General features: G+C 67.3%; 48 protein-coding genes and 1 pseudogene (1 of these 49 cut by a window edge). 27 read left to right on the top strand and 22 right to left on the bottom strand.

Annotation, left to right across the window (positions count from 1 at the left end):
- Positions 1-171, bottom strand: a pseudogene (locus tag AC0GNO_RS19830) (IS5/IS1182 family transposase); the annotation flags it as partial.
- Positions 172-241: 70 nt separating this feature from the next.
- Between AC0GNO_RS19830 and AC0GNO_RS19825 the strand changes: the two are divergent.
- The 12 genes from AC0GNO_RS19825 to AC0GNO_RS19770 all read left to right on the top strand — a co-directional run bounded on the left by AC0GNO_RS19825 (position 242) and on the right by AC0GNO_RS19770 (position 13610).
- Entirely contained in the window at positions 242-418 is a 177-nt protein-coding gene (locus AC0GNO_RS19825; RefSeq protein ID WP_472905205.1) for a hypothetical protein, read from the top strand.
- 14 nt (positions 419-432) lie between these two features.
- Positions 433-2184, top strand: coding sequence for an enoyl-CoA hydratase-related protein (locus tag AC0GNO_RS19820; RefSeq protein WP_472905204.1), 1752 nt, complete (start codon positions 433-435; stop codon positions 2182-2184).
- 142 nt (positions 2185-2326) lie between these two features.
- Entirely contained in the window at positions 2327-3787 is a 1461-nt protein-coding gene (locus AC0GNO_RS19815) for a sigma-54-dependent transcriptional regulator (protein WP_472905203.1), read from the top strand.
- Positions 3784-5595, top strand: coding sequence for an NAD(P)H-dependent oxidoreductase subunit E (locus AC0GNO_RS19810; RefSeq protein WP_472905202.1), 1812 nt, complete (start codon positions 3784-3786; stop codon positions 5593-5595). The genes AC0GNO_RS19815 and AC0GNO_RS19810 overlap by 4 nt, the downstream gene beginning before the upstream one ends.
- Positions 5592-6296: a 2Fe-2S iron-sulfur cluster-binding protein gene (locus AC0GNO_RS19805; RefSeq protein WP_472905201.1), complete on the top strand. Its 705-nt coding sequence runs from the start codon at positions 5592-5594 to the stop codon at positions 6294-6296. The genes AC0GNO_RS19810 and AC0GNO_RS19805 overlap by 4 nt, the downstream gene beginning before the upstream one ends.
- The gene (locus AC0GNO_RS19800; RefSeq protein WP_472905200.1) at positions 6293-6826 is read left to right on the top strand and encodes an NADH-quinone oxidoreductase subunit B family protein; all 534 of its coding nucleotides are present in this window, start codon (positions 6293-6295) and stop codon (positions 6824-6826) included. Before AC0GNO_RS19805 ends, AC0GNO_RS19800 begins: the two co-directional genes overlap by 4 nt.
- 109 nt (positions 6827-6935) lie before the next feature.
- Entirely contained in the window at positions 6936-8456 is a 1521-nt protein-coding gene (locus AC0GNO_RS19795; protein ID WP_472905199.1) for a Ni/Fe hydrogenase subunit alpha, read from the top strand.
- Positions 8453-8929 carry a hydrogenase maturation protease gene (locus AC0GNO_RS19790; RefSeq protein WP_472905198.1) on the top strand — a complete coding sequence of 159 codons (477 nt, stop codon included), beginning with the start codon at positions 8453-8455 and terminating at the stop codon, positions 8927-8929. Before AC0GNO_RS19795 ends, AC0GNO_RS19790 begins: the two co-directional genes overlap by 4 nt.
- Positions 8926-9921 carry an NADH-quinone oxidoreductase subunit B family protein gene (locus AC0GNO_RS19785; protein WP_472905197.1) on the top strand — a complete coding sequence of 332 codons (996 nt, stop codon included), beginning with the start codon at positions 8926-8928 and terminating at the stop codon, positions 9919-9921. Before AC0GNO_RS19790 ends, AC0GNO_RS19785 begins: the two co-directional genes overlap by 4 nt.
- The gene (locus AC0GNO_RS19780; RefSeq protein WP_472905196.1) at positions 9918-11378 is read left to right on the top strand and encodes a nickel-dependent hydrogenase large subunit; all 1461 of its coding nucleotides are present in this window, start codon (positions 9918-9920) and stop codon (positions 11376-11378) included. The genes AC0GNO_RS19785 and AC0GNO_RS19780 overlap by 4 nt, the downstream gene beginning before the upstream one ends.
- Before the next feature lies 1 nt (position 11379).
- On the top strand, positions 11380-12723 hold the full coding sequence (locus AC0GNO_RS19775) for a PAS domain-containing sensor histidine kinase (protein ID WP_472905195.1): 1344 nt from the start codon (positions 11380-11382) through the stop codon (positions 12721-12723).
- Positions 12724-12851: 128 nt separating this feature from the next.
- The gene (locus tag AC0GNO_RS19770) at positions 12852-13610 is read left to right on the top strand and encodes a sulfite exporter TauE/SafE family protein (RefSeq protein WP_472905194.1); all 759 of its coding nucleotides are present in this window, start codon (positions 12852-12854) and stop codon (positions 13608-13610) included.
- Positions 13611-13622: 12 nt separating this feature from the next.
- On the opposite strand, the gene AC0GNO_RS19765 is transcribed toward AC0GNO_RS19770, so the two are convergent.
- Both AC0GNO_RS19765 and AC0GNO_RS19760 read right to left on the bottom strand, forming a co-directional pair.
- Positions 13623-13823, bottom strand: a complete 201-nt coding sequence (locus AC0GNO_RS19765) for a hypothetical protein (protein ID WP_177136891.1) — start codon at positions 13821-13823, stop codon at positions 13623-13625.
- 12 nt (positions 13824-13835) lie between these two features.
- Positions 13836-13997 (bottom strand): hypothetical protein, encoded by a 162-nt coding sequence (locus AC0GNO_RS19760; RefSeq protein ID WP_472905193.1) that lies wholly within the window; start codon positions 13995-13997, stop codon positions 13836-13838.
- 339 nt (positions 13998-14336) lie between these two features.
- Between AC0GNO_RS19760 and AC0GNO_RS19755 the strand changes: the two genes are divergently transcribed.
- The gene (locus AC0GNO_RS19755; RefSeq protein ID WP_472905192.1) at positions 14337-14924 is read left to right on the top strand and encodes a hypothetical protein; all 588 of its coding nucleotides are present in this window, start codon (positions 14337-14339) and stop codon (positions 14922-14924) included.
- Positions 14921-16333: a Tle-like phospholipase domain-containing protein gene (locus AC0GNO_RS19750; protein WP_472905191.1), complete on the top strand. Its 1413-nt coding sequence runs from the start codon at positions 14921-14923 to the stop codon at positions 16331-16333. The genes AC0GNO_RS19755 and AC0GNO_RS19750 overlap by 4 nt, the downstream gene beginning before the upstream one ends.
- Before the next feature lie 72 nt (positions 16334-16405).
- On the opposite strand, the gene mrdA is transcribed toward AC0GNO_RS19750, so the two are convergent.
- Genes mrdA through AC0GNO_RS19730 form a run of 4 tightly spaced genes read right to left on the bottom strand, consistent with a single transcriptional unit; the run spans position 16406 to position 20935 of the window.
- Positions 16406-18385, bottom strand: a complete 1980-nt coding sequence (gene mrdA, locus AC0GNO_RS19745; RefSeq protein ID WP_472888225.1) for a penicillin-binding protein 2 — start codon at positions 18383-18385, stop codon at positions 16406-16408.
- Positions 18386-18387: 2 nt separating this feature from the next.
- Positions 18388-18918, bottom strand: a complete 531-nt coding sequence (gene mreD / locus AC0GNO_RS19740) for a rod shape-determining protein MreD (RefSeq protein WP_472888224.1) — start codon at positions 18916-18918, stop codon at positions 18388-18390.
- Positions 18915-19841, bottom strand: a complete 927-nt coding sequence (mreC, locus tag AC0GNO_RS19735) for a rod shape-determining protein MreC (RefSeq protein ID WP_472905190.1) — start codon at positions 19839-19841, stop codon at positions 18915-18917. Before mreC ends, mreD begins: the two co-directional genes overlap by 4 nt.
- A 50-nt stretch (positions 19842-19891) precedes the next feature.
- Positions 19892-20935, bottom strand: a complete 1044-nt coding sequence (locus tag AC0GNO_RS19730) for a rod shape-determining protein (protein ID WP_472888222.1) — start codon at positions 20933-20935, stop codon at positions 19892-19894.
- A 267-nt stretch (positions 20936-21202) separates the two neighbouring features.
- Between AC0GNO_RS19730 and gatC the strand changes: the two genes are divergently transcribed.
- Genes gatC through gatB form a run of 3 tightly spaced genes read left to right on the top strand, consistent with a single transcriptional unit; the run spans position 21203 to position 24458 of the window.
- Positions 21203-21502, top strand: a complete 300-nt coding sequence (gatC, locus tag AC0GNO_RS19725) for an Asp-tRNA(Asn)/Glu-tRNA(Gln) amidotransferase subunit GatC (RefSeq protein ID WP_472888221.1) — start codon at positions 21203-21205, stop codon at positions 21500-21502.
- A complete protein-coding gene (gene gatA, locus AC0GNO_RS19720; RefSeq protein WP_472905189.1) occupies positions 21499-22995 on the top strand; it encodes an Asp-tRNA(Asn)/Glu-tRNA(Gln) amidotransferase subunit GatA in 1497 nt (498 codons plus the stop codon). Before gatC ends, gatA begins: the two co-directional genes overlap by 4 nt.
- A 2-nt stretch (positions 22996-22997) precedes the next feature.
- Positions 22998-24458: an Asp-tRNA(Asn)/Glu-tRNA(Gln) amidotransferase subunit GatB gene (gene gatB, locus AC0GNO_RS19715; protein ID WP_472905188.1), complete on the top strand. Its 1461-nt coding sequence runs from the start codon at positions 22998-23000 to the stop codon at positions 24456-24458.
- Positions 24459-24523: 65 nt separating this feature from the next.
- On the opposite strand, the gene AC0GNO_RS19710 is transcribed toward gatB, so the two are convergent.
- Entirely contained in the window at positions 24524-25156 is a 633-nt protein-coding gene (locus AC0GNO_RS19710) for a DUF4124 domain-containing protein (RefSeq protein ID WP_472905187.1), read from the bottom strand.
- Between the two features lie 42 nt (positions 25157-25198).
- Positions 25199-25915: an orotate phosphoribosyltransferase gene (gene pyrE / locus AC0GNO_RS19705; protein ID WP_472905186.1), complete on the bottom strand. Its 717-nt coding sequence runs from the start codon at positions 25913-25915 to the stop codon at positions 25199-25201.
- On the opposite strand from pyrE, the gene AC0GNO_RS19700 reads away from it, so the two are divergent.
- The gene (locus AC0GNO_RS19700; protein WP_472905185.1) at positions 25914-26717 is read left to right on the top strand and encodes an exodeoxyribonuclease III; all 804 of its coding nucleotides are present in this window, start codon (positions 25914-25916) and stop codon (positions 26715-26717) included. The two genes, pyrE and AC0GNO_RS19700, sit on opposite strands and share 2 nt — an antisense overlap.
- A gap of 11 nt (positions 26718-26728) precedes the next feature.
- Here AC0GNO_RS19700 and AC0GNO_RS19695 read toward each other — a convergent pair whose 3' ends face one another.
- Positions 26729-27067, bottom strand: a complete 339-nt coding sequence (locus tag AC0GNO_RS19695; protein WP_472905184.1) for a chaperone modulator CbpM — start codon at positions 27065-27067, stop codon at positions 26729-26731.
- The gene (locus tag AC0GNO_RS19690; RefSeq protein ID WP_472905183.1) at positions 27064-27975 is read right to left on the bottom strand and encodes a DnaJ C-terminal domain-containing protein; all 912 of its coding nucleotides are present in this window, start codon (positions 27973-27975) and stop codon (positions 27064-27066) included. Before AC0GNO_RS19690 ends, AC0GNO_RS19695 begins: the two co-directional genes overlap by 4 nt.
- Positions 27976-28449: 474 nt before the next feature.
- On the opposite strand from AC0GNO_RS19690, the gene AC0GNO_RS19685 reads away from it, so the two are divergent.
- Positions 28450-29406 (top strand): LysR family transcriptional regulator, encoded by a 957-nt coding sequence (locus AC0GNO_RS19685; RefSeq protein WP_472905182.1) that lies wholly within the window; start codon positions 28450-28452, stop codon positions 29404-29406.
- A gap of 43 nt (positions 29407-29449) precedes the next feature.
- Positions 29450-30088 (top strand): MBL fold metallo-hydrolase, encoded by a 639-nt coding sequence (locus AC0GNO_RS19680; protein ID WP_472905181.1) that lies wholly within the window; start codon positions 29450-29452, stop codon positions 30086-30088.
- Positions 30089-30109: 21 nt separating this feature from the next.
- Here the strand turns inward: AC0GNO_RS19680 and AC0GNO_RS19675 are convergent, their stop codons facing one another.
- A complete protein-coding gene (locus tag AC0GNO_RS19675) occupies positions 30110-30346 on the bottom strand; it encodes a hypothetical protein (RefSeq protein ID WP_472888214.1) in 237 nt (78 codons plus the stop codon).
- A 255-nt stretch (positions 30347-30601) separates the two neighbouring features.
- On the opposite strand from AC0GNO_RS19675, the gene AC0GNO_RS19670 reads away from it, so the two are divergent.
- The 3 genes from AC0GNO_RS19670 to AC0GNO_RS19660 are packed head-to-tail and all read left to right on the top strand — an operon-like array spanning position 30602 to position 33506.
- Positions 30602-31342 carry an endonuclease/exonuclease/phosphatase family protein gene (locus AC0GNO_RS19670; protein ID WP_472905209.1) on the top strand — a complete coding sequence of 247 codons (741 nt, stop codon included), beginning with the start codon at positions 30602-30604 and terminating at the stop codon, positions 31340-31342.
- Positions 31339-32547 (top strand): cardiolipin synthase ClsB, encoded by a 1209-nt coding sequence (clsB, locus tag AC0GNO_RS19665; protein ID WP_472905180.1) that lies wholly within the window; start codon positions 31339-31341, stop codon positions 32545-32547. The genes AC0GNO_RS19670 and clsB overlap by 4 nt, the downstream gene beginning before the upstream one ends.
- Positions 32544-33506 carry a lysylphosphatidylglycerol synthase domain-containing protein gene (locus tag AC0GNO_RS19660; RefSeq protein ID WP_472905179.1) on the top strand — a complete coding sequence of 321 codons (963 nt, stop codon included), beginning with the start codon at positions 32544-32546 and terminating at the stop codon, positions 33504-33506. Before clsB ends, AC0GNO_RS19660 begins: the two co-directional genes overlap by 4 nt.
- Here AC0GNO_RS19660 and AC0GNO_RS19655 read toward each other — a convergent pair.
- Together AC0GNO_RS19655 and ltrA are read right to left on the bottom strand one after the other, a co-directional pair.
- Positions 33503-34369 carry a M48 family metallopeptidase gene (locus AC0GNO_RS19655; protein ID WP_472905178.1) on the bottom strand — a complete coding sequence of 289 codons (867 nt, stop codon included), beginning with the start codon at positions 34367-34369 and terminating at the stop codon, positions 33503-33505. The two genes, AC0GNO_RS19660 and AC0GNO_RS19655, sit on opposite strands and share 4 nt — an antisense overlap.
- 121 nt (positions 34370-34490) lie before the next feature.
- Complete coding sequence (gene ltrA, locus AC0GNO_RS19650; RefSeq protein WP_472905177.1) at positions 34491-36197, bottom strand: group II intron reverse transcriptase/maturase; 1707 nt, start codon at positions 36195-36197, stop codon at positions 34491-34493.
- Positions 36198-37210: 1013 nt separating this feature from the next.
- Here ltrA and AC0GNO_RS19645 point away from each other — a divergent pair.
- On the top strand, positions 37211-38617 hold the full coding sequence (locus AC0GNO_RS19645; RefSeq protein WP_472905176.1) for an AmpG family muropeptide MFS transporter: 1407 nt from the start codon (positions 37211-37213) through the stop codon (positions 38615-38617).
- Here AC0GNO_RS19645 and AC0GNO_RS19640 read toward each other — a convergent pair.
- Entirely contained in the window at positions 38583-40151 is a 1569-nt protein-coding gene (locus AC0GNO_RS19640) for a class I adenylate-forming enzyme family protein (protein ID WP_472905175.1), read from the bottom strand. The two genes, AC0GNO_RS19645 and AC0GNO_RS19640, sit on opposite strands and share 35 nt — an antisense overlap.
- A gap of 89 nt (positions 40152-40240) precedes the next feature.
- Between AC0GNO_RS19640 and AC0GNO_RS19635 the strand changes: the two genes are divergently transcribed.
- Both AC0GNO_RS19635 and AC0GNO_RS19630 read left to right on the top strand, forming a co-directional pair.
- Positions 40241-40972: a response regulator gene (locus tag AC0GNO_RS19635; RefSeq protein WP_472905174.1), complete on the top strand. Its 732-nt coding sequence runs from the start codon at positions 40241-40243 to the stop codon at positions 40970-40972.
- Between the two features lie 119 nt (positions 40973-41091).
- On the top strand, positions 41092-42372 hold the full coding sequence (locus tag AC0GNO_RS19630) for a sensor histidine kinase (protein WP_472888207.1): 1281 nt from the start codon (positions 41092-41094) through the stop codon (positions 42370-42372).
- 325 nt (positions 42373-42697) lie between these two features.
- On the opposite strand, the gene AC0GNO_RS19625 is transcribed toward AC0GNO_RS19630, so the two are convergent.
- The 5 genes from AC0GNO_RS19625 to radA all read right to left on the bottom strand — a co-directional run bounded on the left by AC0GNO_RS19625 (position 42698) and on the right by radA (position 46716).
- Positions 42698-43528 carry a glycosyltransferase gene (locus tag AC0GNO_RS19625; RefSeq protein ID WP_472905173.1) on the bottom strand — a complete coding sequence of 277 codons (831 nt, stop codon included), beginning with the start codon at positions 43526-43528 and terminating at the stop codon, positions 42698-42700.
- Between the two features lie 4 nt (positions 43529-43532).
- A complete protein-coding gene (locus tag AC0GNO_RS19620; RefSeq protein WP_472888205.1) occupies positions 43533-43742 on the bottom strand; it encodes a zinc-finger domain-containing protein in 210 nt (69 codons plus the stop codon).
- 117 nt (positions 43743-43859) lie between these two features.
- Positions 43860-44798, bottom strand: a complete 939-nt coding sequence (locus AC0GNO_RS19615; protein WP_472905172.1) for a branched-chain amino acid transaminase — start codon at positions 44796-44798, stop codon at positions 43860-43862.
- 58 nt (positions 44799-44856) lie between these two features.
- Positions 44857-45273, bottom strand: a complete 417-nt coding sequence (locus tag AC0GNO_RS19610) for a glycerate kinase (protein ID WP_472888203.1) — start codon at positions 45271-45273, stop codon at positions 44857-44859.
- Between the two features lie 66 nt (positions 45274-45339).
- The gene (gene radA, locus AC0GNO_RS19605) at positions 45340-46716 is read right to left on the bottom strand and encodes a DNA repair protein RadA (protein WP_472905171.1); all 1377 of its coding nucleotides are present in this window, start codon (positions 46714-46716) and stop codon (positions 45340-45342) included.
- A gap of 67 nt (positions 46717-46783) precedes the next feature.
- Between radA and AC0GNO_RS19600 the strand changes: the two genes are divergently transcribed.
- Positions 46784-47923 (top strand): hypothetical protein, encoded by a 1140-nt coding sequence (locus tag AC0GNO_RS19600; protein WP_472905170.1) that lies wholly within the window; start codon positions 46784-46786, stop codon positions 47921-47923.
- Between the two features lie 15 nt (positions 47924-47938).
- Here the strand turns inward: AC0GNO_RS19600 and AC0GNO_RS19595 are convergent, their stop codons facing one another.
- Both AC0GNO_RS19595 and AC0GNO_RS19590 read right to left on the bottom strand, forming a co-directional pair.
- Entirely contained in the window at positions 47939-48235 is a 297-nt protein-coding gene (locus AC0GNO_RS19595) for an antibiotic biosynthesis monooxygenase family protein (RefSeq protein WP_472905169.1), read from the bottom strand.
- On the bottom strand, positions 48223-48983 hold the 3' portion of the coding sequence (locus AC0GNO_RS19590) for an NAD(P)H-dependent flavin oxidoreductase (RefSeq protein WP_472905168.1). Its footprint extends 292 nt past the window's final position; the window shows 761 of its 1053 coding nt (coding positions 293-1053); its start codon lies beyond the right edge, outside the window; the stop codon is at positions 48223-48225. Before AC0GNO_RS19590 ends, AC0GNO_RS19595 begins: the two co-directional genes overlap by 13 nt.

The raw sequence follows: 48983 nt of genomic DNA, 5'->3' as shown, positions 1-48983 counted from the left end.
CATGGTCTCGTGTGCAAATGGTGGGCGCCCCGTGCTGGCAACCGGCGCGGCCGCTGCAATCAGCGCAATGAGTTCGCGCCACGGCACCACCAGCTCCATCTCGTCGAGGAACACAGCCTTGCGCGTGCGCCTCGTGCTCAGGTTCAGTCCCAGTTCCGCTTGTTTCTTCATGACGCCATTGTTCCTCGCCTCGCACCTTCAGACCATCGGGGACTGCACGGGGTTTTGAACACAATCCCTAGTGCATCTGGGCAACCATTTCGGGCCCGACACCCCCCTCGTGGCGCAGGCCCTGCTGGGCGCGCGCAGCGTGACCGAGTTCAACGCCGCGCTGGACGGCATCGAGTCCAAACTCGCCATCTACCTGGGGCGCAAGCAGGCCGCGCGCGAGCTGCAGGCGCTGCGCCCCGCCACTTGATCCTGTCCGCTTCGATGAACCCTTTGCGCATCCTCCTGCTCTGCCACAGCTTCAACAGCCTGACCCAGCGGCTCTTCGCCGAGCTGCGCGCGGCCGGCCACACCCTGAGCGTGGAGCTTGACATCGCCGACAGCGTGACCGAAGAGGCCGTGGCCTTGTTCCGGCCCGACCTGGTGCTGGCGCCGTTTCTCAAGCGCCGCATCCCGGCCACCGTGTGGCAGCGCGTGACCTGCCTCGTGGTGCACCCCGGCCCGCCGGGCGACCAGGGACCGTCGGCGCTGGACTGGGCGGTCTGGCGCGGCGAGCCGCACTGGGGCGTGACGGTGCTGCAGGCCAACGGCGATTTCGACGCCGGCCCGGTCTGGGCCCATGCGCACTTTCCCCTGCGCGAGGCCACCAAGGGCAGCCTGTACCGGCGCGAGGTCACCCAGGCCGCGCTGCAGGCCACGCTGGCCGCCGTGCAACGCTTCGCCGGTGGCGAGCGCGAAGCACCGGCCTGGACCGGACTGGCGCCGCTGGTGCGCTGGCAGCCACTGCTGCGCCAGGGCGAACGCGCGATCGATTGGGCCGAGGACAGCACCGCCACCGTGCTGGCAAAAATCCGCAGCGGCGACGGTCAGCCCGGCGTGCTCGACGCGCTCTGGGGCCAGCCCTGCTACCTGGGCGATGCGCACCCGGCCAGCGCGGCCACCATGGCCGAATTCAACGGCGCCGAACCCGGTGCCGTGCTCGCCGTGCGCGACGGTGCGCTGCTGTGCCGCACGGTGGACGGCGGTGTCTGGATCGGCCAGGCGCGCCGCGCCGACCCGCCCGGCACGCCGCCCGCGCAGGGCAGTTTCAAGCAGGTGGCGGCCGAGCTGTTCGCCAGCGAAGCGGCGGGTCTGCCGCAACGCCCGGTACCGCTGGAGCGGGCGCCCGACGAGTGGGGCGAGCTGCGCTACACCGAGCACGGCCCCGAAGGCGCGCGCGTGGGCTGCCTCAGCTTCGATTTCTACAACGGCGCCATGTCCACCGCACGCTGCGAGCGCCTGCGAGCCGCGCTGTTGCAGGCGCGCGAGCGGCCCACGCAGGTGCTGCTGCTGATGGGCGGCGAAGGCTTCTTCAGCAACGGCATCGACCTCAACAGCATCGAAGCCGCGGCCCACCGCCAGGGCGACAGCGCGGCCGACGCCTCGTGGCGCAACATCAATGCCATGAACGACGTGGCGCTCGGTGTGTTGCAGACCACCGACCGGCTCACCGTCAGCGTGCTGCGCGGCAACGCGGGCGCGGGCGGTGCGTTTCTCGCGCTGGCGGCCGATCAGGTCTGGGCGCACGGCAGCGTGGTGCTCAACCCGCACTACAAGAACATGGGCAACCTCTACGGCTCCGAGTACTGGACCTATCTGTTGCCGCGCCGCCTGGGCGAGGCGGGCGCGAAGGCGCTGATGGCTCAGCGCCTGCCGCTGCTGGCCGCCGAAGCGCTGAAGATCGGCCTGATCGACCACAACGATGAGGGGCCGCGCGAAGGCTTCGAAGAACGGTGTCTGGAGCGCGCGCTGGCGCTGGCCGGCTCCTACAATCAAAGTGGAGCGTTGGCGGCCCAACAGGCCCGGCGCGAGTTGGACGAAGCCCTTCGTCCGCTGGCCCATTACCGCGAACAGGAACTGGCGCGCATGCACCGCAACTTCTACGGCTTCGATCCCAGCTACCACGTGGCGCGCCACCACTTTGTGCACAAGCAGCCGCACGCCTGGACCCCGAGGCACCTCGCGGTACATCGATGACCCCCTGTTGCTTGCTCACTGCGTGTAGCCGCATACCCCCCAGGGGGCAACACCTGTCGTCCGGCAAAGCCGGCCCGACGGTGTTCACCGATGGAGGCACTTCGCTCGTGTGGCTCGTGTGCTCTGGAAAGATGCGTTGACCGTGACACAGCCCCTCATTTCAGAAGCCCTGCCCACCGTGCTCGTGGTGGACGACGAGGTGCGCTCGCAGGACGCGATGCGGCGCACGCTGGACGAGGACTTCACGGTCTTCACCGCCAGCAGTGCCGAGGAGGCGCGCGGCCTGCTGGAGCGGCAACCCGTGAGCGTGATCCTGTGCGACCAGCGCATGCCCGGCGTGACCGGCGTGACCTTCCTGAAGGAGGTGCGCGAGCGGTGGCCGGAGACCGTGCGCATCGTCATCTCGGGCTACACCGATTCCGAAGACATCATCGCCGGCATCAACGAGGCCGGTATCTACCAGTACATCCTCAAGCCCTGGGCGCCCGACCACCTGCTCGATTCGGTGCGCAACGCGGTGGAAGCGCAGAGCCTGCAGCGCCAGACCAGCCGGCTCGATCTGGAACTGCGCACCAGCAACCGTGTGCTGCGCCAGCGCACGGCCACGCAGATGGCGCAGGCGCGCAGCAGCTTCGGTTTCGACCGCATCGTGCGCGCACCGGGCAGCCCGCTGGATCATGTGTGTGCCATGGCCGAGCGTGTGGCGCGTTACGACATCCCGGTGCTGGTGCTCGGCGAGTCGGGCACCGGCAAGGAGCTGCTGGCGCGCGCCATCCACTACGCCTCGCCCCGGCTCACCGGCCCGTTCGTGGTGGAAAACTGCGCCGCGATTCCCGACTCGCTGCTCGAATCCGAACTCTTCGGCCACAAGCGTGGCGCCTTCACCGGCGCGTACGAAGACCACCCCGGCCTGTTCCAGCGCGCCAGTGGCGGCACGGTTTTTCTCGACGAGATCGGCGAGACCTCGCCGGCGTTTCAGGTCAAGTTGCTGCGCGTGTTGCAGGAGGGTGAGGTGCGGCCCGTGGGCGGTGCGCGCCCGGTGCCGGTGGACGTGCGCGTGATCGCCGCCACCCACCGCCAGCTGGAGCAGCGCGTGCGCGACGGCCTGTTCCGTGAAGACCTCTACTACCGGCTCGCCGGCATCACCATCACCGTGCCGCCGCTGCGCGAGCGCGTGGCCGACATCCCAGCGATCGCGCGCCAGCTGGCGCTGGACGTGGCGGCCGAACTCGGCCATCCGGGGGCCGGCTTGCCGGATGAAACGCTGGCCTGCCTGCTGGCCTATCCCTGGCCCGGCAACATCCGCGAACTGCGCAACGAGATCGCGCGTGCCATGGCCTTGCACGATGGCGCACAGTTGCCACCCGCCGCGTTTTCACCGCGCGTGCTGCAGGGCCGCGCCTCGGGCTCGACCAACGACCTCACCGCGGCCATTCCGCAGAGCGGCACGCTGGGCGAACGGCTGGACGTGATCGAGGCCATGCTGCTGCGCGAGACCCTGCTGCGCCACCGCTGGAACAAGACCCGGGCGGCGCAGGAACTCGGTCTCTCGCGCGTGGGTCTCAGGGCCAAGATGCAACGTTTTGGATTGGACAAGCCGTGAACACCGATCACAAGGCGTCCGCTGACGCGGTGCTGACCCGCTGGGGCCACGACCCGCACGCGCTGGTGCAGGTGCTGCGCGAAACGCAGGAGCAGACCCACTGGCTGCCGCGCGACTTGCTGACGCACATCGCGCAAGCCTTGCACCTGCCGCTCGCACACGTCGAAGGCGTGGCCACGTTCTACCGCTTTTTCCACACACGCCCCATGGGTCGCCTGCGGGTGCTGTTCTCCGACAACATCACCGACCGTTTGCTCGGCAGCGAGGCGCTGCTGGCCCGGCTCTGCGAACGGCTCGGCGTGGCGCCGGGCCAGCCCGATGCGGCCGGACGCTTCAGCGTGGACCGATGCTCGTGCACCGGCCTGTGCGACCAGGGCCCGGCGCTGCTGGTCAACCACCACCAGGTCATCACCCGCCTCGATGCCGCGCGGGTGGACGCGCTCGCCGCGCTCATGCTGTCCGAAGTACCGGTGGACAACTGGCCCGCCGACTGGTTCCGCGTGGACAACACGGTGCACCGCGCCGATGCGCTGCTGACCGGCCTTCCGGTGGACGCGCCCGCCTTGCCCACCGTGATCGCGCGCGAGCCACAGGCCCTGATCGACGAACTGGCCCGCGCCGGCCTGCGCGGCCGCGGCGGTGCCGGCTTTCCGACCGCGCGCAAGTGGCAGGCCTGTCGCGATGCCAGCGGGCCGCTGCGATGCGTGGTCTGCAACGCCGACGAAGGCGAGCCCGGCACCTTCAAGGACCGCGCGCTGCTCAGCGATCACGCCGACGCGGTGTTCGATGGCATGACCATCGCCGCGCGCGCCATCGGCGCGCAGCAGGGCTGGCTCTACCTGCGCGGCGAATACCGCTACCTGCTGCCGCATCTGCAAGCCGCGCTGGAGCGCCGCCGCACCAGCGGGCTGCTGGGGCCCAACGCCACCGGCCTGGCCGGGTTTCACTTCGACATCGGCATCCATCTCGGCGCCGGGGCCTATGTGTGCGGCGAAGAGTCGGCCCTGATCGAATCGCTGGAAGGGAAACGCGGCTCGCCGCGCATCCGCCCGCCGTTCCCGGTGGAGCGCGGCTACCTGGGGCGACCGACCGTGGTCAACAACGTCGAGACCTTCGTGGCCGTGGCGCACATCGCGCGGCGCGGTGGCGCCTGGTGGTCCGGCATCGGCCTCGCGTCGTCCACCGGCACCAAGATCCATTCGGTCTCGGGCGACTGCGAGCGCCCGGGCCTGTACGAATACCCGCTGGGCACGCCGATCGCGCGCATCCTGGCCGATTGCGGCGCCCGCGACGCCCAGGCGGTGCAGGTGGGTGGTCCCTCGGGCACCTGCGTGCCCGCGTCGGGCTTCGATCGGCGCATCGCTTTCGACGACGTGCCCAGCGCCGGCGCCTTCATGGTCTTCAACGCCACGCGCGACCTGTTCGAGGTGGCGCGCCACTTTGCCCGCTTCTTTGCGCACGAAAGCTGTGGCCTGTGCACGCCCTGCCGCGTGGGCACCGAGCTGGTGGTGCGGCGGCTGGACAAGCTCGCCCAGGCACGCGGCGCCGGGCGCGGTTCGGCCTTCGACCTGGAACGCCTGCACGAGCTGGATGAGCTGCTGCACAGCGGCACGCACTGCGGCCTCGGCGCCTCGGCCTGCAACCCGCTGCGCGACACGCTGACCCACTTTGGAGAGGTCTACACCTCGCGCACGACGACGCCGCAGTTCGAACCCGAGTTCGATCTCGACGCCGAGCTGTCGGCCGCGCGGCGGGTCACGGGGCGCACCGACCCGGGTGCCCACCTGCACACGGAGGACTCTCCATGAGTGGACCGCGCAACGACCCGCCTTCGGTGTTCCAGTTCGACGGTCAGCCCGTCCCACTGCAACCCGGCGACACCATCCTGCAGGCCGCACAACGCGCCGGCCACGCCGTGCCCCACCTGTGCTGGCACCCCGAGGTCTCGGCCAGTGCTTCCTGCAGGGTGTGCACGGTGCACGTCGACGGCAGGCCCGTGGCAGCATGCACCACCGCCGCGGCCGCCGGGCAATCCGTGGACTGCCACACCGCCGAACTGCGCGCGCAGCGGCTGCGCCTGTTGCAGATGCTCTTCGTCGAGGGCAACCATTTCTGTCCCGGCTGCGAGAAAAGCGGAAACTGCCTGCTGCAGGAACAGGCCGAGCGCGCCGGCATGACCGATCTGCATTTCGAGACCCTGAACCCCGAACGACCGGTCGACGCCAGCCACCCCGATGTGCTGTTCGAACCCAACCGCTGCATCCTGTGCCAGCTCTGCGTGCGAGCCAGCGACGAACTCGACGGCAAACAGGTCTTCGCCATCGGCGGCCACGGCATAGCCACCCATCTGCTGATCAACAGCGACAGCGGCCGGCTGGGCGACAGCGCGCTGGCGGTGACCGACCGCGCGGCCCACATCTGCCCGGTGGGCGCGCTGCTGCCCAAGCGGGTCGGGTTTGCGGTGCCCATCGGCCAGCGGACCTTCGACGATGAGGAGACACGCGGATGAACACGGACACCTCTGCCCCCCGCAAACTGCGCGTGGCCACGGTCTCGCTGGCCGGCTGCTTTGGCTGCCACATGTCCTTTCTCGACATCGACGAGCGCCTGTTCGAGCTGATTGAACACATCGAATTTGACCGCTCGCCGCTGACCGACATCAAGACCGTGGGGCCTTGCGACATCGGCCTGGTCGAAGGCGGTCTCTGCAACGCAGAAAACGTGGAGGTGCTGCGCGCCTTCCGCGCCAACTGCAGCGTGCTCGTGGCGGTCGGCGCCTGCGCCATCACCGGCGGCCTGCCCGCCTTGCGCAACCACCTCGATGTCGGGGACATGCTGCAGGCCGTCTACGGCGAGGTTCCCAACGACCCCGAACTTCCGCTGCCGCTCAACAAGGTGCACCCCATCCACGAGGTGGTGCGCATCGATCACGCACTGCCCGGCTGCCCACCGCCGGCCGATGCCTTCTGGCAGTTCTTGCAGGACATCATCGCCGGGCGCGAACCTGAGCTGAACAAGGGGTTGATCCGTTATGACTGATTCGAACTCCCCCCTGCGCCGCTTCGCGTCTTCCCCCCGAGGGGGACCGTGCCAGCAGCCCAGCAAAGCCGGTTCTGCGGCACGTGCTGGGTAAACCCCTGCCATTGACATGAACCCTTCTTCTCTTGAAACCGCCGCCGAGCCCCAGGGCCTGCGCCGCATCGTGATCGATCCGGTCTCGCGCGTCGAAGGCCACGGCAAGGTCACGCTGCTGCTCGGCGAGGACAACCGCATCCAGCAGGTGCGCCTGCACATCGTCGAGTTCCGCGGCTTCGAGCAGTTCATCGTCGGCCGGCCTTACTGGGAAGTGCCGGTGATGGTGCAGCGCCTGTGCGGCATCTGCCCGGTCTCGCACCACCTGGCGGCGTCCAAGGCGCTGGACCGCGTGGTCGGCGGCTGGCCGGTGCCCGAAGCGGCCGACAAAATCCGCCGCCTGATGCACTACGGGCAGATCGTGCAGAGCCATGCGCTGCACTTCTTCCACCTCTCCTCGCCCGACCTGCTGTTCGGTTTTGATGCCGCCGTCGCGCAGCGCAACATCGTCGGCGTGGCGATGGCGCACCCCGAGGCCGCGCGCCAGGGCGTGATGCTGCGCAAGTTCGGCCAGGAGGTGATCCGCATCACCGCAGGCAAGCGGGTGCACGGCACAGGCTCGGTGCCCGGCGGCATGAACCGCGCGGTGGATCTGGCCGAGCGCGACGTGCTGCGCGCGCAGCTGCCCCAGGTGCTGGCCTGGGCCGAAGCGGCGGTGGACCTGGCACAGCGCCTGCACACGGGCTTGCCGACCCATCTGGTCGGTTTCGCCGAGACCCCGGCGGCCATGATGTCGCTGGTCGGTCCCGGCGGCGCGATGGAGTTCTACGACGGCACGTTGCGCGTGCGCGAGGCCGACGGCCGCGTGGCGGTCGACGGCTTCGAAGACCAGCGCTACCGCGAGCTGATCGGTGAGGGCGTCAAGCCCTGGACCTACATGAAGTTCCCCTACCGCCTGGCCCTGGGGCCAGACGCCGGCTGGTACCGCGTCGGCCCGCTGGCGCGGCTGCAGAACTGCGATTTCATTCCCACGCCGCGCGCCGAAGCGCGGCGCCAGGCCTTAGTCGCGGCCCACGGCGGCCGGCCGGTGCACGCGGTGCTGGCGACGCACTGGGCACGCATGATCGAGCTGCTGCACGGGGTGGAGGTGGTGGCCGATCTGCTGGACGACCCGTCCATCCTCGGCGGCCAGCTGCTCGCCACCGGCGAGCGCCAGCGCGGTGGCGTCGGCATCATCGAAGCGCCGCGCGGCACGCTGATCCACGAGTACGAAGTGGGCGACGACGACCTGGTCACCAGTTGCAACCTGATCGTCTCGACCACGCACAACAACCAGGCCATGAACGAGGCGGTGCGCTCGGTCGCGCTGCAGTATCTCGACGGCCAGACGATCACCGAGCCGCTGCTCAACCACATCGAAGTCGCCATCCGCGCCTACGACCCCTGCCTCTCGTGTGCCACGCACGCGCTGGGCCAGATGCCGCTGGCGGTGACGTTGCGCGGCGCGCGCGGCGAGGTGCTCGACCACGTGCACCGATCGTCGAGCGGGGACACCGTGCGCGGCACCCGGCCGCATTCAGCGGAGGACGCGTTGTGAGTCGCGTGGTTGCGCCCCTGCTTGTGTTCGGCTGGGGCAACCCGAGCCGGGGCGACGACGCGCTCGGCCCGCTGCTGGTCGAACAGCTGGCCAGTCACGCACAGGCGTCATCGGGCCGGCTCGAATGCCTCACCGACTTCCAGCTGCAGGTCGAACACGCGCTGGACCTCGTGGGCCGCGAGCGCGTGCTGTTCGTGGACGCCGCCATCGGCCTGCAGACGCCGTTTGCGGTGAGCGAAGTGCGCCCGGCCGCAGTGGCGGGCTTCACCACCCACGCGCTCTCGCCCGAGGCGCTGCTGCAGGTCTACACCGAGCTGGAGCGCACCGAGCCGCCGCCCTGCACGCTGCTCGCCATCCGCGCCCAGCGCTTCGAACTCGGTGAAGCACCGGGTGAACAGGCGCTGTCCGATCTGGCGCAAGCGCTGGCCTGGGCGCTGGCCTGGGCCGGGCTGACCCAGGAGATCCCCGCATGAACGTACTCTGGCTTCAAAGCGGCGGCTGCGGCGGTTGCAGCATGTCGCTGCTGTGCGCCGACACCACCGACTTCCAGGGCCACCTGCGCGACGGTGGCGTGAACCTGCTCTGGCACCCTTCGCTGTCGATGGCGAGCGGCGAGGAGGTGATCGCGCTGCTCCACTCGGTGCTGGATGGCGGCACCCGGCTCGATGCGCTGTGCGTCGAAGGCTCGCTGCTGCGCGGCCCCAACGGCACGGGGCGTTTCCACATGCTGGCCGGCACCGGTCTGCCCATGATCCACTGGGTGCGCGAACTCGCGGCGAAGGCCCAACACGTGCTGGCGGTGGGGAGCTGCGCGGCCTGGGGCGGCATCACGGCGGGCGGCGACAACCCCACCGACGCCTGTGGTCTGCAGTACGAAGACGACCGCATCGGCGGCCTGCTCGGCGCCGAATTCCGCTCAGGCAGCGGCCTGCCGGTGATCAACATCGCGGGCTGCCCGACGCACCCCAGCTGGGTCATCGACACGCTCATGGCACTGGCCGCCGCCGGCTTCGCGGCCGACGACCTGGACCCGCTGAACCGCCCACGTTTCTACGCCGACCAGCTGGTGCACCACGGCTGCACGCGCAACGAGTACTACGAGTTCAAGGCCAGTGCCGAGAAGCCGTCCGACCTGGGGTGCATGATGGAGCACATGGGCTGCAAGGGCACGCAGGTGCATGCCGACTGCAACATCCGCCTGTGGAACGGCGAAGGCAGCTGCACGCGCGGCGGCTACGCCTGCATCGCCTGCACCGAGCCCGGTTTCCAGGAGCCGGGCCATCCGTTCCACGAAACGCCCAAGCTCGCCGGCATCCCCATCGGTCTGCCGACCGACATGCCCAAAGCCTGGTTCGTCGCGCTGGCTTCCTTGTCCAAGAGTGCCACGCCCAAGCGGGTGAAGAACAACGCGGTGGCGGACCACCTCGTTGTCAAACCCGCAGTGAGAAAGACAAGACTCAAATGACCACGCGTCTTCTTGTTGGTCCGTTCAACCGAGTCGAGGGCGATCTCGAAGTCCAGCTCGACATCGCCGGCGGCCGCGTGACCTCCGCCCAGGTCAACGCCACCATGTACCGCGGCTTTGAGCAGATCCTGCAAGGCAAGGCGCCGCACGACGCGCTGGTCTATGTGCCGCGCATCTGCGGCATCTGCTCGGTGTCGCAGTCGGTCGCCTCGGCGCGCGCGCTGGCCGACCTGGGCGGCATGGCGATGCCGGCCAACGGACAACACGCGACCAACCTGATCCTGGCGACCGAAAACCTGGCCGACCATCTGACGCACTTCTACCTGTTCTTCATGCCGGACTTCGCCCGTCCGATCTATGCGGGCCACTCCTGGCATGCCGAGGCGCAACGACGCTTCGCGCCCGACCACGGCGAGCAGGTGCGCGCGGCCACCGCAGCGCGCCAGCGCTGGCTCACGTTGCTGGGCACGCTGGGCGGCAAATGGCCGCACACGCAGTCGGTCGAACCGGGGGGATCCACCCGTGCCATCGACGCCGCCGAGCGTGTGCGCCTGCTGGCGAAAGTGCGCGAGTTCCGCAGCTTTCTGGAGCGCCAGCTGTTTGCCGCGCCGCTCGAAGCCGTGGCCGCGCTGGACAGCGAAGCCGCGCTCTGGGACTGGCACGCGCAGGACCCGCTGAGCGGCGACCTGCGCTTCTTCCTCACCCTCGTGCGCGACCTGCGGCTCGACGCGTTGGGCCCCGGTCCGGGCCGCTACCTGAGTTATGGCGCTTATGCACAGTCGGGTGGTGGCTGGGCCTTGCCCGGTGGGGTGTGGCGCGCGCAGACCGGCGCGGTCGAAGCGCTGAACCCGCACGCCATCACCGAAGACGCGACCCACGCCTGGCTGGCCCACGCACGCGAGCCGCTGCACCCGCTGCACGGCATCACCCGGCCGGAGCCCGACAAGCCCGGCGCCTACACCTGGAACAAGGCACCGCGCCTGGGTGGCGAAGTGGTCGAGACCGGCGCCATCGCCCGCCAGCTCGCCAGCGGCATGCCCTTGGTGCGCGACGCGGTGGCGCGCCACGGCGGCACGGTCTACACGCGTGTGCTGGCGCGGCTGATCGAACTCGCGCGCGTGGTGCCGCTGATGGAGGACTGGCTGCAGGCGATCCGCCCGACCGAGGCCTTCTGTGTGCCGACGACGTTGCCAGAAGAGGGCAGTGGCGTGGGCCTGAGCGAGGCTGCGCGCGGCAGCTTGGGCCACTGGCTGGTGGTGCGGCGCGGCCGCATCGCCAACTACCAGATCGTCGCGCCCACCAGCTGGAACTTCTCGCCACGCGATGCGCAGGGAACGCCCGGTGCGCTGGAGCTGGCGCTGGTGGATGCGCCGGTGCTGGAAGGCGAAAAAACCCCTGTCTCTGTCCAGCACATCGTGCGTTCCTTCGACCCCTGCATGGTCTGCACGGTCCATTGACATGAGCAAGCCCCGTTCTCCAAGCCCCTTGCCCACCGTGCCGATGGAGGGTGTGGACGAGTCCACCTGGCTGGACGTGATCCAGAAGATGGACGAGGTCTACACGCGGCTGATCGACGACGAGGTCGAGCTGGAGAAGAAAAACACCGAGCTGGAGCAGTCGCAGCAGTTCATCTTCAGCGTGCTGACGTCCATGTCGGACGTGCTGGTGGTGTGCGACGAGCGCGGTCTGATCGAACAGGCCAACGCGGCCCTGTGTGAGCTGGTGGGCCGTCCCGAAGAACAGTTGCGCGGAAGCAGCCTGGCCGACCTGCTGGCCGACGCCGCCAGCGTGGACGCGGCGCGCGCCGCGATGGACCGGTCCGACGCGCCGCGTGCCGGCCAGGGCATCGAGCTCAACCTGCTCGACCGCGCGGGCCAGCCGGTGCCGGTGGACGCGAACTGCACGCCGCGCATCGGCGCCAACGGCCGGCGCGTCGGCACCGTGTGGGTGGGCCGGCCCACGGCCGAGCTCAAGCGTGCGTACCACGAGATGCGTGCCGCGCACGAGGCCCTGAAGCGCACCCAGCAGCAGCTGTTGCACTCAGAGAAGATGGCCTCGCTCGGCCAGCTGGTGGCCGGCGTGGCGCACGAACTCAACAACCCGATCAGCTTCGTGCTCGGCAACGTGCACGCGCTGCGCAAGTACTGCGACCGCCTGCAGACCTACATGGCCGCGCTGCACGCGCACGAGCCCGAGCCGGTGCTGCAGGCGTTGCGGCAGAAGCTGCGCATCGAACACCTGCTGGGCGACCTGCCTTCACTGATCGAGGGCACGCTCGAAGGCGCGCAGCGCACCGCCGACATCGTGCACGGGCTCAAGCGGTTTTCGGCCATGGACCCGGAGGAGCGTACGCCGGTGAACCTGATCGAGGTGATTGATCGCGCGATCCACTGGGTGCAAAAGGGGCGACCGACGCCGGTGGACGTGCGCTGGCAGGCGGGCGCGCCCTGCACCGTGATGGGCAGCGCAGGCCAGTTGCAGCAGGTGATGATGAACCTTCTGCAGAACGCGTTCGATGCCGTGGGCGGCCCCGGGGTGGCGTCGCCCTGCGTCTGGGTGGCGATGGCCTGCGAGGGCACGCAGGTGCATGTGACCGTGCGCGACAACGGGTCGGGCATCCCGCCCGAGCACCTGCTGCGCATCTTCGACCCGTTCTTCACCACCAAGCCGGTGGGCAAGGGCACGGGCCTGGGCCTGTCCATCAGCTACGGCATCGTCGAGCAGCACGGCGGGCGGCTGAGCGCACGCAACGCCGAGGGCGGTGGCGCCGAGTTCGTGCTGGAACTGCCCAAGGCGCAGTAACGCAAGCCGATACACCGGAGTGCGTGCCTGAACCCAGTGCACGCCGAGGATCCGGCTCTGCCGGGCCCAGGGCGTGGTCCCCTCGGAGGGAAGCCGCGCAGCGGCGCAGGGGGGTGACAATCTCCCGCATGGAATTGTTGCTCGTCTCTCTTGCTTCGTTGTTCGCCGGTTTTGTCGATTCGATCGTCGGTGGCGGCGGGCTGATCCTGGTGCCGGCGTTGTTCGCGGTGTTTCCCAACACCCACCCGGCCACGTTGTTCGGCGTCAACAAAGGCGCGTCGATCTGGGGCACGGGGGTGGCCACGCTGCAGTACGCGCAGCGGGTGCAGATGCCCTGGCGTGCGCTGCTGCCGGCGGCGGCCGTGTGCTTCGTGGGCGCCATGCTGGGCGCCTGGACAGTGACGGTCATCTCGCCCGATTTCCTGCGCCGCGCGCTGCCGCTGGTGCTGCTCGGTGTGCTGGGCTACACCCTGGCCCGCAAGGACCTGGGCCGCCACCACACACCGCACTTCAGCGGCCGCCAGGAGGCGATGGCCGCCGCCACGCTGGGCGCCACCATCGGCTTCTACGACGGCTTCTTCGGCCCCGGCACTGGCAGCTTCTTTGTGTTCCTGTTCGTGCGCTGGCTGGGCTACGACTTCCTGCACGCCAGCGCCAGCGCCAAGCTGCTCAACACCACCTCCAACCTCGCGGCGCTGATGCTGTTCGCCTGGAAAGGCCACGTCTGGTGGCATTTCGCGCTGGTGATGGCCGTGGCCAACGTGGTGGGCAGCCTGCTCGGCACGCGGCTCGCGCTCAAGCACGGCAGCGGTTTCGTGCGCGGCGCCTTCATCGTGGTGGTCACGGCGCTGATCCTGAAGACCGGCTACGACGCCTGGGCACGGTAGGCCCCGGGGTCTTCAGACCTGCTGGCAGAGCTTGTGGGGCTGCTCCCAGCCCGAACCGTAGCGCGGCCAGTCGACCAGCACACCTTCATCGGTCTGGGCCACGACGCGGCCGTCAAGGCGGTCGATGCTGCCTTTGTTGAAGCGGTTGACGCGGGCCCCGGTGGTGAACCGGGGTGTTTCGATGTCGAACAGGGACTTGAGGAAATTCAGCATGGCATTTCTCACTCAGTAAGCACCCGAGCTGTTGTGCCCAAGATGGGCCTGGTCCCAACGGCGCTGCATGTCTTCCAGCTGAGAGAGGCTGGTTGCCGTGCCGAGGTAAGTCTCCAGCGTGTCGGATGTGTCGACGCTGGCGCGGTTGAAGAAGTCGCGGAGGGTGCGGGTCACGCGGGACCAGAGGGATGGGGTGGGGGTATTCATGATGTATCAGACTAGGGTTTACCCTAATTATAAAGATGTTCACCATGAAAGCCAATGTCATAAGTTATGCTAATTGAGCATGGGAAGCCACTCCCCAAGGTATGACGGGGGACCAGGGCTGCGTGAACACAGACGTTGTTCAACGCAGGTCATCACGGGTGCCGCCCCTGAACACAGGTAGACTGAGTGCAAAAGTTCTCAAAGGAGGTCCCCTTGTCGTTCAAACACCGACTGCCACTCGCCCTGTGCCTGAGCCTGACGCTGTGGGCCACGGGCTGCCAACCCCAACCCACCACGGAGCCCACGATGACACCCGATGTCCCAGCGAGTCCCGGCGCCGGCAAGAACGACAAGTCCGCGCAGCAGCACCTCTACCGCTTCAACCCCTCACCCAAGCAGGGCTACGAGCTCGTGCTGACCATCCAGGACGCGCCGGGGCCGTTCAAAAAAATGGGCTGGAGCGCGCTGTACCAGGCCAAGGGCTGCAACTACGTCGTCAACGACTTCGCTGGCGTGCGGGGGGAGCCGGAACACACGGTGGAGCTGCCCTTCACCGAGCGCCCCGATGGCAGCTTCGCCGCCACCGTCTATCTCGACGCCATGCTCGATGAGGATTATTACGGCAATGGGGTGTGCCGTTGGACGCTGACGAGCGTGGGGCCTTGGGTCATGGCGACGGGATCACCCGCAGAAACCTTGTTCGACACCGATCTGTCTCCCGAACAGCTGTTGGCGGAGCAGCCAGTGCAGTTGTTTTATTGGAAAGGCTACTACCCTCAAAGCAAGGTCGATGGATTCAAGACTTGGGGTAACAACACGCGGGAGCAATTTGCGCCGGAGGCCCGCGACAATCTCTTCTCGATGACGCTGATGCCGAAAAAGGTGCAGCCATGAGCATGAGCAGCCAGGACTACGCCGACTTGGCAATGGATTCGTACGCTAGGCGAGCGGTGACGCGCCGTGACGAGAAGCCCGAGACGATAGGTGGCCACAAATACAGGATTCTTGAGCATCACGACAACCCGCGTACCGGCTACCAGGGCACCATCTACCAGCGGGTGGACACCCACGAGATCGTCGTCGCCCACCGGGGCACCGAGTTCGACCGCGAAGCCCTGAAAGACGGGCTGCTGGCAGACGGTGGCATGGTGCTCAGCCGCTCCAACTTGCAGGCTTCCGATGCGATCGCGCTGACCCGCAAAGCGCTGCAACTTGCGCAAGAAAAAGCAACTGGAGAAGGCGGCATCGCACCCCCCGTCACCGTCACCGGCCACTCCCTCGGCGGCACGCTGGCGCAGGTGACGGCGCACCACTTCGATCTGCGCGGAGAAACCTTCAACGCTTACGGCGCCACCAGCCTGGGCCTGCGCATCCCGGCCGGGGGCCACTCGGTCACCAACCACGTCATGGCCGGCGATCTGGTCAGCGCCGCCAGCGCCCATTACGGCCAGGTCAAGGTACACGCCACGGCCCGGGAAATCCAGACCCTGGACGCCCATGGCTACGACAACAAGACCCACTGGAGCGATCCCCTGCGCGGTCGCGGCCCCATCCAGCTGGCCACCGGATTCACACCGCCCACCACCACGGCCGCCGCCATCGCCATGGCCGACAGCCACAAGATGCACCACTTCGCCAGCGTGGATGCCAACGGCCGACCCGACCGTTCCGTGCTGGAGGACCCGGCCACCGTGCAGCGTGCACAGGACAACGTCACGCGCATCGGCGAGTACCGGCGCGATGTGCAGGGCATGCGCGGCGTCATCACCGCCGTCGGCCGAGGGCCCGTGGGCAATGCACTGGATGCCGTGGACGCCTTGCGAGGCCCATTGCCGCCCGGTGAACCCGCCCGGCGCGAGCGCGAAGCCGATGTGCTGTCGGTCCAACCATCGTCTTCCGTGACTCGCCCCCGAGCCACTGGCCCGGCGCTCTCACGCGTCTCCCAGGCGCTGCTCAACGACAGCCAGCGCGAAGTGCGCCAACTCGCTGCTACCCACCACCTGCCCTGGGACCGGGGCCTGGACAACACGGTCTGCTCGCTGGCCTGCTGCGCGCGGGAAAGCGGCCTGAGCGGCATCAACCTGCTGCGGGTGAACAACGGCCAGATCCGGTTCGGCCAACACGAGCATGGCGTGCTCAAAGACGGCGTGCTCGACGCCCGGCAGGCGGCCAACACGCCGGCCGCCGACTCGCTGTCGCGGCTGGCCATGCTCGACCAGCAGGCGAGCCTGGAGCCCCGCAACGGGATGCAACCCGGCTGGATGCAGTCGTCTGTGCGCGAGCCACAGCTGCGGGCGATGTGAGTCTGTCCAGGCGGGCACGTCCCCGGAAGTCGATGTCGAGCCGGCGCTGCGCTTGCACCGGCCAGAGGGCCTCTACGGGGCCGTGGCGGGCGAGGTCAGCTGAGCTTCCGGGGGCCAGGGCATGCCGCTGGCCTTGAGCGGGGTGCCGATCGGGGCGGCCGCTTGACCCCGTTGCACCGCCTTGAGGTCTTCCGGATTCGGGTACTGGTCGAGCAGCAGGTAGTCGAACACGCGCCGCGCGATGGGCGCGGCGTGTGCGGCACCAAAACCCGCGTTCTCCACCACCACCGCCAGCGCCACCCGCGGCTCTTTCACCGGCGCGAACGCGATGTAGAGCGCGTGGTCACGCTGGTGTTCTTCGAGTTTTCGGGCGTCATAACGGTCTTTCTGGCCGATGGTCACGGCCTGCGCCGTGCCGGTCTTGCCGCCGCTCTCGTAGCCGGCACCGGCAAACACACGTGTTGATGTGCCCTCGGTGGTCACACTCTGCATGGCCCGCAGGATCACGTCGATGTTCTCCCGTTTGTAGCCCAGGTTGACCGGTGCGCTGCTCCCCAGGGGGTTGCGCTGCCGGGTCAACACGTTTTCCGTGGCGAGCGTGAGGTGCGGCGTGTGCCTGATACCGCCATTGGCCAGTGTGGCCATGGCGTGCGCGAGCTGCAGCATGGTGAAGTTGTTGTAGCCCTGGCCGATGCCCAGCGAGATGGTTTCGCCCGCGTACCAGCGCTGCTGCTCGGGCCGCTTGTAATTGCTGCGCTTCCAGGCCGTGCTGGGCAGCACGCCGCGCACCTCGCCCTTGAGGTCGAGGCCGGTGATCTGGCCAAAGCCCAGGGGCTTCATGAAATCGTGCATGGCGTCCACACCCATCTCATTGGCCAGCGAGTAGTAGTAGGTGTTGCTCGATTTGACGATGCTGCGGTGCATGTCCACAGCGCCCAGGCCGCCGTCGCCGTGGCTGCGGAAGCGGTGGTTGCCGAACATCCAGTAGCCGGGGTCGTTGATGACGGTGGTGGCGTTGCGGGTACCCGTCTCCAGCGCACCCAGCGCCATGAAGGGTTTGTAGGTGGAACCCGGCGGGTAGGTACCGCGCAGCGCCCGGTTGAGCAGGGGTTTTTCCAGCGATTCGTTGAGCGCCTTCCAGTTCTCGGTGTCGATGCCTTCGACGAACAGGTTGGGGTCGAAGGTGGGCTTGCTCACGAAGGCCAGGACCTCGCCATTGCGAGGGTCGATGGCCACCAGCGCGCCGCGGCGCTCGCCGAACATGTCTTCGACCAGCTTCTGCAGCTGGATGTCGATCGCCAGCACCACGGTGTTGCCCGGCGTGGCCGGCGTGTGGGCCAGCGAACGCACGGCGCGGCCACCGGCCGAAGTCTCCACGCGTTCAAAGCCGGTGATGCCATGCAGCTCGCGTTCGTAGCTCTGTTCGGCGCCGAGCTTGCCGATGTGTTCGGTGCCCCGGTAGTTGGCCTGCTCTTCGTCGGGCCATTCTTCAATGGCCTCCTTTTCGCGCTGGTTGATGCGGCCGATGTAACCGACCACGTGGCTGGCGACTTCGCCATGGGGGTAGCTGCGCAGCAGCCGCGCGCGCACCTCGACGCCGGGAAAGCGGTAGCGCTGCACCGTGAAGCGGGCCACCTCATCATCGGTCAGCCGGGTGCGGATCGGCAGCGAGTCGAAGCTGCGGGACTCTTCACGCAGCTTGCGGAAACGCCGCTTGTCCCGCGGCTGGATGTCCACCAGCTGGCCAAGTTCTTCGATCGTCGCATCGATGTCATCCACCTTGGAGGGCGTGATCTCCAGCGTGTAGGCCGAGTAGTTGGTGGCCAGCACACGCCCATGGCGGTCGATGATCTGGCCCCGGTTGGGCACCACCGGCAACACGGCGGTGCGGTTGCTCTCGGCTTGCGCAAGCAGGTCGTCATGGCGCATGACCTGCAGGTAGACCATGCGCGCGGCCAGCAGACCAAAGGCGACCAGCACCGCCAGTCCGGCCGCCAGCACGCGGGTGCGGAACCGGGCGAGGTCGGCTTCGACGTTGCGCAGCTCGGTCATGCTCACAGGGGTCTGTTGTCGTCAGGATTGGGCGCCCGCCGCTGAGGCGCCAGCAACGCCACGCTGACCACCGGCCACAGCGCCGCCTCCAGAACCGGGGCGAGGAAAAACGACCAGCCCGGAAACGCGCCACCCGCCACCATGCGCACCAGCAGTTCCAGCAGATGCGCGGCCATCAGCAGCGGCAGCACCTGGACCGCCTGGGTGGGCACACCGAACCAGAGCAGGCGCCGGTGCATGGAGACGGCCAGGAAGCCGAGCACGGTGTAGGCCAGCGCGTGCTGACCGAGCAGGGCGCCTTGCTGAACGTCCATGGTCAGGCCGAACACAAAGGCCACGCCCACGCCGATGCGCAGCGGCTGGTGCACGCTCCAGAACACCAGCGTGACCGCCAGCAAGTCGGGCACCCAGGCGGCACGCCCCCACAGGCCGGTGTTCATGAGCATGTTGAGCAGCAGCGCGCCGATCAGGCTGAACCAGATGAAGGCCGGGTTGGCGGGCAGCAGCAGTTGCTGGCCTGGACGCATGATCATGGTCGTGTGCTCCCGTTTCTGGGCTGCACGGCTGGGTGCGGAACCTGCAAGGGCGAAGGCGGCAGGTGTTCACCCACCGGCGCCAGCACCAGCACGTGCAGCGCCCCGTGCACCCGTGCCAGCGGCGTGCAGCTGATGCGGTTGAAGGCGGACTCGGCGCGCTGTCCCACGGCGTTCACCCGGGCCACCGGCAGGCCGGGCGGGTAGACGCCATCCACACCGCTGGTGGTGAGCAGATCGCCCTGGGTGATGTCCACGTTGGCCAGGGTGTAGCGCAGCTCCAGCGCATCGCCTTCGGGGCCGGGCTGTCCAAAAGCCACGCTGCGCACGCCGGTGCGGACATTGAGCACGGGAATGGCCTGGTCGCGGTCGATCAGCAGGGTGACTTCGGACACCAGCGGATAGATGCGGGTGACCTGGCCGAGCACGCCGCTGTCGTCGATCACCGGCGAGCCGAGCGCGATGCCGTGGGTCTGGCCGCGATCGATGACGATGCGGCGCGAGTAGGGGTCGGCCGCGTCGTACAGCACTTGGGCGCCCATGGACGGGGTGGTGATGCGTTCGCGCATGGCCAGCAGCTCGCGCAGGCGCTGGTTCTCCAGCGCCAGTTGCTCCACCTGCAGGGCCCGCTCGGACTGGGCGGCGAGTCGTTGCATCGCTGCGCCCTCACTTTGTTGTGCCTGGTGCAGACTGGTGAAATAGCTGCCCGCCTGGCCCACCGCCTGGACCGGTTGCAACACCAGCCACTGCAGGGGATACAACACCGTCGCCACGGCGCCGCGCACCGGCGCGGTGATGCGAAAACGCAGGTCGGCCACCATCAGGAACAAGGCCACGGCGCTGAACACCATGAGCTTGGACAGGGCCGAAGGCCCCTGCTTGAAAAAGGGGGGCGGGGTGCGGTCCAGGGTGCCCAGTGGCATGTCGGAAAAGGCTCGCGGTGGTGCGGTCAGGCCGGAAACCGGCGCGGGGCTTATTCGCTGGTGAAGATGGTGCCCAGGCGTTCCATGCGCTCCAGGGCCATGCCGCAGCCGCGCACCACGCAGGTCAGCGGCTCCTCGGCCACCAGCACCGGCAGGCCGGTTTCTTCGGCCAGCAGGCGGTCCAGGTCGCGCAGCAGCGCGCCACCGCCGGTGAGCATCATGCCGCGCTCGGCGATGTCGGCGCCCAGTTCGGGCGGCGTGTGTTCCAGCGCCATCTTGACGGCGGTGACGATGTTGTTCAGCGGATCGGTCAGGGCCTCGAGGATCTCGTTGCTGGAAATCGTGAAGCTGCGCGGCACGCCTTCACTCAGGTTGCGGCCCTTGACTTCCATTTCCTTGACTTCCGAGCCGGGGAAGGCCGAGCCGATGTTCTTCTTGATCGCTTCGGCGGTGGGCTCACCGATCAGCATGCCGTAGTTGCGGCGGATATAGGCAATGATGGCCTCATCGAAGCGGTCACCGCCCACGCGCACGCTGCCCTTGTAGACCATGCCGCCGAGCGAGATGACGCCCACTTCCGTGGTGCCGCCGCCAATGTCCACCACCATCGAACCGGATGCGTCAGACACCGGCAGGCCGGCGCCGATGGCCGCGGCCATGGGTTCTTCGATCAGGTAGACCTCGGAAGCGCCGGCGCCCAGCGCCGACTCGCGGATGGCGCGGCGCTCGACCTGGGTGGAGCCGCAAGGCACGCAGATGATGATGCGCGGGCTCGGCTTGAACATCGAGCGCGGATGCACCATCTTGATGAACTGCTTGAGCATCTGCTCGGTCACGGTGAAGTCGGCGATCACGCCGTCTTTCATCGGGCGGATGGCTTCGATGTTGCCTGGCACCTTGCCCAGCATGGCCTTGGCTTCCTTGCCCACCGCCTGGATCGTCTTCTTGCCCTGGGGGCCACCTTCGTGGCGGATCGAGACCACGGAGGGTTCGTCAAGAACAATGCCTTTGCCTCGTACGTAGATCAGGGTGTTGGCGGTGCCAAGGTCAATGGCGAGGTCGGTCGAAAACTGCCGACGGAAGGCTTCAAACATGGTGCAAAAATCCTGTGGGGCATGGCCGCCGCTTCGTGCGGCCATCGCCGGGTGTCTGTACGGGGCAGTCGGGGGCTATAAGTCTTTGATTCAGCGACAAAAACTGTTTCAGCACGGGATTTGCCGCTAAACCTTGGATAATACCGCATCCCCTGTGCATAACTTCGCCCATCAAGGGGCTAAATCTTCAATTTACACCCCGTTTCAGCGCACTTTTGGCGCCGATCCGGTGGTTTCTTTTTTCTTACACCGGAACCGAGTCCTGCCATGTCCCTGACCCTGTCCGACATCGGGCGCATCGCCAATCTGGCGCGCCTGGAGCTGTCCGATCCGCAGAGCGAGCGCATGCTCAGCCAGCTCAACGGCTTCTTCGACATCGTCGAGCAGATGAACGCGGTCGACACCACCGGCATTGAGCCGCTGGCCCACCCCACCGCCGTGATCGACCACGTGAGCCTGCGCCTGCGCCCGGACGTGGCCAGCGAACCCAACAACCGCGAAGCCAACCAGAAAAGCGCGCCCGCCGTCGAGCGCGGCCTGTTCCTCGTGCCCAAGGTGATTGAATGAGTTCGAAACAGATTCACGAGATGGGCGTGGCCGAGCTGGCCGGCGCTATTCGCCACAAGAAGACCTCCAGCGTCGAAGCCGCGCAGCACCTGCTGGCGCGCGCACAGCAGCACGCCGGCCTGGGCGCCTACCTCGCCTTCAATGAAGACGTGACCCTGGCGCAGGCCAGGGCCGCCGACGCCCGCATCGCCGCTGGCGAGCGCGGCCCGCTGCTCGGCGTGCCGCTGGCGCACAAGGACATCTTCGTCACCCAGGGCTTCCCCACCACCGCCGGCAGCAAGATGCTGGCCGGTTACCAGAGCCCGTTCGACGCCACCGTGGTGGGCCAGCTCGCCGCCGCCGGCGCCGTGACCCTGGGCAAGCTCAACTGCGACGAGTTCGCCATGGGCTCGGGCAACGACAACTCGGCCTACGCGCCGGTGCACAACCCCTGGGACACGGCCCGCGTGCCCGGCGGTTCCTCGGGCGGCTCGGCCGCTGCCGTGGCTGCGCGCCTGGTGCCCGCCGCCACCGGCACCGACACCGGTGGTTCGATCCGCCAGCCCGCCAGCTTCACCGGCATCACCGGCATCAAGCCCACGTACGGCCGCTGCTCGCGTTACGGCATGGTGGCCTTCGCCTCCAGCCTCGACCAGGCCGGTCCGATGGCGCGCAGCGCCGCCGACTGCGCCACGCTGCTCACCGCCATGGCCGGCCCCGACATCGACCGCGATTCCACCAGCCTGGACCACCCGGCCGAGGACTACACGCGCCTGCTGGGCCAGCCGCGCGAAGGCGCCAGCGCTGCTCAGCCGCTCAAGGGCTTGCGCATCGGCCTGCCGAAGGAGTTTTTCGGCGAAGGCTGCGCGCCCGACGTGCTGGCCGCCGTGCGCGCCGCGTTGTCCGAATACGAAAAGCTCGGCGCCACGCTGGTCGACATCTCGCTGCCGCGCACCGAGCTGTCCATCCCGGTCTACTACATCATCGCGCCGGCCGAAGCGTCGTCCAACCTCAGCCGCTTCGACGGCGTGAAGTTCGGTCACCGCGCCGCCCAGTTCGACGACCTGGCCGACATGTACAAGAAGTCGCGCAGCGAAGGCTTCGGGCCCGAGGTGCAGCGCCGCATCATGATCGGCACCTATGTGCTGAGCCACGGGTACTACGACGCCTACTACCTCAAGGCACAACAGATCCGCCGCCTGATCGCGCAGGACTTCCAGCAAGCCTTCACCCAGTGCGACGTGATCGCAGGCCCGGTGGCGCCCACGGTGGCCTGGAAGATCGGCGAGAAGAGCGACGACCCGGTCGCCAACTACCTGGCCGACATCTACACCCTGTCCACCTCGCTGGCCGGCCTGCCCGGCATGAGCGTGCCGGCCGGTTTCGGCTCAGCCCACATGCCGGTGGGCCTGCAACTGGTGGGCAACTATTTCAAGGAAGGCGAACTGCTGCAGACCGCGCACGCCTTCCAGCACGCCACCGACTGGCACCTGAAAACGCCGGAGGGCTACTGAACATGAGCGACAAGAAACAAGTTTCCCCGCTGGTGCAAGGTTACGAAGTCGTGATCGGCTTCGAGACCCACGCCCAGCTTGCGACCCAATCCAAGATCTTCAGCCGCGCGCCCACGGCGTTTGGCGCCGAGCCCAACACGCAGGCCTGCGCGGTGGACCTGGCCCTGCCGGGCACGTTGCCGGTGATGAACCGCGGTGCGGTGGAACACGCCATCCGCCTCGGCTTGGCGCTGGGTTCGCACATCGCCGAACAGAGCGTGTTCGCGCGCAAGAACTACTTCTACCCCGACCTGCCCAAGGGCTACCAGATCAGCCAGTTCGAGATCCCGGTGGTGCAGGGCGGCGAGGTGAGCTTCTTCCTCGGCGACGAGAAGAAGACGGTGCGCCTGGTGCGCGCGCATCTGGAAGAAGACGCCGGCAAGAGCCTGCACGAAGAGTTCCACGGCATGAGCGGCATCGATCTGAACCGCGCCGGTACGCCGCTGCTGGAGATCGTGACCGAGCCCGACATGCGTTCCAGCGCCGAGGCCGTGGCCTACGCGAAAGAGCTGCACAAGACCGTGACGTGGATCGGCATCTGCGACGGCAACATGCAGGAAGGTTCGTTCCGCTGCGATGCCAACGTCTCGGTGCGCAAGCCCGGCGGCGAGCTGGGCACGCGCCGCGAGATCAAGAACCTGAACTCGTTCAAGTTCATGCAGCAGGCGATCGACTACGAGGTGCGCTGGCAGATCGAGCAGATCGAAGACGGCCATGCGATCCAGCAGGCCACGGTGCTGTTCGACCCCGACACGGGCGAGACACGCGCCATGCGCACCAAAGAAGACGCGGCCGACTACCGTTATTTCCCCGATCCGGATCTGCCACCGCTGGTGATCGCTCGCGACTGGGTGGAGCAGGTGAAGGCCAACATGCCCGAACTGCCGCGCCAGATGGCCGAGCGCCTGGTGCAGACCTACGGCCTGCCCGAATACGACGCCACCACGCTCACGCAGAGCCCGGCGATGGCCGCCTACTTCGAGACCGCCGCCAAGGCCAGTGGCCAGGCCAAGATGGCCAGCAACTGGATCATGGGCGAGGTTTCGCGCCGCCTGAACAACGAAGAAAAAGATATTGCCCAGGTGCCCGTTGGTGCCGAGACGCTGGCCGCGCTGCTGAAGCGCATCGCCGACGGCACGGTGTCGAACAACGCAGCCAAGCAGGTGATGGACGCGCTGTGGAGCGGAGAGGGCAGCGATGTGGATGCTGTCATCGAAGCCAAGGGGCTCAAGCAGATGAACGACGCCGGCGCGCTGGAAAAAATCATCGATGAGGTGATGGCCGCCAACGCGGACAACGTGGCCCAGTTCCGCGCCGGCAAGGAAAAGGCGTTCAACGCGCTGGTCGGTCAGGTCATGAAGGCCAGCAAGGGCAAAGCCAACCCGCAGCAGGTCAACGACGTGCTGCGCCAGAAACTGCAATGAACGACACGGCCGCGGATCCGCGGTGGTTCAAGCTCCATCCTGCCGCCACGGTCGCGGTGAGGCGCTCAGCGCGATGACGTCGAAGTGCCGGCCTGGCCCCAGAGCTGGCGCAGTTTGACCAGCTCTTCGTCGAAGCGCGCGTTGACGCGCTGTTTTTCCTGGGTCTGCTCCACCACGAAGCGTTGCTGGACCACCACCTGATGTTCGTTGTCCTCCAGCTTGCGGCGCAGCCACAGCGGCGCTTTGCTCACATCGTTCTGGTAGAACTCCAGCTCGTCGCTGACCTCCTTGCGCTGATCGAGCAGGGTCTGGACGCGCTTGTTGACGGCGCTGATCACTTCGTCAATCTGGGCCAGCGCCTCGGTGCGTTCCCTGTCGTGCACCGCCTGGTTCGGGTAGCGGATCAGCAACGCCCGATCACGGCGCTTTTCTTCGGCAATTCGGGCCTGCAGGGCTTCTTCGGCCTTTTTCTGGGCCTCGATTCTGGCGCGCTCCTCGGCGGTGTAGCTGGGTGGTACCACCCGCTTGACCGTCCCGGAACTGGTGAGTTCGCGCTGCTCCCGGTCCAGGCACTCGGTGATCGGACGGTCCGATGTGATGCGCCGTCCCTTGCTGTCAATACAGGTGTAAATGCCTTTGCCTTGGGCAAGAGAAACCGTCGACACCGTCAGCAACACCCCACCCCATGTGATGGCCATTGGCAGAAGCAGCGGACGAAGGGAAACAGGCAAAGTGGGTCCTCAGGCAACGCCGTAGCGCTGGCGGTAGGCCAGCACCCGGTCGCGGTGGCTGGCAAGCTCGTCGCCAGTGTTCTGCCTCAGATACTGCAGCAAATCGGCCAAGGTCGCAATGGCACAGACCTGCAGGCCGAGCTGGTTCCGCACGTATTGCACCGCGCTGTGCTCCACGTCACGCTGCACGCCGTCGGCGCCGACCTCGGTGGCCTTCTCCTGGCGGTCCAGCGCAATCGCCACCGCGTGCGGCGTGGCGCCCGCGGCCTGGATCAGGGCGATGGATTCGCGCGCGGCGGTGCCGGCCGACATCACGTCATCGACGATCAGCACCCGGCCCTGGAGCGGCGCGCCCACCAGGGAGCCGCCCTCGCCGTGGTCTTTGGCTTCCTTGCGGTTGTAGGCAAAGGGCACGTTGCGCCCCAGCCGCGCCAACTCGATGGCGACCGCCGCACCGAGCGGAATGCCTTTGTAGGCGGGGCCAAAAATCATGTCGAACTGAATGCCGCTGTCCAGCAGGGCTTTTGCATAGAATTGCGCGAGCCGGCCGAGCTTGGCGCCGTCATCGAACAGACCGGCGTTGAAAAAATAAGGCGAGAGTCGCCCCGCCTTGGTCTTGAACTCGCCAAAACGCAGCACGCCCGAGTCCACGCAGAACTGCACGAAGTCCTGCGCCAGCGCGCCACCTTCAACGGCGTTTTTCGCCGCACCCGCTTCCAACGACATGGGGAAATCCTTGTTCAAACTGACCAGCCTCAACCTCAACGGCATCCGCTCCGCCAGCACCAAGGGGCTGGAAGCGTGGCTCGCCAAGCATGCGCCCGATTGTATTTGTGTGCAGGAAGTCAAGGCGCAGGCGCCCGACGTCAGTGGCCGCTTCGAGGCCCTCGCCGGACTCAAGGGCCATTTTCACTTCGCCGAGAAAAAGGGCTATTCCGGCGTGGCGGTGTACACGCGGCATGAGCCCAGCGACGTGGTGGTCGGCTTTGACGATGGCGAGTTCGATGCCGAGGGGCGCTATGTGGAACTGCGCTTCGACACGCCGAAACACAAACGATCAATCCTCAGCGTGTACTGCCCCAGCGGTTCGTCCGGTCCCGAACGGCAGGAAGCCAAATACCGCTTTCTCGACCTGTTCTACCCGCACCTGATGGCGCTCAAGGTCCAGCGCGACTTCATCATCTGCAGTGACGTCAACATCGCCCACCATAACGCCGACCTGAAGAACTGGCGCAGCAACCAGAAGAACAGCGGCTTCCTGCCCGAGGAGCGCGCCTGGATGACCCAGCTGCTGACCGACGGCGGCCTGGTCGACGTGTACCGCCGCCTGCAGCCCGACACCACCGACACCTGCTACACATGGTGGAGCAACCGCGGTCAGGCCTACGCGAACAACGTGGGGTGGCGGCTCGACTACCACCTGGCCACGCCGGCGCTGGCCGAACACGCGCGCACCGAAGCGATCTACAAGGCCGAGAAGTTCAGCGACCACGCGCCGCTCACGATCGAATACGACTTCACGCTCTGAGGCTCTCGGAGTCAGTGCCGCTTGGGCAACTGCGCCTGCAGCGAGCGCACCTGCTGCTCCAGCGTCTCGATGCGCTGGATGTGGTCCAGCAGCAGGGCCACGGCAAACAGGTCGAGGTCGAAGTCCAGTCGCAGCTTGCTGGCGGCGCGCATGCGCGTCACACAGTCGGCGCTGAACAGGCGCCGTTCCGCCTCGGACGGGCCGGTTGGCAGAGGCTGCAATGCGCCGTATTCCACCAGCTCGTCCACGTCGGCGGTGCTGATGCCGCAGACCCGCGCCAGCTCGGGCAGCGTGACACTCTGCACCTCGTCGAGCCAGACCCATTCAACGGCTTGCATGTTGGTGTTCATGGCGTGGCTCCTTGCGGTGTGGCGCGCGGGTGGAATGAAGAGTCCTTGGCGAGCGCTTCAAACAGCTCGCGTTCGCGCTCGGTGAGGGTGGCGGGCACGTCGATCAGCACCACGGCGTAGAGGTCGCCCGCGGCGCTGCGGCCGTTCGCCAGGCCGCGCCCGCGCAGCCGCAGCTTGCGGCCCGAGCGCGTACCGGGCGGCACGGTCAGCATCACCGGGCCGTCCAGCGTGGGCACCTCGGTCTCGGTGCCCAGCGCCGCTTCCCAGGGCGTGAGCATCAGGTCGAAATACAGGTCCTGGTGGTCGGTGCGGAAAATGCGGTGCGGCGCCAGCGTGATGTGCAGGTAGATGTCGCCATCGGCGCCGCCGTTCTGGCCCTTGCCGCCTTGGCCGCGCAACCGGAGCTTCTGGCCATCGCGCACACCGGGCGGCACGGTCACTTCCAGCGTGCGCTCCTGGCCACCGTCGTCGAGGCTCAGGTGCACGGCGCGTCCTCGGTGGGCGTCTTCCAGGCTGATGCGGATGGTGGTTTCCAGATCGCGCCCGTCCCGGGGCAGCGGGCCCTGGCGCGGATCGCGGCGGCCCCGGCCCATGGCGGCGAGCAGGTCTTCGAGGTCCATCTCGTCAAACGCCGAGCCGGCGGTGGCGTGGTCGCGGCCCCATTGCGGTGGCGGCGAAAACGGCTCGCCGGCAGGGTGCCTGCCCAGCTCGTCGTAGGCGGCGCGCTTCTCGGGGTCTTTCAGCGTCGCGTAGGCCTCGGCCACTTCCTTGAAGCGGGCCTCGGCCCCCGGCGCCCTGGACATGTCCGGGTGGTGCTCGCGGGCGAGCTTGCGGTAGGCCTTCTTGATGGCGTCGAGGTCCGCGTCACGCGGCACGCCCAGGGCGGCGTAATAGTCTTTGTACTTCATGCAGGACTCCCGGGGACACAGCTTGGTTCAGCTGAAAAAGCGGGTCTGTGCGCTGGCGCACCCTGGGTCTCAGCACGCCCCTTGCAGCTGGCTGAAGCGCTGCTGTCATTCGCTGCGATGACACCCCGGGTGGATTCTGCCGCTGCGCCGGTTCGCGCTGCCAGCAGCGTCTTCAGTTTGCCCGAAGCGATCAACCGACTCAAGTCAGTGCCTTCGTCGAACCGTCCAGCTCCGAGAGCGGAACCTCGGTGCCAGGGAGCCAAAGGCCCCGCACTTCCGGTAAGAAGTGCTTTTTGCCGGCATCGGGTGCCTGGTCGGCGGGTGTCTTCCGGCGGGTGGCTGGAAGAGATGGTCGGCAAAGTTGGTGAACGCATTAGAGTGGCGCCAGAATCATCTGTCCAATACCGATTTCGAGACTTGCCATCTTGAATCGAGATAATGGATGCCGTCCTGAGCCCTCACTCCTTGCATTCCATGGAACTCCGCCAATTGCGCTACTTTGTGGCCATCGCCGACAGCGGCAGCTTTTCCAAGGCGGCCGAACGGGTGTTTGTGGCCCAGTCGGCGCTCAGCCACCAGGTGGCCCAGCTCGAAGACGAGCTGGGTGCCAGCCTCTTTCACCGCTCCCGCCGCGGGGTAGAGCTGACCGATGCCGGGCAGCGCTTCTTCCCCCACGCGGTCTCGATCCTGCGGCAGGCCGAGGAGGCGCTGCACAGCGCGCGCCACACCGACGACGAGCCGCGTGGCAAGGTGGTGTTCGGCATCCCGCACAGCGCTTCCAACGCGCTGGCGCTGCTCCTGCTGCGCGAAGTCCACCAGCGCCTCCCCCGGATCGAGCTCGAACTGACCGAGGAACTCACGGGCAACCTCACGCGGCAGCTGCGCACCGGGCAGATCAACCTGGCCGTGCTGTTCGATGATGGCCACCTGGGCGGTTTCACCTGCCGGCGCCTGCTGAGCGAGCAGCTGTGCCTGATCGAGCCCGCCGAGCCCGGCGCCACCCCGGCCGCGACGGTCACGCTGGACCGGGCACTGGCGATGCCCCTGATCCTGCCGGCGAGTCCGCACGGCGTGCGCCCCCTCATCGAAGCGGCCGCGGCCCGGGCCGGCCTTGCGCCGCCCCAGGTGTTTGCCGACATCAGCTCCATCAGCATCCTGCGCACCACGCTGCTGGCGGGGCTGGGTCGCACCCTGTTGCCCGTCATGCCGCTGCGGCAGGAGATCGACACCGGCCTGCTGGTGGCGACGCCAGTGGTTGACCCGCCCCTGGAGCGGGTCCTGGTGCTCTGCGCTTCGGTTCACATCCCCTTGTCGTCGGCGTCCCAGGCCGTGGCCAGCCTGGTGGTGGCGCTGGTGCAGCGCCTCTGCACCGAGGGGCATTGGCCGGGTGGAACCTTGCTGCCAGGCGATGCCAGTTTTTCCGCGACCTGATTGATACAGTACCGCCAGTCCCTCAAAGCCGACCCCGAGACCCATGTTCCAGTACCTCACCGTTCCCGTCACGGCTTTTGCCCAGAACTGTTCCATCGTCTGGTGCGATGAAACCCTGGACGCCGCCATCATCGACCCGGGGGGTGACCTGGAGCGCCTGCTGGCCGAGGTGAAGCGCCTGGGCGTCACGCTCAAGGCCATCTGGCTCACCCACGCCCACATCGACCACGCCGGCGGCACGGCCGAACTCGCCGCCCAGCTGGATCTGCCGATCATCGGCCCGCACCCGGGCGACCAGTTCTGGATCGACGGCCTGCCGCAGCAGAGCGCCATGTTCGGTTTTCCGCCGGCGGGCCATTTCACGCCCACGCGCTGGCTGGCCGATGGCGACACGGTGCAGATCGGCCAGTGCACGCTCAACGTGCGCCACTGCCCCGGCCACACGCCGGGCCATGTGGTGTTTCACTCGCCGGAGGCGCAGCGCGCTTTCGTGGGCGATGTGCTGTTCGCCGGCAGCATCGGCCGCACCGATTTCCCGCAGGGCAACCACGCTCAGCTGATCAGCAGCATCCAGGAGCGTCTCTGGCCCATGGGCGACGAGACGGTGTTCATCCCCGGTCATGGACCGGAGAGCACTTTCGGCGAGGAGCGGCGCTTCAACCCTTATGTGAACGGGGGCTGAGCCGCCCGCCCGGACGCGGGCTCAAAGGCCGAGCAGTTTCTTGGCGTCGCCGAGCGCCTTCATGGACTCGTCGTGCTTGCCTTCCTTGTGCATTTTTTCGCCTTCCGCACGCAAGGACTTCACCTTCTCCATGTCGGACATGGACAGGCTCGGGTTGGTGCCGAGCTTGGCGTCGATCGCCTTCATTTCGGCGGGGCAGCTGTTGGCAAAAGCCACCGAACACCACAGCAAGGCGGACACGGTCACCAGGGTTTTCATGGTTGTCTCCTACGGGTGGGCGTCGGCAGGCGCCGACGGGCGGATGCTAGCCGCGTCGTGCCCGCACGTACAGTGTTTGCCCCTTTGGTCGTGGGGTGTTGGATGTCATGGCGCAGGCGCTGGTGCCCGCAAGGTCTTCGGGGTTGAAAACGTCTGTTCGATGACGCACAGTCGTGCGGTGCCCGACCGGCCAAGATGGAGCATGGCCTGGCCCTTCCGGGCCGCCCCCATTCACCCGTGCCCGAGAACATGAGCATCCTCCCGGCTTCGCGGTACCTGCGCGTGCTGACCGTCAACATCCACAAGGGCTACAGCGCCTTCAACCGCCGCTCCGTGCTGCACGGCCTGCGCGAGGCGGTGCGCGCGGTGGGCAGCGACCTGGTGTTCCTGCAGGAGGTCGAAGGCGGGTCCGGGACCGAGAGCGCGCAATACGAGTTCCTGGCCGACCAGATCTGGTCCGACCACGCCTACGGGCGCAACGCGGTGGCCGAGGGCCTGGACCACGGCAACGCGGTGCTCTCCCGTTTCCCGGTGCTGCACAGCGCCAACCACGACATCTCGCTGCCCGGCGTCGAGCCGCGCGGCCTGCTGCACTGCGTGCTGGCCATGCCCGACGGCCTGCCCGATCTGCAGGTGATGTGCGTGCACCTGGGGCTGAGGGAGTCGCACCGGCACCACCAGCTGGAGCGCCTGTGCGACACGGTGCAGCGTGAGGTGCCGGCCGACGCGCCGCTGATCGTCGCCGGCGACTTCAACGACTGGCGTTCGCGCGCCGACGCCAGCCTGAATCCCTGCGGGCTCACCGAGGTGTTCCGCCACCACCTGGGTGCGCACGCGCGCAGCTTTCCGGCGGGCTTTCCGCTGCTGCGGCTCGACCGCATCTACGTGCGCGGCGTGGCCGCGGCCACGCCGCTGCCGCTGCCGCTTCGGCCCTGGTCCCGGCTGTCCGACCACGCGCCGCTGGCCGCCGGCATCGATCTGCAGGAGGCGCCATGAACTCGCACTGGGTGCCGGGCAACCGCATCACGCTGCTGGAGAACGGCGAGGCCTATTTCCCGCGCGTGTTCGAAGCCATCGCCGCGGCCGAACACGAGGTGCTGCTCGAAACCTTCATCCTGTTCGACGACAAGGTCGGGCGCGAACTGCAGCAGGCGCTGCTGCGCGCGGCGGGGCGCGGCGCCGTGGTGCATGTGCTGGTCGATGGCTGGGGCTCGCCCGACCTGCCGCCGTCGTTCACGCAGCCGCTGCTCGATGCGGGCGTGCGGCTGCGCAGTTTCGAGCCGGCCCAGCGCCTGCTGGGCGCGCGCATCAACATGCTGCGGCGCATGCACCACAAGCTGGTGGTGGTGGACGGCCGGTGGGCCTTTGTCGGCGGCATCAACTACTCGCTGGACCACCTGGCCGAGTTCGGGCCGCTGGCCAAGCAGGATTACGCGGTCGAGGTCGAGGGCCCGCTGGTGGGTCAGATCCAGGCCTTCTGCCGCGCCAACCTGGACACGCCACAACCCGCGCGCCATGACTGGCTGCAGCGCTGGCGCGCGATCCGCACCTGGGGCGGCGCGCTGGAGGGCGTCGGCGACGGCGCGGTGGCCGCCTTCGTCACGCGCGACAACCGCGAGCACCGCACCGACATCGAGCGCCACTACCGCGTTGCGGTGCGCAGCGCGCACGAACGCGTGCTGATCGCCAACGCCTATTTTTTTCCAGGCTACCGGTTCCTGCGCGACCTGCGCCACGCGGCGCGCCGCGGCGTACGGGTCGACCTGATCCTGCAGGGCTGGCCCGACCAGCCCTGGGTGCAGAAGGCCTCGGCGCTGCTGTATGGCCACCTGATGCGCGCCGGGGTGAATGTCTACGAGTATCTTGAACGCCCGCTGCACGCCAAGGTGGCGGTGGTCGATGACCTGTGGGCCACTGTCGGATCGAGCAACCTCGACCCGACCAGCCTCAGCCTGAACCTGGAGGCCAACGTGGTGGTGCGCGACGCCGCGTTCGCCCTGCACTTGAGCGGGCGTCTTGATCAAATGATGCGGCACGGGTGCCAGCGCGTGCAGCTGCCGACACCAGGGCGGCTGCGCTCGGCCTGGATCGCGCTGCGCAGTCTGGTGGTGTTCCACGTCCTGCGCCGCTACCCGACCTGGGCCCGGCTCACCGGCATGAGCGCGCCGCAGGTGGTTCCCATGCGGACCGACTCGGCATGAAGCCCTGGGCCCGCACCACCTGGTCGTGGTTCAAGCGGGTGGCACCTTGGGCGCTGGCGGCGCTGGTGCTCACACTGGTGGTGCGGCAGGCCCGCACGGTGGACTGGCCCGCGGTCTGGCAGGCGCTGCAGCAGATGCCGCCTGGTCGGCTGGCGGCGGCGGCCGGCCTGGCGCTGCTCAGCCATGGCCTGTACGCCAGCTTCGACCTGATCGGGCGCCGGCTCACGGGCCACCGGCTGTCCACGCTGCGAACGCTCGGCACCGCCGCCATCAGCTACGCCTTCAACCTCAACGCCGGCGCGCTGGTGGGCGGCTTCGCCCTGCGGCTGCGGCTGTACACGCGCCGGGGTCTCTCCGCGTCCACGGTGGCGCAGATCATTGCGCACAGCATGGCGACCAACTGGCTGGGTTATTTGTGGGTGGGCGGTGCGGTGCTGCTGTGGGCGCCACCTCGCCTGAGCGCCGGCTGGGCGCTGCCGGACCCGGCCCTGCGCGCCATCGGGCTGGCGATGGTGCTGGCGGCGCTGGCCTACCCGGTGCTGTGCCACTTCACGGGCCCGCGTCGGCTGGCCTGGCGTGGCCGCTCGCTGACGTTGGCCAGCACCCCCATGGCGGTGTGGCAGATGGTGGCGGGTGGCGCGAGCTGGCTGCTGATCGGCGCCACCGTCTGGAGCCTGTTCGGGGGCCGCATCGACTATCCCACCGTGCTCGGTGCCCTGCTGCTGGCGGCGCTGGCCGGTGTGCTGACGCACGTGCCGGCGGGCCTGGGTGTGCTGGAAGCGGTGTTCGTGGCCACGCTCGGCTCGCGCCTGCCGGTGGCCGAGGTGCTCGCCACGGTGCTGGCCTACCGCGCCACCTACTACCTGTTGCCGCTGGCGCTGGCACTGCCCGCCTACGCGCTGAGCGAGGCGGCTGCGCGGCACCAGACCGTTGCGGCCGGGACGCCGGACCGGCACTAACCTCGTCGCGCCCGCTCGTACAGCGCCTGCACCTTGGGCACGTTCGCCTGCAGCTCCCGGATGCGGTTCGGTCCGTTCGGGTGGGTCGAGAGGAAGGCCGGGCCGCCACCCTTGTTGGCCGCCGCCATCTTCTGCCAGAGGCTCACGCTGGCCTGGGGCTGAAACGCGCCGCGGGCGGCCATTTCCAGGCCCACCAGATCGGCCTCGGTCTCATCTTCGCGGCTGAACTTGAGCGTGAGCAGTTGCGCGCTCAGGTCGGCGGCGACGGAGCCCAGGTTGCCCAGGCCCAGCAGCTCGGCGCCCAGGCGCAGGCCGAGGTTGGTGGCGCTGCTTTTGGCCAGGCGTTCCCGTGCGTGTTCGCGCAGCGCATGGGCCATTTCGTGGCCCATGATCATGGCGGCTTCGTCGTCGCTCAGCTTGAGCTGGCTCAGGATGCCGGTGTAGAAGGCGATCTTGCCGCCGGGCAGGCAGAAGGCGTTGATCTGGTCGCTGTGGATCAGGATCACCTCCCAGCGCCAGTCCCTGGCGCGCGGGTTCCAGGCGGCGGTGTGCGGAATGATGCGCTTGGCGATGGCGTGCAGCCGCCGGGTCTGCGGGTGGTTGGCGGGCAGCAGGGCGTTTTGCTGCTTCGCTTCCTGCACGGTCTGCACAAACTGCTGGCGGCCGGCCTGTTCGATCTGGTCGGCGGGCACGAGCTTGCGCAGGCTGGACGCTTTGCCCACATCGACCTGCGCCGCTGCGGGCCAGGCCGCCGCTGCCGCGCCCGCGAGCACGAAGGCGCGGCGCGCCTGCCAGGGGCCGCGCTGCGGAGCAGGGGCGGAAGGCGTCTTGAGGTCGCAGAGAAAACAGGAGGGTAGGGCCATAGCATTTCTACTATAGCCCCCCCTAAGAACCGTACGTGCGCCTTTCGACGCATACGGCTCACGCACAACCACTGGCTCGACGGGGTCAAGGGGTTGCATGACCCTCACCCATTTCGCCAGATTAAAGTCCCCGTGCTGGGACCGGCTTGGTGACCTCCAAACCTAGGGCGTGGACACGCCTGTGACACCAAGAATGCAGGAGCACTCGGTTGTTCAGACTGTGGGAGCCACCATATCGAATTTCTTCAATGTGGTGGTCTTCCAGTCCGCCGTCCTCGTACTCCAGGTCGGTGCCACACAACACGCATTTTCCGAACTGCGAGAGCCACAGTTCCAGCCTTTGGGCGTTCCAGATGCTTTGTTTCATCCGTTTCACCCTCAGACCTTCCCAGTACGACTCCCATACTGGATCGAAGGGGTTGTAGTCCCCCTTGATCTTCACATGGCGCACGATGGACGTGTCCGCCAAGTGGTACAGCTGTAGCTGTATCTCTTCCTTCCGCCGGTTGATGACCTTGGCGGCAAACTCCCAACGGGTGTCGAGATGACTCCAGTGGTACAGAAGCACTTTGCCTCTGCTCCATCGTGGGTGTCGCCGCATCCCCCATCGCATCAACCGCCAGAAAATCTGGCGGTCCAGCTTGGTGAACGTTTCCTTGGCCACCACCCCTTGGTGGTACCTTGCCCAGCCTTTGAGGACTGGGTTCAATTTCTGTATCAACTCGGCCTTAGGTCGGGCAAGGTTTTTTGCAATGACGTCCCTCACCTTGCCATAGAACGCTTGCACGTTTTTCCGGGTTGGTTTGATGAGCAGTGTGTCCGAGTATTTTCGGAAATTCCACCCCAGGAAATCAAAGCCATCGTTGATATGCACGATGCGCGTCTTCGCCATTTGCAGCTCCAGTCCCCGCTCTCGCAGGAAGGTTTCCACATACGGCTGGACCACAGCTTCCAGCAACTCTTTCGAGTCGCCGGTCACCACAAAGTCATCGGCGTACCTCACGAGATTCACCTTGGGATTGGGTGATTTCTTCGGTGTCTTGAGGCTCCTGATCAGCTTCTCCAAACCCCGTTCCAATCCGTCCAGTGTCAGGTTGGCCAGCAGCGGCGAGATGATCCCCCCCTGGGGTGTTCCCGCGTCTGTCGGCTGTAGCTGACTCTGTTCGACCACTCCGCAGCGCAACCACTGTTTGAGCACCCGCTTGTTCATGCGAACGTTGGCGAGCAACCAGTCGTGGTTGATGTTGTCAAAGAACCCCTTGATGTCCGCATCCAGCACCCATTTGGCCGAGGCCTTTTGGGATAGAGACACAAACAATTGCGAGCGTGCATCGTGTGTGCTTCGACCTTTTCTGAACCCGTAAGAGTTCGGATCGGCGTGGCACTCGGATGTAGGTTCCATTGCGAGCAAGAACAGGGCTTGCATCGCTCGGTCCAGCATGGTCGGTATCCCCAGTGGGCGCTTCTTTCCATCGCTCTTGGGTATCCAGACACGCCGCAACGGCTTGGCCCGATACCCATGCAGTGTCAATCGACTCACTGCTTCCCATTTCTTACTCGGCGTATCCCAGAGCTCGCGATCAACGCCACTTGTTCGCTTCCCTTGGTTTTCGGTCACTTTCCTGACGGCCAATGCCTTGGCCTGCCAGGATCGGATGAGATTTCTTTGAAGTCGTTTGACCCTTCGGAAATCCTTTTCCAGTTCCGCCTGCGCGATTTTCGCTTGCGCTTTTCCTACGAATGCTTGAACAGCCTTCCAGTCAATGGAATGCCACTCGCTGTATTCGTCACGGGGCGCAGCATCGAAGATTGCCTCGATGTTTTCCATACCATCCCCGGTTCGGTTAGGACCCGAAGGAAGGCACCCGTCCCCGAGGGCACGAGTGCCCTCCAGGGTCGGTTTAAAAGACGCTCACGGCTCGCGCCGTCGCACCTGTTGCAAGTCAGCAGGTTTTCACCTCAGGGTATGACCCCTATGCCGCCCATTACAGACGGCCGTTCGCTTTTTGCAACTTCCTCTGCCCGCTGCACCATGACCCTCCCTCCATTACGTTGTTTGGGTTTGCTGACCCCCGCAGGGGGTCAGCGATGCATCGGGTTTACCTCGTTTCCCAAGGTGCCCCGTCGGTCGGCAGACCGACAGATGGGGTTAGGGACTCACTTTCCGCCGAGCGCTCACGGGGAACGAGTTGAAGTCCATGACCTGCAACTCCCGAGCGCTATGCCTTTTGGCCTCAGCTCCCTCCTGTCGGAGGAGACAAGCGTTAGCTGAACTATTGTTACGACGGTTCAGACGTGAGTTCACATTACATTTCCCGTACCCTTTTCCTCATCATCTCTTCCCGGTCTTGCTTGGGGAATCGGACACGTTCGCACGTGGCCTGTGCACCTTGCGGTGCGGGATGTTTATCCACGGCTTCTCACCGACCAGTTACCCGGTTAGCTCGCGTGGATGAGGACACACTGTTCCAAGTGTGGTTCTGGTTGAGAACAAGACACCTTGAGTGGTGTCGATCTGTTGTCGGCCAAGACTCCGACTGCAGCGAAATTTACATATAGTTACGTATTTTCGATGCGTGGATGCAACAGAAATAGCCCCGAAGGGGCCATTCTTTTGCACATGATCAGCACAGCAGGCTGTTCATGGGTCTATTCCCAGGGGGAAATATGACACTTTGATTGAGCGACCATGCACGGCTCCGCTCGGGCTCCTCACCTATGAAATTCATAGAGAAAAGCTGTCTTGGTTCATGCTGAATGGTTCAGCTACAGAAGCGACTTCGAGTCGCACCATGGGTCAATAATAGGCAAAGCCCCCGCCGGGCGCACCCACCTGCCGCAATGACCGAGAACGCCGTCACGACTTCGACCCCACCCCCCACAGCCCGGCCCACCTGGGGCGAAACCCTGCGGGCCTATCTGGAGCCCGCCAGCCTGCGCATGTTCGCGCTCGGTTTCTCGGCCGGCTTGCCGTTGCTGCTGGTGCTGGGCACGCTGAGCTTTCGCCTGCGCGAGGCGGGGCTGGACCGCACGACCATCGGTTACCTGAGCTGGGTCGGTCTGGCCTACGGGTTCAAGTGGTGCTGGTCGCCGCTGGTGGACCGGTTGCCGATCCCGCTGCTCACGCGCTGGCTCGGGCGGCGGCGCAGCTGGTTGCTGCTGTCGCAAGGGGCGATCATGGCGGCGCTGGTGGGCATGGCGCTCTCGGACCCGCGCACCGGGCTGAACGTGGTGGTGTGGTGCGCGCTGGCGGTGGCGTTTGCCTCGGCCACGCAGGACATCGCGCTGGACGCGTACCGCATCGAGTCCGCCGACACGCGGCACCAGGGCGTGCTCGCCGCCACGTACCAGACGGGCTACCGGCTGGCGATGATCTGGGCGGGGGCGGGGGTGTTGTGGCTGGCGGCGCGGGCCGAGGTGGCACCGGTGGCGCAGGCCTTGGCGGCCGTGGCTGACGCCGCCAAGCCCGCGCCGGGGTCGCTGTACCAGAACGCGGCGTGGACCACGGCCTACCTCGTCATGGCCGCGAGCATGCTGGTGGGTGTCGTGACGGTGCTGTTTTCGCGCGAACCGGTCCAGCTCGCCGTGCCGCCCTCGCGCAATGCGGCCGAGTGGTTTCGGGGCGCTTTCGTCGAGCCGTTCGCCGACTTCCTCCAGCGCTACGGCAAGCAGGCCCTGCTGATCCTGGCGCTGATCGGCGTCTACCGCATCAGTGATGTGGTGATGGGCATCATGGCCAACCCGTTTTACGTGGACATGGGCTACACCAAGGACGAGGTGGCGGCGGTGACCAAGGTTTACGGCGTGATCATGACCCTGGTCGGCGCCTTCATCGGCGGCGCGCTGTCGCTGCGCTGGGGCGTGATGCGGGTGCTGATGCTGGGCGCCATCCTGTCGGCGGCGAGCAACCTGCTGTTCGCCTGGCTCGCCGGTCATGGCCACGACGTGACGGCGCTGATCGCCGTGATCTCGGCCGACAACCTCAGCGCGGGCGTGGCCTCGGCCGGCTTCATCGCCTACCTCTCCAGCCTGACCAACGTCACGTACTCGGCCACGCAGTACGCGCTGTTCAGCTCCATGATGCTGCTGGCGCCCAAGTGGCTGGCGGGCTATTCGGGGGCGTTCGTCGATGCCTACGACTACCCGACCTTCTTCACCGCAACGGCCTTTCTCGGTGTTCCGGTGTTGCTGCTGGTCTGGCTCGCCACGCGCCTCATTCCGCTGCCGGAGCGTCCAGCAGGCGTTTGAGCTCGGCCTTCTGCACCTTGCCGAGCGCGGTCTTGGGCAGGGCGTCGACGCGAAGCCAGCGGCGCGGCCACTTGTAGCGCGCCAGGCGCCCTTCGAGGAAATGCTGCAGGGGTTCGGCCCAGTCCGGACGGTCGTGCTCGCCGGGCTGCAGAACCAGCACCGCGACCGCCACCTCGCCCCAGCGCGCGTCGGCCTGGCCGATCACGCTGCACTCGACCACCAGCGGGTGTTGCAACAGCAGGTTTTCGATCTCTGCCGGGTAGATGTTCTCGCCGCCGGAAATGATCATGTCCTTGGACCGGCCGACCACGGTGAAGCTACCGTCCGGCGCCTGTTGCGCCAGGTCGCCGCTGTGGAAGAAGCCGTCAGCGTCGCAGGCCGCGCGGTCGGGCCAGTAGCGCTGCACCACGTTCGGCGCGCGCAGGCAGATCTCGCCCACTTCGCCAGGCGCCACCACAGCGCCTAGGGGGTCGCGCAGCTGCACCTCGACACCGGGGGCCGGCCAGCCGCAGGAGCCGGCATGGTCCTGGGCGTTTTCGGCTGGCAGGGCGATCGAGAACGGGCCGGTTTCGGTGCTGCCGTAGACGTTGCAGACCGGCACGCCGCGCGCATGAAACGCGGCCAGCGGTGCGGGCGGCAGCAGGCTGGAGCCGGCCCAGACCGCGCGCAGGCTGGACAGGTCGGTGCCGGTCCACTGCGGGTGTTCGGTCAGCGCCTTGAGCGTGGCGGGCACCTGGAGCGTGAGGGTGGGGCGTTCGTTCGCGATGCAGTCCAGCGTGGCCGCGGCGTCGAAACGCGAAAAGAGCAGCACGCGCGCGCCGACCGACAGGGCCGGCAGCGTCTGGAGGCACAGGCCGCCGACGTGGAAGAGCGGCAGCACGGTGAGCACGGTATCGCTCGCCGTCAGACCCTGGACCTGGGCGGCGATGGCCATGTTGGCCAGCAGGTTGCCCTGGGTATGCACCGCGGCTTTGGGGGCGCCCGTGGTGCCGGAGGTGTAGACCAGCAGGACCGGCTGGTCGAGCGCGTCGTCAGGGCCGGGATCGTTCGGGCCCGCCGCGATGGCCGGGTCGGGGTCTTGGGCCAGCTGCCGGGCTGGCACGCGGCACATGCCGGCCGGTGCCGGATCCGGCAGCGCCTCTGCGGCCGGTGCGAAGTGGGCATCGTGGACCAGCAGCCTGGGTTGGCAGTCGGCCAGCACGGCAGCCCACTCGGCTGGTGCGAGCCGGTGGTTCAGCGGCACCAGCAGCGCGCCCAGTCGCGCCAGCGCAAACAGCAGCACGATCTGCAGCGGGTGGTTCAGTCCCAGCCAGGCAATCCGGTCACCGGCCTGCACACCTTGCTGCGCCTGCAACTGCCCGGCGACGGCGACCACCCACGGCGCCAGATCCGCATAGCGGATGTCGGGGCCCGCGGGTGACCCGGGATCGCGAGCGCCCAGCGCGATGGCTTCGGGGCGTTCGTGCGCCAGGCGCTGCAGCAGGGCGTCCAGTGACCGGGCAGGCAGGGGCAGGGGGTTCTCGGGCGGGGCCATTTACCGAACTTTACGCGAGCGGCGCACGCGGTTGACCCGCGCGCGCGAAGATGGCTGACAACCGGATCCTGACCGCTACACTGAATGCCATGACCTCCCCGACGCCTACCCGCCTCCTGATGATCGAAGACGATACCCGGCTGGCCCAGATGGTCACCGACTACCTGGGCCAGTCGGGCTTTGCGGTCACGCACGCGCCCGACGGAGAGCAAGGGCTTGAACATCTGATGTTGCTGCAGCCCGAGCTGGTGATCCTGGACCTGATGATGCCCGGCATGGACGGGCTGGAGGTCTGTCGCCGCATCCGCGCCTTGCCCAACGAGAACGCGCGCGTGCCCGTGCTCATGCTCACCGCCAAAGGCGATCCGATGGACCGCATCATCGGGCTGGAACTGGGTGCCGACGACTACCTGCCCAAACCGTTCGAGCCGCGCGAACTGCTCGCGCGCATCCGCGCCGTGCTGCGCCGCCGGGGGGAGCCGGGCAGCGCTGCATCCGCCACGCGCAGTGCACCCGCGCTGCGCTTTGGCTCACTGGAGATCGACCGCGATGCGCGCACGGTGCAGGTCGCGGGACAGGCGTGTGAACTCACGTCCTACCAGTTCGACCTGCTGGTGGCGATGGCCGAGCGCGCCGGGCGCGTGCTCACGCGCGACCAGATCATGGAGGCCGTGCGTGGCCGCGAGCTCGAAGCGTTCGACCGCAGCATCGACGTGCACATCGGTCGCATCCGCACCGCCATCGAGGTCGACAGCAAAGACCCCAAGCGCATCCTGACGGTGCGCGGCGTGGGCTATGTGTTTGCCAAGCAGCAGGACTAGATGATGCCCCCCTGCGCCGCTTTGCGGCTTCTCCCCAGGGGGACAACGCTGGCGGCCCGGCGAAGCCGGTTCCGCGGCGTTCCCGCTGAATGCACAGCCCGTGTCGCGGAGGTGCGCTCATGAAAAGCCTCTGGGGCCAGCGGCTGTACCTGCGCATCTGGCTCGCTGTGGTGGCGGCCGTGGCGGTGCTGACGCTGGTGGTGGGCTGGCTCTGGCAGATGGCGCTGGATCGGGACCGCGAGGAGCGCGATGCCCGCGTGGCGCGCGAGATCATCTTGCGCAACGGGGCCGGTGAGGAGATGGGGCGGTCGCCCGCCAAGGCGGTGCGCATACCGGGTCAGGGGCTGGAATTCCAGGTGGAGATGAAGGACGGCCAGACGCTTTACGTCCTGCTGCCGCGTGCCAACCGCCCGCCTGGCAGCTTGCCGTCACGGCGCAGCCTGTTCGGCTTGCAGTCGCCCTTTGGTTTCGCCTGGCTGCTGGGGCTGGTGGCGCTGGCGGTGGCGCTGGGGGCGTACCCCATCGTGCGCCGACTGACCAAACGACTGGAAATCCTGCAAAAAGGCGTGGAGCGCTGGGGTCAGGGCGACCTGAGCACGCGCCTGCCCGTGCAGGGCCAGGACGAAGTGGCGTTTCTGGCGGCGCGGTTCAACGCCGCGGCCGAGCGCGTGCAGACCTTGCTGCTCTCCCACAAAGCCTTGCTGGCCAACGCTTCGCACGAGTTGCGTTCGCCGCTGGCGCGCATCCGCATGGGGCTGGAGCTGCTGGGGCATGACCGTGCCGGGTCCAGTCAGCGCGCCGAGATCGCGCGCAGCATCGAGGAGCTGGACCAGCTGATCGACGAGATCCTGCTGGCCAGCCGGCTGGAGGCGCGTGATGCCAACGATGCTTCAACCCTGGGGCCGACAGAGGAAGTTGATCTGGTGGGCCTGGCGGCCGAGGAGTGCGCCCGCACCGGTGCCGATCTGGAGATCGCGCCCGGTGGGTCGTCGCTGCTGGTGCAAGGCCATCCGAGGCTTTTGCGCCGCTTGTTGCGCAACCTGCTGGAAAATGCGCGGCGCTATGGCCGCCCGGTCTCTGGCGCAGATGCCGATCCGGGGGAGCCGCAGGTGCGCCTGACGCTGTCGCAGCGGTCCGGCTCGGGATCCCGGGCGTCGACGACGGGTGCTTCCGGTGTGGCGGTCTTGTGGGTGGACGACCGGGGTCCAGGGGTGCCGACCGAGTTGCAGGCGCGCATTTTCGAGCCGTTCTACCGCCTGCCAGGCGCCAGCGAGAAAGAAGGCGGCGTGGGTCTGGGGCTGTCACTCGTCAAGTCCATCGCCGAGCGCCACCGGGGCTTGGTGCGTTGTGAATCCCGTCCAGGTGGCGGCGCGCGCTTCGTGGTTGAACTGCCGCTGTGAGCGTCAGCCGGGTTTTCATGCGCCAAGGCTCCATCGAGGACCGTATGGCCCGTGTTTTTGGCGAAAAGGTGGGCGATTTTCCAACAAAACGGGCCGATGCTCCCCCAAATGGGGGATGTTTGAAACCCATGTGGCAGCGCACAATAAACCCTGTTGCTGTCACAACATTTCGAAAAAGCAGATCCGGCAAACTCCATACGTTGTTCCAAGCGTTTGAAACTGGTCTCCCAACGACGTCCTTCCAAGGACTTTCAAAGCCACCGCAAGGTGGCTTTTTTTTGTCTGTCTGACCCGTCTGACAAAGGGGTGTCAGGAAGTTGGGTGGCTACAGGCGGTCGATGCCCTGGTCCGAGAGGGTCTTGCCGGCCTTGCGCGAATGCAGGGCTGTCTCCTTGTTCTTTTCCTTGCCGGCCGGGTCGGCATAGTCCCGTTCGTGCTCCAGGTGCAGCACCGGCGCGGTGTACCGCAGGTGTCGGCCCCGGATGCCGGCGTTGTTCAGACGGAACCCGAGTTCGATGTCTTCGGCGCCGTAGCCGAAGTTCTCGTCAAAGCCGTTCACCTTGATCAGGTTGATGCGCCAGGTGGAGCTGTTGCCGCCGTTCCAGGTTTTGCTGACCGGGGTCAGGCTTTCGGCCAGACCCGACATCCACGCCGGGTAGAGCCCGGCTTTCAGCCGGTTGCTGAGACTGTCCAGGGCCTGGTGTGCGGACAGCCACTGCGGCGTGAACACTTCGCCGGATTCGATCTGGCCCCTGGCGACGGCGTTGCTTGTGGGTGCATCCAGGCGAATCACGCCGCCGGTACAGAAGCGACCCGGTTTGCTCAGTGTGAGGTGGCGTTCGACAAACACCCGCCCAGGCACGCAGTCGCCATCCAGAAAGATCAGGTATTCCGCTGTCGAGCTGGCAATGGCTTTGTTCAGGATGCGGTTCTTCCGGAAGCCATGGTCTGCGTGCCAGATGTGGCGAAGCCGCGGACCAAACGCCTCGGCCCATGCGTTCACCAGATCCCGGGTGGCTTGCCCGGAGCCGTCGTCGGCAATGCAGAGCTTGAAGTTGGCGATGGATTGGTGTCGCAGGGCACACAAGGCCAGATCCAGCGCGTGGGGGTTGTTGTAGGTTGAGACAACAAGCTCGACGCTGCCTGGCCTTGCCATGGATTCAGTGCCGGTGCGCCAACTGCTCGTTGGCGCCGAGCCGGTAGACGGAGCCGCAATACGGGCAGCGCGCTTCGCCGGTCTTGGCCACATCCAGGTACACCTTGGGGTGGCTGTTCCAGAGCTTCATGTCGGCCTTGGGGCTGGGGCAGAAGATGCCGCCCTGGTGGTTCAGGTCCGCGGCGGCCAGTTCGATGGTGGATGACGTGCTCATGGGGTGTTTCAAGTTCGGTGGGAATGCCAGGGATCTGTCCAGTGGCACCGCGGAACGGGCTTTGCCCGGCCGCTGGTGCCGCCCCCTGGGGGGTGACGCCGCAGGCGGCGCGGGGGGTCAAACCCTGGCCAGCCAGTGGGCGTACTTGTCGTTGCGGCCATTGACGATGTCAAAGAACGCGCTCTGGATCTTTTCGGTGATCGGGCCGCGGCTGCCGGCGCCGAGCTCGATGCGATCCAGCTCGCGGATCGGGGTCACTTCGGCGGCGGTGCCGGTGAAGAAGGCCTCGTCGGCGATGTAGACCTCGTCGCGGGTGATGCGCTTCTGCACGATCTCCAGGCCCAGGTCCTTGGCGATGTGGAACACGGTGTTGCGCGTGATGCCGTTGAGCGCGCCGGCCGAGAGGTCGGGCGTGTAGATCACGCCGTTCTTGACCACGAAGATGTTCTCGCCCGCGCCTTCGCTCACGAAGCCCGAGCTGTCGAGCAGCAGGGCTTCGTCGTAGCCCTCGTCGGTCACTTCCATGTTGGCCAGGATGGAGTTGGTGTAGTTGCTCACCGCCTTGGCCTGCGTCATGGTGATGTTGACGTGGTGGCGGGTGTAGCTGCTGGTCTTGACGCGGATGCCGCGCTGCAGGCCCTCTTCGCCCAGGTAGGCACCCCAGGACCAGGCTGCCACCATCAGGTGGATGGTGTTGCCCTTGGGGCTGACACCCAGTTTCTTGTCGCCGATCCAGGTGAGCGGGCGGATGTAGGCGCTATCCAGCTTGTTTTCGCGCACCACAGCCTTCTGGGCTTCATTCACTTCTTCCCTGGTGAAAGGCAGCTTCATGCGCAGGATTTTGGCGCTGTTGAACAGGCGCTCGGTGTGTTCTTCCAGGCGGAAGATCGCCGTGCCGTTGGCCGTGTTGTAGGCGCGCACGCCTTCAAAGGCGCCACAGCCGTAGTGCAGGGTGTGGGTCAGCACGTGGATCTTGGCGTCGCGCCAGTCGACCATCTGGCCGTCCATCCAGATCTTGCCATCGCGGTCGGACATCGAGGGAACTACGGGGCTCATGCATTCGTCCTTTGGAAATGAGGGGGCGGCCCGGGGCCAGGCCTGCCAACCGGCAATTTTACGGCGCCGGGTCCGTGGCCTGGTCGGTCGCCAGGCGGTCCAGGGTCCAGCTCTGCAGCCGGCCGCGCTGGAAGGTGCCGGTCACCGACGAGGCACTGCCGTCGGTCCAGCGGAACACCTCGGGTTCCTCGCCCTCGACGGACAGGCGCTCTCCGAGCGCGCGCGTCATGGCGATCACATGCATCAGCGTCACGCCGGTCTTGAGTTTTGCGTTGAGCATGACGGCGCTGTCGACCCAGCCGATCGGCCGGTTCGCGGCCCGTTTCATGACCGTCATCAGTCGCGTGAAGTGCAGCAGCAGCCACATGAGCAGACCGCCCGACACGGCAACCACGCCGGGCCAGCCGTAGCCTCGATACGCCAGATACAGCAGCACAGCGCCGGCCAGGGGCACAACAAGTCTTTGAAAGTTCATGCCCCGGATTGTCGCGGCTGGCGACGGTCGGCTGGCTGCGGACACTGCGTATCTGTCCGCGTCAGGTCAGGCCAGGCTGCGCGCGAGTTCCATCGCCTCTTCAATGCGCTCCACGGCGTGGATGGTCAGGCCCTCGAAGGCCTTGTCGTTTTTCTTCGGCGCGTTGGCCTTGGGCACCACGGCCACGCTGAAGCCCAGCTTGGCGGCTTCCTTCAGCCGCTCCTGGCCGCGCGGCGCGGGCCGCACCTCGCCGGCCAGGCCCACCTCGCCAAAGGCAATGAAGCCTTTGGGCAGGGGCTTGCCGCGCAGGCTGCTGGTGATGGCCAGCATCACGGCCAGGTCGGCGGCGGGTTCGCTGATGCGAACGCCGCCGACGGCGTTGACGAAGACGTCCTGGTCCATGCAGGCCACGCCGGCGTGGCGGTGCAGCACGGCCAGCAGCATGGCCAGGCGGTCGCGGTCCAGGCCCACACTGAGGCGCCGTGGCGAAGGGCCGCCGCTGTCCACCAGCGCCTGGATCTCCACCAGCATCGGCCGCGTGCCTTCCAGCGTCACCATCACGCAGCTGCCGGGCACGGGTTCGGAATGTTGCGAAAGAAAGATTGCGCTCGGGTTGCTCACGCCCTTGAGTCCACGCTCGGTCATCGCGAACACGCCGATCTCGTTCACCGCGCCAAAGCGGTTCTTGATCGCGCGGATCAGGCGGAAGCTCGAATGGGTGTCGCCTTCGAAATACAGCACCGTGTCCACCATGTGTTCCAGCACACGCGGTCCGGCCAGCGCGCCTTCCTTGGTCACGTGGCCGACCAGCACGATGGCCGTGCCGCTGGCCTTGGCCGCACGAGTGAGATGGGCCGCGCACTCGCGCACCTGCGCCACCGAGCCCGGTGCGCTGGTGAGCTGCTCGGAATACACCGTCTGGATCGAGTCGATCACGGCGATGGCGGGCCTCACATGGTCCAGCGTGGCGAGGATCTTCTCCAGCTGGATCTCGGCCAGCACGCTGACCTGCGAACCGTCCAGCCCCAGCCGGCGCGAGCGCAGCGCCACCTGGGCTCCACTTTCTTCACCCGTGACGTAGAGCGTCTTCTGGCCGGATCGCTGCAGCGAATCCAGCGCCTGCAGCAGCAGGGTGGACTTGCCGATGCCCGGGTCGCCGCCGATCAGCACCACGCCGCCCTCCACGATGCCGCCGCCCAGCACCCGGTCCAGTTCGTCGTGACCGGTGGGCGTGCGCTGCACGTCGGTGGCGTCGATGTCGGCCAGCGTCGTGACCTCGGCCGTCTTCGCCAGTGAGGCGAAGCGGTTCTTCGCCGGGGAGGTGGATTCGGCCACCGATTCGATCAGCGTGTTCCAGGCGTTGCAGTGCGGGCACTTGCCCAGCCACTTGGGGCTGCTGCCGCCGCATTCGTTGCAGGTGTATTGGGTTTTTTCTTTGGCCATGTGGCAGGCAATATAGTCGAGTCCCGCCGGGCTGGCCCCGGCCCCGCCCGCACCCACTGGACCGCTTTTGCCCGACCCCCGCCATCCCTCCCCGCCGCCCGCCGCGGCCTTGCGCGCGCTGCCGCCCGGCGAACAGCCGCTGACGGCCGCCGCGCGGGCCTTCAACCTGCAGCTGACCCGCGTCGACAAGCTCAAGGCGCAGCTCTCCGAACTGGACGCGCTGGGCCAGTCGCACCGCGTGGAGGTGCATCGCTGGGTCGCGCCCTTGCAGCAGCGCCAGCGCCAGCGCATGCGCGAACTGGCCTTGTGGCTGGCGGAGTGCCTGCAGGGCAAGACCCTGAGCAGCCGGCAGCAGGCGACGGCGACCGAGGCCCTGTGCCGGCTGGCGCAGTCCCTGGCCGAGGAGGGCGACAGCGCCATGGCCGCGCTGCACGACCAGCACAGCCCGCAGACGCTGGCGCAGAAGAAGCAGGCCGCGGCCGACGCCCTGCGCGAGCGGCTGGAGCAGGTGCTGGGCGAACCGCTGGCTGATGCCAGTGAAGACGCGTCGGTGGAAGAGCTGTTGCGCGCCGGCATGGCGCGGCTGCGCGAGTCGCAAGGCGAAGAACAGGCGCGCCGCCAGGCGAAGACGAAGGCGCGCAAGGCGCGGCAGAAACCCGGCGCGGAACAGACCCAGGCCCAGGTGCAGCAGGCCGACGCCGAGACACAGCTGCGCACGCTGTTTCGCCAGCTCGCCAGCGCCCTGCACCCGGACCGCGAGACCGACGCTCAGGAGCGCCTGCGCAAGACCGCGCTCATGAGCGAGGCCAACGCCGCCTATGGCCGCAAGGATCTGGTGACGCTGATGCAGATCCAGCTGCGCGCCGAGCTGGCCGACCCGGCCGCCGTATCGCGCCTGGCCGAAGACAAGCTGGCCGCGCTGACCCTGTTGCTCAAGCAGCAGGTGGCCGGGCTGGAGCGCGAGCGCGCCGCGCGCCAGCAGCGTCTGGCGGGCGAATTCGACCTGCCGCCGGGCCAGGTGGCCAACCCGAACACGCTCAAACAGCATCTGCTGGCCCAGGTGGCGGCGCTGGAGTCGGCTCTGGCGCAGACCGAGCAGGATCTGGAGCAGGTGCAGGAACCGGCCGGCCTCAAGCGCTGGCTGAACCGGCAGCGCGAAACACCGGGTCGTGCGCGTGCGGACCGCGATCCCGACGACTATTTCTGAACCGCCCCTGGCGACTCACGTCGCCGGGTGGCTGTAACGGCGTTTCACTTCGGCGATCTCCACCGAATACGCGGCGTACCAGCGCTCGCGCCCCAGTTGCTGCGCGGCCAGATGGTCGGTGTGCTGTTTCCAGGCGCGGATGCTGGCCTCGTCGGGCCAGTACGACACGGCAATTTCCTGCTTGCCCTCGGTGGCGGCGGTGAAGTCCAGGCAGCCGAACCGCGTCAGCGCGAGTTCACGCATCTGCGCGGCCATGGCGCTGTAGTCGGCATCGAGGGCGCGCGCCTGGGCGCGGAAGATCACGACAAACATTCGAAGCCCTGGATGAGTTGACGGGTGATGTCGGCCGCCGGCAGCGACCGGCAACCGCTGGCGTTCTGGCCCGACCACAGCGGTGAAAAATCGCCACGGCCCAGCGCCTCGAAGTGAGCGCGCAACGGCGCCATGGCGGCGGTGGCGAGCGGGAAGGCCGGCGCGGCCGGGCTCAGGGGACCGAGTTCGCGCATCACGCGGTTGACGATGCCGCGCGCCGGCCGGCCGGTGAACACGTTGGTGAGCGCGGTGTGGCGCACGGCGGCGCTTTGCAGCGCGGCGCGGTGCAGTTCGCTGGTGGTGGCTTCCGCGCTGCACAGGTAAGCCGTGCCCACCTGCACACCCGCCGCACCCAGCGCCATCGCCGCGGCCACGCCCGCCGCATCGGCGATACCGCCAGCGGCGATCACCGGCACGTCCACGGCGGCCACGATCTGCGGCAGCAGCGCGAAGATGCCCAACTGTGTGGTGATGTCTTCCGTCAGGAACATGCCGCGGTGGCCACCGGCTTCCAGGCCCTGGGCGATCACCGCATCGGCGCCGTGGGCCACGAGCCAGCGCGCTTCGTCCACCGTGGTGGCGCTGGACAGCACCACGCTGCCCCAGCTCTTCACACGGGCCACCAGCTCGGGGGCCGGCAGGCCGAAGTGGAAGCTCACCACCGGCGGACGGAAGGGTTCGAGCAGGTCGGCCGTTGCGGCGCTGAACGGGATGCGGCCGGCGCCGGCCGGCACCCCGGCGAGGTCCA

Source organism: Hydrogenophaga sp. L310, from assembly GCF_055703065.1.
Note: the sequence above shows the minus strand (reverse complement) of the source record. Positions and strands in the feature narration are given on the sequence as shown.

What these genes read in the sequence shown, in the direction of transcription:
- AC0GNO_RS19820 (WP_472905204.1), top strand. Translation starts at nt 433, where the DNA reads ATGAACCCTTTGCGCATCCTCCTGCTCTGCCACAGCTTCAACAGCCTG.
- AC0GNO_RS19805 (WP_472905201.1), top strand. Translation starts at nt 5,592, where the DNA reads ATGAGTGGACCGCGCAACGACCCGCCTTCGGTGTTCCAGTTCGACGGT.
- AC0GNO_RS19800 (WP_472905200.1), top strand. Translation starts at nt 6,293, where the DNA reads ATGAACACGGACACCTCTGCCCCCCGCAAACTGCGCGTGGCCACGGTC.
- AC0GNO_RS19795 (WP_472905199.1), top strand. Translation starts at nt 6,936, where the DNA reads ATGAACCCTTCTTCTCTTGAAACCGCCGCCGAGCCCCAGGGCCTGCGC.
- AC0GNO_RS19785 (WP_472905197.1), top strand. Translation starts at nt 8,926, where the DNA reads ATGAACGTACTCTGGCTTCAAAGCGGCGGCTGCGGCGGTTGCAGCATG.
- AC0GNO_RS19780 (WP_472905196.1), top strand. Translation starts at nt 9,918, where the DNA reads ATGACCACGCGTCTTCTTGTTGGTCCGTTCAACCGAGTCGAGGGCGAT.
- AC0GNO_RS19775 (WP_472905195.1), top strand. Translation starts at nt 11,380, where the DNA reads ATGAGCAAGCCCCGTTCTCCAAGCCCCTTGCCCACCGTGCCGATGGAG.
- AC0GNO_RS19770 (WP_472905194.1), top strand. Translation starts at nt 12,852, where the DNA reads ATGGAATTGTTGCTCGTCTCTCTTGCTTCGTTGTTCGCCGGTTTTGTC.
- AC0GNO_RS19765 (WP_177136891.1), bottom strand. Translation starts at nt 13,823, where the DNA reads ATGCTGAATTTCCTCAAGTCCCTGTTCGACATCGAAACACCCCGGTTC.
- AC0GNO_RS19755 (WP_472905192.1), top strand. Translation starts at nt 14,337, where the DNA reads ATGACACCCGATGTCCCAGCGAGTCCCGGCGCCGGCAAGAACGACAAG.
- AC0GNO_RS19750 (WP_472905191.1), top strand. Translation starts at nt 14,921, where the DNA reads ATGAGCATGAGCAGCCAGGACTACGCCGACTTGGCAATGGATTCGTAC.
- mrdA (WP_472888225.1), bottom strand. Translation starts at nt 18,385, where the DNA reads ATGACCGAGCTGCGCAACGTCGAAGCCGACCTCGCCCGGTTCCGCACC.
- mreD (WP_472888224.1), bottom strand. Translation starts at nt 18,918, where the DNA reads ATGATCATGCGTCCAGGCCAGCAACTGCTGCTGCCCGCCAACCCGGCC.
- mreC (WP_472905190.1), bottom strand. Translation starts at nt 19,841, where the DNA reads ATGCCACTGGGCACCCTGGACCGCACCCCGCCCCCCTTTTTCAAGCAG.
- AC0GNO_RS19730 (WP_472888222.1), bottom strand. Translation starts at nt 20,935, where the DNA reads ATGTTTGAAGCCTTCCGTCGGCAGTTTTCGACCGACCTCGCCATTGAC.
- gatC (WP_472888221.1), top strand. Translation starts at nt 21,203, where the DNA reads ATGTCCCTGACCCTGTCCGACATCGGGCGCATCGCCAATCTGGCGCGC.
- gatA (WP_472905189.1), top strand. Translation starts at nt 21,499, where the DNA reads ATGAGTTCGAAACAGATTCACGAGATGGGCGTGGCCGAGCTGGCCGGC.
- gatB (WP_472905188.1), top strand. Translation starts at nt 22,998, where the DNA reads ATGAGCGACAAGAAACAAGTTTCCCCGCTGGTGCAAGGTTACGAAGTC.
- AC0GNO_RS19710 (WP_472905187.1), bottom strand. Translation starts at nt 25,156, where the DNA reads ATGGCCATCACATGGGGTGGGGTGTTGCTGACGGTGTCGACGGTTTCT.
- AC0GNO_RS19700 (WP_472905185.1), top strand. Translation starts at nt 25,914, where the DNA reads ATGGGGAAATCCTTGTTCAAACTGACCAGCCTCAACCTCAACGGCATC.
- pyrE (WP_472905186.1), bottom strand. Translation starts at nt 25,915, where the DNA reads ATGTCGTTGGAAGCGGGTGCGGCGAAAAACGCCGTTGAAGGTGGCGCG.
- AC0GNO_RS19695 (WP_472905184.1), bottom strand. Translation starts at nt 27,067, where the DNA reads ATGAACACCAACATGCAAGCCGTTGAATGGGTCTGGCTCGACGAGGTG.
- AC0GNO_RS19690 (WP_472905183.1), bottom strand. Translation starts at nt 27,975, where the DNA reads ATGAAGTACAAAGACTATTACGCCGCCCTGGGCGTGCCGCGTGACGCG.
- AC0GNO_RS19685 (WP_472905182.1), top strand. Translation starts at nt 28,450, where the DNA reads ATGGAACTCCGCCAATTGCGCTACTTTGTGGCCATCGCCGACAGCGGC.
- AC0GNO_RS19680 (WP_472905181.1), top strand. Translation starts at nt 29,450, where the DNA reads ATGTTCCAGTACCTCACCGTTCCCGTCACGGCTTTTGCCCAGAACTGT.
- AC0GNO_RS19675 (WP_472888214.1), bottom strand. Translation starts at nt 30,346, where the DNA reads ATGAAAACCCTGGTGACCGTGTCCGCCTTGCTGTGGTGTTCGGTGGCT.
- clsB (WP_472905180.1), top strand. Translation starts at nt 31,339, where the DNA reads ATGAACTCGCACTGGGTGCCGGGCAACCGCATCACGCTGCTGGAGAAC.
- AC0GNO_RS19660 (WP_472905179.1), top strand. Translation starts at nt 32,544, where the DNA reads ATGAAGCCCTGGGCCCGCACCACCTGGTCGTGGTTCAAGCGGGTGGCA.
- AC0GNO_RS19655 (WP_472905178.1), bottom strand. Translation starts at nt 34,369, where the DNA reads ATGGCCCTACCCTCCTGTTTTCTCTGCGACCTCAAGACGCCTTCCGCC.
- ltrA (WP_472905177.1), bottom strand. Translation starts at nt 36,197, where the DNA reads ATGGAAAACATCGAGGCAATCTTCGATGCTGCGCCCCGTGACGAATAC.
- AC0GNO_RS19645 (WP_472905176.1), top strand. Translation starts at nt 37,211, where the DNA reads ATGACCGAGAACGCCGTCACGACTTCGACCCCACCCCCCACAGCCCGG.
- AC0GNO_RS19640 (WP_472905175.1), bottom strand. Translation starts at nt 40,151, where the DNA reads ATGGCCCCGCCCGAGAACCCCCTGCCCCTGCCTGCCCGGTCACTGGAC.
- AC0GNO_RS19635 (WP_472905174.1), top strand. Translation starts at nt 40,241, where the DNA reads ATGACCTCCCCGACGCCTACCCGCCTCCTGATGATCGAAGACGATACC.
- AC0GNO_RS19630 (WP_472888207.1), top strand. Translation starts at nt 41,092, where the DNA reads ATGAAAAGCCTCTGGGGCCAGCGGCTGTACCTGCGCATCTGGCTCGCT.
- AC0GNO_RS19625 (WP_472905173.1), bottom strand. Translation starts at nt 43,528, where the DNA reads ATGGCAAGGCCAGGCAGCGTCGAGCTTGTTGTCTCAACCTACAACAAC.
- AC0GNO_RS19620 (WP_472888205.1), bottom strand. Translation starts at nt 43,742, where the DNA reads ATGAGCACGTCATCCACCATCGAACTGGCCGCCGCGGACCTGAACCAC.
- AC0GNO_RS19615 (WP_472905172.1), bottom strand. Translation starts at nt 44,798, where the DNA reads ATGAGCCCCGTAGTTCCCTCGATGTCCGACCGCGATGGCAAGATCTGG.
- AC0GNO_RS19610 (WP_472888203.1), bottom strand. Translation starts at nt 45,273, where the DNA reads ATGAACTTTCAAAGACTTGTTGTGCCCCTGGCCGGCGCTGTGCTGCTG.
- radA (WP_472905171.1), bottom strand. Translation starts at nt 46,716, where the DNA reads ATGGCCAAAGAAAAAACCCAATACACCTGCAACGAATGCGGCGGCAGC.
- AC0GNO_RS19595 (WP_472905169.1), bottom strand. Translation starts at nt 48,235, where the DNA reads ATGTTTGTCGTGATCTTCCGCGCCCAGGCGCGCGCCCTCGATGCCGAC.